The 56,659-nt window shown below is 69.5% G+C and carries 50 protein-coding genes (2 of these 50 only partly in view); 23 read left to right on the plus strand and 27 right to left on the minus strand.

What is annotated here, in order from left to right:
* The 3 genes in view from K0H49_RS19780 to K0H49_RS19790 are tightly spaced (at most 46 nt apart) and all read right to left on the minus strand, a layout consistent with a single transcriptional unit that may run on beyond the window.
* On the minus strand, nt 1-621 hold the 5' portion of the coding sequence (locus K0H49_RS19780; RefSeq protein ID WP_219219010.1) for a response regulator transcription factor. The gene continues 96 nt to the left of window position 1, outside the view; only the first 621 of its 717 coding nucleotides appear in the window; it begins with the start codon at nt 619-621; its stop codon lies off the left edge, out of view.
* A 46-nt stretch (nt 622-667) separates the two neighbouring features.
* Nucleotides 668-2,392: a single-stranded-DNA-specific exonuclease RecJ gene (recJ, locus tag K0H49_RS19785; RefSeq protein WP_219216090.1), complete on the minus strand. Its 1,725-nt coding sequence runs from the start codon at nt 2,390-2,392 to the stop codon at nt 668-670.
* A complete protein-coding gene (locus K0H49_RS19790; protein ID WP_219216092.1) occupies nt 2,392-3,357 on the minus strand; it encodes a hypothetical protein in 966 nt (321 codons plus the stop codon). Before K0H49_RS19790 ends, recJ begins: the two co-directional genes overlap by 1 nt.
* Nucleotides 3,358-3,505: 148 nt before the next feature.
* Between K0H49_RS19790 and K0H49_RS19795 the strand changes: the two genes are divergently transcribed.
* Together K0H49_RS19795 and lolD are read left to right on the plus strand one after the other, a co-directional pair.
* A complete protein-coding gene (locus tag K0H49_RS19795; RefSeq protein WP_219216094.1) occupies nt 3,506-4,762 on the plus strand; it encodes a lipoprotein-releasing ABC transporter permease subunit in 1,257 nt (418 codons plus the stop codon).
* Nucleotides 4,755-5,489 carry a lipoprotein-releasing ABC transporter ATP-binding protein LolD gene (lolD, locus tag K0H49_RS19800; RefSeq protein WP_219216096.1) on the plus strand — a complete coding sequence of 245 codons (735 nt, stop codon included), beginning with the start codon at nt 4,755-4,757 and terminating at the stop codon, nt 5,487-5,489. Before K0H49_RS19795 ends, lolD begins: the two co-directional genes overlap by 8 nt.
* Nucleotides 5,490-5,508: 19 nt before the next feature.
* On the opposite strand, the gene K0H49_RS19805 is transcribed toward lolD, so the two are convergent.
* A complete protein-coding gene (locus K0H49_RS19805; protein WP_219216098.1) occupies nt 5,509-5,898 on the minus strand; it encodes a RidA family protein in 390 nt (129 codons plus the stop codon).
* A 150-nt stretch (nt 5,899-6,048) separates the two neighbouring features.
* On the opposite strand from K0H49_RS19805, the gene K0H49_RS19810 reads away from it, so the two are divergent.
* The 13 genes from K0H49_RS19810 to K0H49_RS19870 all read left to right on the plus strand — a co-directional run bounded on the left by K0H49_RS19810 (nt 6,049) and on the right by K0H49_RS19870 (nt 22,843).
* Nucleotides 6,049-7,590, plus strand: coding sequence for an ABC transporter substrate-binding protein (locus tag K0H49_RS19810; RefSeq protein WP_219216100.1), 1,542 nt, complete (start codon nt 6,049-6,051; stop codon nt 7,588-7,590).
* Between the two features lie 12 nt (nt 7,591-7,602).
* Nucleotides 7,603-8,544 (plus strand): ABC transporter permease, encoded by a 942-nt coding sequence (locus tag K0H49_RS19815; protein ID WP_219216103.1) that lies wholly within the window; start codon nt 7,603-7,605, stop codon nt 8,542-8,544.
* Nucleotides 8,541-9,389 carry an ABC transporter permease gene (locus K0H49_RS19820; RefSeq protein ID WP_219216105.1) on the plus strand — a complete coding sequence of 283 codons (849 nt, stop codon included), beginning with the start codon at nt 8,541-8,543 and terminating at the stop codon, nt 9,387-9,389. The genes K0H49_RS19815 and K0H49_RS19820 overlap by 4 nt, the downstream gene beginning before the upstream one ends.
* Complete coding sequence (locus K0H49_RS19825; protein WP_219216106.1) at nt 9,386-10,420, plus strand: ABC transporter ATP-binding protein; 1,035 nt, start codon at nt 9,386-9,388, stop codon at nt 10,418-10,420. Before K0H49_RS19820 ends, K0H49_RS19825 begins: the two co-directional genes overlap by 4 nt.
* 157 nt (nt 10,421-10,577) lie before the next feature.
* Nucleotides 10,578-11,567, plus strand: a complete 990-nt coding sequence (locus K0H49_RS19830; protein ID WP_219216109.1) for an ABC transporter ATP-binding protein — start codon at nt 10,578-10,580, stop codon at nt 11,565-11,567.
* Nucleotides 11,564-12,868, plus strand: a complete 1,305-nt coding sequence (locus tag K0H49_RS19835) for an alanine racemase (protein ID WP_219216110.1) — start codon at nt 11,564-11,566, stop codon at nt 12,866-12,868. Before K0H49_RS19830 ends, K0H49_RS19835 begins: the two co-directional genes overlap by 4 nt.
* Nucleotides 12,869-12,956: 88 nt before the next feature.
* Entirely contained in the window at nt 12,957-13,901 is a 945-nt protein-coding gene (locus K0H49_RS19840) for a MurR/RpiR family transcriptional regulator (RefSeq protein ID WP_219216112.1), read from the plus strand.
* Nucleotides 13,898-15,358: an N-acyl-D-amino-acid deacylase family protein gene (locus tag K0H49_RS19845; RefSeq protein ID WP_219216114.1), complete on the plus strand. Its 1,461-nt coding sequence runs from the start codon at nt 13,898-13,900 to the stop codon at nt 15,356-15,358. The genes K0H49_RS19840 and K0H49_RS19845 overlap by 4 nt, the downstream gene beginning before the upstream one ends.
* 137 nt (nt 15,359-15,495) lie before the next feature.
* A complete protein-coding gene (gene gdhA, locus K0H49_RS19850) occupies nt 15,496-16,842 on the plus strand; it encodes an NADP-specific glutamate dehydrogenase (protein ID WP_219216117.1) in 1,347 nt (448 codons plus the stop codon).
* Between the two features lie 63 nt (nt 16,843-16,905).
* Nucleotides 16,906-18,804 (plus strand): sensor histidine kinase, encoded by a 1,899-nt coding sequence (locus K0H49_RS19855; protein ID WP_219216119.1) that lies wholly within the window; start codon nt 16,906-16,908, stop codon nt 18,802-18,804.
* 32 nt (nt 18,805-18,836) lie between these two features.
* Nucleotides 18,837-19,991, plus strand: coding sequence for a rod shape-determining protein RodA (gene rodA, locus K0H49_RS19860; protein ID WP_219216121.1), 1,155 nt, complete (start codon nt 18,837-18,839; stop codon nt 19,989-19,991).
* Nucleotides 19,992-20,051: 60 nt separating this feature from the next.
* On the plus strand, nt 20,052-21,512 hold the full coding sequence (gene tldD / locus K0H49_RS19865) for a metalloprotease TldD (protein WP_219216122.1): 1,461 nt from the start codon (nt 20,052-20,054) through the stop codon (nt 21,510-21,512).
* A 212-nt stretch (nt 21,513-21,724) separates the two neighbouring features.
* Nucleotides 21,725-22,843 carry a 3-deoxy-7-phosphoheptulonate synthase gene (locus tag K0H49_RS19870; RefSeq protein ID WP_219216125.1) on the plus strand — a complete coding sequence of 373 codons (1,119 nt, stop codon included), beginning with the start codon at nt 21,725-21,727 and terminating at the stop codon, nt 22,841-22,843.
* Between the two features lie 21 nt (nt 22,844-22,864).
* On the opposite strand, the gene mpl is transcribed toward K0H49_RS19870, so the two are convergent.
* Nucleotides 22,865-24,418 (minus strand): UDP-N-acetylmuramate:L-alanyl-gamma-D-glutamyl-meso-diaminopimelate ligase, encoded by a 1,554-nt coding sequence (gene mpl, locus K0H49_RS19875; RefSeq protein ID WP_219216127.1) that lies wholly within the window; start codon nt 24,416-24,418, stop codon nt 22,865-22,867.
* 66 nt (nt 24,419-24,484) lie between these two features.
* On the opposite strand from mpl, the gene K0H49_RS19880 reads away from it, so the two are divergent.
* From K0H49_RS19880 to K0H49_RS19910, 7 genes are all read left to right on the plus strand, one after another.
* A complete protein-coding gene (locus K0H49_RS19880; protein ID WP_219216129.1) occupies nt 24,485-25,078 on the plus strand; it encodes a hypothetical protein in 594 nt (197 codons plus the stop codon).
* Complete coding sequence (locus K0H49_RS19885; RefSeq protein ID WP_219216131.1) at nt 25,075-25,623, plus strand: TlpA family protein disulfide reductase; 549 nt, start codon at nt 25,075-25,077, stop codon at nt 25,621-25,623. Before K0H49_RS19880 ends, K0H49_RS19885 begins: the two co-directional genes overlap by 4 nt.
* 101 nt (nt 25,624-25,724) lie before the next feature.
* Entirely contained in the window at nt 25,725-26,180 is a 456-nt protein-coding gene (gene accB, locus K0H49_RS19890; protein ID WP_219216134.1) for an acetyl-CoA carboxylase biotin carboxyl carrier protein, read from the plus strand.
* A gap of 2 nt (nt 26,181-26,182) precedes the next feature.
* Entirely contained in the window at nt 26,183-27,532 is a 1,350-nt protein-coding gene (gene accC / locus K0H49_RS19895) for an acetyl-CoA carboxylase biotin carboxylase subunit (RefSeq protein WP_219216135.1), read from the plus strand.
* 6 nt (nt 27,533-27,538) lie between these two features.
* A complete protein-coding gene (prmA, locus tag K0H49_RS19900; RefSeq protein ID WP_219216137.1) occupies nt 27,539-28,423 on the plus strand; it encodes a 50S ribosomal protein L11 methyltransferase in 885 nt (294 codons plus the stop codon).
* A 42-nt stretch (nt 28,424-28,465) separates the two neighbouring features.
* Nucleotides 28,466-29,821 (plus strand): zinc-ribbon and DUF3426 domain-containing protein, encoded by a 1,356-nt coding sequence (locus K0H49_RS19905; protein ID WP_219216140.1) that lies wholly within the window; start codon nt 28,466-28,468, stop codon nt 29,819-29,821.
* A 52-nt stretch (nt 29,822-29,873) separates the two neighbouring features.
* The gene (locus tag K0H49_RS19910) at nt 29,874-30,776 is read left to right on the plus strand and encodes a carbohydrate kinase family protein (protein ID WP_219216142.1); all 903 of its coding nucleotides are present in this window, start codon (nt 29,874-29,876) and stop codon (nt 30,774-30,776) included.
* A 78-nt stretch (nt 30,777-30,854) separates the two neighbouring features.
* Here K0H49_RS19910 and K0H49_RS19915 read toward each other — a convergent pair whose 3' ends face one another.
* The 8 genes from K0H49_RS19915 to K0H49_RS19950 all read right to left on the minus strand — a co-directional run bounded on the left by K0H49_RS19915 (nt 30,855) and on the right by K0H49_RS19950 (nt 41,065).
* The gene (locus tag K0H49_RS19915; RefSeq protein ID WP_219216144.1) at nt 30,855-31,394 is read right to left on the minus strand and encodes a histone H1-like DNA-binding protein; all 540 of its coding nucleotides are present in this window, start codon (nt 31,392-31,394) and stop codon (nt 30,855-30,857) included.
* A 195-nt stretch (nt 31,395-31,589) separates the two neighbouring features.
* Nucleotides 31,590-32,783 carry a ribonucleotide-diphosphate reductase subunit beta gene (locus K0H49_RS19920; protein ID WP_219216146.1) on the minus strand — a complete coding sequence of 398 codons (1,194 nt, stop codon included), beginning with the start codon at nt 32,781-32,783 and terminating at the stop codon, nt 31,590-31,592.
* A gap of 151 nt (nt 32,784-32,934) precedes the next feature.
* Nucleotides 32,935-35,856, minus strand: a complete 2,922-nt coding sequence (locus K0H49_RS19925; RefSeq protein WP_219216148.1) for a ribonucleoside-diphosphate reductase subunit alpha — start codon at nt 35,854-35,856, stop codon at nt 32,935-32,937.
* A gap of 370 nt (nt 35,857-36,226) precedes the next feature.
* On the minus strand, nt 36,227-36,817 hold the full coding sequence (gene ampD / locus K0H49_RS19930; protein WP_219216150.1) for a 1,6-anhydro-N-acetylmuramyl-L-alanine amidase AmpD: 591 nt from the start codon (nt 36,815-36,817) through the stop codon (nt 36,227-36,229).
* The gene (locus K0H49_RS19935) at nt 36,807-38,303 is read right to left on the minus strand and encodes a sigma-54-dependent transcriptional regulator (protein ID WP_219216152.1); all 1,497 of its coding nucleotides are present in this window, start codon (nt 38,301-38,303) and stop codon (nt 36,807-36,809) included. The genes ampD and K0H49_RS19935 overlap by 11 nt, the downstream gene beginning before the upstream one ends.
* A 4-nt stretch (nt 38,304-38,307) precedes the next feature.
* Nucleotides 38,308-39,999 carry a two-component system sensor histidine kinase NtrB gene (locus K0H49_RS19940; protein WP_219216154.1) on the minus strand — a complete coding sequence of 564 codons (1,692 nt, stop codon included), beginning with the start codon at nt 39,997-39,999 and terminating at the stop codon, nt 38,308-38,310.
* A gap of 11 nt (nt 40,000-40,010) precedes the next feature.
* On the minus strand, nt 40,011-40,256 hold the full coding sequence (locus K0H49_RS19945) for a PP0621 family protein (protein ID WP_219216156.1): 246 nt from the start codon (nt 40,254-40,256) through the stop codon (nt 40,011-40,013).
* Complete coding sequence (locus K0H49_RS19950; RefSeq protein ID WP_219216158.1) at nt 40,253-41,065, minus strand: cytochrome C assembly family protein; 813 nt, start codon at nt 41,063-41,065, stop codon at nt 40,253-40,255. Before K0H49_RS19950 ends, K0H49_RS19945 begins: the two co-directional genes overlap by 4 nt.
* A 186-nt stretch (nt 41,066-41,251) precedes the next feature.
* Here K0H49_RS19950 and ffh point away from each other — a divergent pair, with 186 nt between their 5' ends.
* Nucleotides 41,252-42,631 carry a signal recognition particle protein gene (gene ffh, locus K0H49_RS19955; RefSeq protein ID WP_219216160.1) on the plus strand — a complete coding sequence of 460 codons (1,380 nt, stop codon included), beginning with the start codon at nt 41,252-41,254 and terminating at the stop codon, nt 42,629-42,631.
* A gap of 143 nt (nt 42,632-42,774) precedes the next feature.
* On the opposite strand, the gene mdoH is transcribed toward ffh, so the two are convergent.
* The 14 genes from mdoH to K0H49_RS20025 all read right to left on the minus strand — a co-directional run.
* On the minus strand, nt 42,775-44,790 hold the full coding sequence (mdoH, locus tag K0H49_RS19960; protein WP_219216163.1) for a glucans biosynthesis glucosyltransferase MdoH: 2,016 nt from the start codon (nt 44,788-44,790) through the stop codon (nt 42,775-42,777).
* A gap of 7 nt (nt 44,791-44,797) precedes the next feature.
* Nucleotides 44,798-45,001 (minus strand): hypothetical protein, encoded by a 204-nt coding sequence (locus K0H49_RS19965; RefSeq protein WP_219216165.1) that lies wholly within the window; start codon nt 44,999-45,001, stop codon nt 44,798-44,800.
* A 181-nt stretch (nt 45,002-45,182) separates the two neighbouring features.
* Complete coding sequence (locus K0H49_RS19970) at nt 45,183-46,610, minus strand: sigma 54-interacting transcriptional regulator (protein ID WP_219216167.1); 1,428 nt, start codon at nt 46,608-46,610, stop codon at nt 45,183-45,185.
* Nucleotides 46,607-47,239, minus strand: coding sequence for a hypothetical protein (locus K0H49_RS19975; protein WP_257625032.1), 633 nt, complete (start codon nt 47,237-47,239; stop codon nt 46,607-46,609). Before K0H49_RS19975 ends, K0H49_RS19970 begins: the two co-directional genes overlap by 4 nt.
* A gap of 92 nt (nt 47,240-47,331) precedes the next feature.
* The gene (locus K0H49_RS19980; RefSeq protein ID WP_219216172.1) at nt 47,332-48,759 is read right to left on the minus strand and encodes a sensor histidine kinase; all 1,428 of its coding nucleotides are present in this window, start codon (nt 48,757-48,759) and stop codon (nt 47,332-47,334) included.
* Nucleotides 48,759-50,126 (minus strand): tRNA (N6-isopentenyl adenosine(37)-C2)-methylthiotransferase MiaB, encoded by a 1,368-nt coding sequence (miaB, locus tag K0H49_RS19985; protein ID WP_219216174.1) that lies wholly within the window; start codon nt 50,124-50,126, stop codon nt 48,759-48,761. The genes K0H49_RS19980 and miaB overlap by 1 nt, the downstream gene beginning before the upstream one ends.
* 103 nt (nt 50,127-50,229) lie before the next feature.
* Entirely contained in the window at nt 50,230-50,733 is a 504-nt protein-coding gene (locus K0H49_RS19990; protein WP_219216177.1) for a hypothetical protein, read from the minus strand.
* A gap of 65 nt (nt 50,734-50,798) precedes the next feature.
* Nucleotides 50,799-51,527 (minus strand): 4'-phosphopantetheinyl transferase family protein, encoded by a 729-nt coding sequence (locus tag K0H49_RS19995; RefSeq protein ID WP_219216179.1) that lies wholly within the window; start codon nt 51,525-51,527, stop codon nt 50,799-50,801.
* Nucleotides 51,527-53,791, minus strand: a complete 2,265-nt coding sequence (locus tag K0H49_RS20000) for a non-ribosomal peptide synthetase (protein ID WP_219216181.1) — start codon at nt 53,789-53,791, stop codon at nt 51,527-51,529. Before K0H49_RS20000 ends, K0H49_RS19995 begins: the two co-directional genes overlap by 1 nt.
* Nucleotides 53,792-54,004: 213 nt before the next feature.
* Complete coding sequence (locus tag K0H49_RS20005; RefSeq protein ID WP_219216183.1) at nt 54,005-54,616, minus strand: histidine phosphatase family protein; 612 nt, start codon at nt 54,614-54,616, stop codon at nt 54,005-54,007.
* A gap of 20 nt (nt 54,617-54,636) precedes the next feature.
* Nucleotides 54,637-55,281, minus strand: a complete 645-nt coding sequence (locus tag K0H49_RS20010; RefSeq protein ID WP_219219011.1) for a DUF4136 domain-containing protein — start codon at nt 55,279-55,281, stop codon at nt 54,637-54,639.
* A 57-nt stretch (nt 55,282-55,338) separates the two neighbouring features.
* Entirely contained in the window at nt 55,339-56,256 is a 918-nt protein-coding gene (gene ttcA / locus K0H49_RS20015; protein ID WP_219216185.1) for a tRNA 2-thiocytidine(32) synthetase TtcA, read from the minus strand.
* Entirely contained in the window at nt 56,253-56,624 is a 372-nt protein-coding gene (locus tag K0H49_RS20020) for a dihydroneopterin aldolase (RefSeq protein WP_219216187.1), read from the minus strand. The genes ttcA and K0H49_RS20020 overlap by 4 nt, the downstream gene beginning before the upstream one ends.
* A 15-nt stretch (nt 56,625-56,639) precedes the next feature.
* Nucleotides 56,640-56,659, minus strand: the end of a protein-coding gene (locus K0H49_RS20025) for an SDR family oxidoreductase (protein WP_219216189.1). It continues 778 nt past the right edge of the window; only the last 20 of its 798 coding nucleotides appear in the window; its start codon lies beyond the right edge, outside the window; the stop codon is at nt 56,640-56,642.

Below are 56,659 nucleotides of genomic sequence, written 5' to 3' on the forward strand. Positions count from 1 at the left end.
CGGCGTGTCGAGCTTGCCGCGCAGCCGGCTGACCTGCACGTCGATGACGTTGGTCTGCGGATCGAACTGGTAGTCCCACACCGCCTCGAGCAGCATGGTGCGCGTGAGCACCTGGCCCGGATGCATCATCAGGAAGGCCAGCAGCCGGAACTCGCGCGGCTGCAGCGCGACCGGGCGGCCGGCGCGTTCGACATGGCGCGTGGCGAAGTCCAGCTTCACGTCGGCCAGCTGCAGCGTGCGGATCTCGGGCGCGGTGCGCGAGCGCCGCACCAGCGCCTCGGCGCGGGCCGCGAGTTCGGAAAAGGCGAAGGGCTTGGCCAGGTAGTCGTCGCTGCCGGCCTTGAGGCCGCGCACGCGTTCGTCGAGCGCGCTCAGCGCGCTCAACACCAGCACCGGCGTCTTCTTGCCCAGCCCGCGCAAGGTGGCCAGGATCGACAGGCCGTCGACCTCGTTGGGCAGCATGCGGTCGAGGATCACCAGGTCCCAGCTCTCGCCGGTGACGCGGGCCAGCGCCTCGCCGCCGTCGCGCGCGATCACCGCCACATGGCCCAGCGCGCGGAAGCCGTCGGCGATGTAGCGGGCGTTGTCGGCGTCGTCCTCGACGATGAGGCAGCGCCACATGGGCGTGGCGGTGCTCATCGAACGCGCTCCACGCGAACCGCCTCGCTCATGCCGTCTCGGCCCCTTCGATCAGGAAGCGCACGCGGCGCACGCCCTGCCATTCGTCGGCATCGAGGCGGAAGGCCAGCAGCACCCTGGGCGGCAGCGGCTCGGTGTGGCCGAACCAGATGCCGTCGACCGGCTTGCCCTGGTGCTTGAGCCGCACCGCCAGGTGCTTCTCGGCGACCAGGCGCTGCGAGATCACCTCGACCTCCTCGCTGAAGGTCGGCGGCGCGAAGCCCTGGCCCCAGACCTCGCGGTGCAGCGTGTCGACCAGGTCGACGCGCATGTACTCGGCCGCGATCGGGCCGTCGGTGTCGAGCCGGCGCGTGAGCGAGGCCGCATCGAGCCATTCGAGCGCGACCTGGGCCAGCGCGCGCTCGAAGACCGCGAACTGCGTGCGATCGACCGTGCAGCCCGCAGCCATCGCGTGGCCGCCGAAGCGCAGCAGCACGCCGGGGTGGCGCTTGGCCACCAGGTCGAGCGCGTCGCGCAGATGAAAGCCCGGGATCGAGCGGCCCGAGCCCTTGATCTCGTGTTCCTTGCCCGGCGCGCCGCTGGCCGCGAACACGAAGGTCGGGCGGTGGAAGCGGTCCTTGATGCGCGAGGCCACGATGCCGACCACGCCTTCGTGGAAGTCGGCGTCGAACACGCTGATCGCGGCCGGCATGGCCTCCTGGCCCTCGCCGTCGGTGTCGAACAGCGACTCGGCCAGCAGCAGCGCCTGGTCGCGCATGCCGCCCTCGATGTCGCGCCGCTCGCGGTTGATGCCGTCGAGCATGCGCGCCAGTTCGTCGGCGCGGCCCGCGTCGTCGGTCAGCAGGCACTCGATGCCCAGCGTCATGTCGGCCAGCCGGCCCGCGGCGTTGATGCGCGGGCCGAGCGCGAAGCCGAAGTCGAAGGTGGTCGCGACCGGCGCCTTGCGGCCGGCCGCGGTGAACAGCGCGGCGATGCCCGCGGGCAGCGCGCCGGCGCGGATGCGGCGCAGGCCCTGCGCCACCAGCCGCCGGTTGTTGGCGTCGAGCTTCACCACGTCGGCCACGGTGCCCAGCGCGACCAAAGGCAGCAAGACATCGAGCTTGGGCTGGCTGGCCGCATCGAAGACGCCACGGTTCCTCAGCTCGGAGCGCAGCGCCATCAGCACATAGAACATCACGCCGACACCGGCGATGCTCTTGCTCTCGAAATCGCAGCCGGGCTGGTTCGGGTTGACCATCACGTCGGCCTCGGGCAGCACCGGGCCGGGCAGGTGGTGGTCGGTCACCAGCACGGCCAGGCCGCGCGCCTTGGCGGTGGCCACGCCCTCGACGCTGGCGATGCCGTTGTCGACGGTGATCAGCATGTCGGCGCCGCTGGCGGCCACGCGCTCGGCGATCGGCGGCGTCAGGCCGTAGCCGTCGACCACGCGGTCCGGCACCAGGTAGCTCACATGCTTCGCGCCGAGCAGCCGCAGGCCGCGCACGGCCACGGCGCAGGCGGTCGCGCCGTCGCAGTCGTAATCGGCCACGATGCACAGGCGCTTGTCGTCGCGGATCGCGTCGGCCAGCAGCACGGCCGCCTCCTGCGTGCCCTTGAGCGTGGTCGGCGGCAGCAGCCGCGCCAGGCCGTCGTCGAGTTCTTCCTTGCCGAGCACGCCGCGGGCTGCATAGAGGCGAGCCAGCAGCGGATGCACGCCGGCCTGCTCCAGCGCCCAGACGCTGCGTGGCGGGATGTCGCGCGCGATGATCTTCATCAGAGCGCGGCGAGCACGGTGGTGGCCTGCGTGCGGTTGAGCAGGTTCTTGACCCAGCCCAGCGGGCCGCGGGGCTGCACGCCGAAATGCCGCGCGCTGCGGTCGCCGCACAGCGTGAGCTGCACCGCCGCGCCCTGGCGGTAGGCCGCGAGCAACTGGGCGACGGGGCCGGCGTCGAGCGCCTGCCAGGCGGCGGTCCAGGCCAGCGCATCGTCGCGCAGCGCCGGGGTGCGCAGCGTGGTGTCGACGGTCGGCGTCTCGCCGGCCGGCTTGGGCGCGCCCAGCACGCCGGTGCCGCTGAGCCAGAAGGAATTGATCGGCGGCACGCCGCGCGCGATGCGCTCGTCGTTCACGCGCTGGGTGTAGAGCAGCATCTGCATCTCGTTCTGCAGCTTGCGCAGCGGCTTGAGCGCGTCGGTCAGCGGCGCCCATTCGGAGATCGGCCGGCCGGCCGCGCGGTCCACCGAGGCGCTGGGCAGGCTGCGGAACATCTCGCCGCGCGCCAGCCAGCGACCGGGCGCGCCCGAGCGGCGCAGCACGATGCCGTCTTCCTGGAAGAAGGGGCGGGCGGCTTCGAGCAGCGCCTGCGATTCGGCCTCGTCGATCGCCATGTCGGCCGGGTCGTCGAGCACCACCTCGTCGATCGCGACCTCCCAGTGGCACAGCGTGAGCACGCCCCAGGGCTCGTTCGAGCCGGCGCGCGACAGGCCGGTCTGCTGCGCCTCGCGCGCGGCCCAGGGGAGCAGGCCATCGGTGCCCTCGAGCCCGAAAGCGCGCGCCAGCGCCCGCTCGTGCGGGGGCGAGAGCGTGGTGTCGGGCTGGGTGTCGTCGTGCAGCACCGCCAGCCGGGTCAGCAGCGCGTCGAGGTTCGGCAGCTGCAGTCGGGAGAGAACCGCCTGACAGGCCGGGGTGCGGCGGCCGGCGAAGGGGATCAGCAGATGCATCGGGGAAGAGGGGAGGGCCATGGGGGCATATTGTCGCGGTGCAGCCGCCATGCCCGGACGGGATGCCACAATTCCGCCATGTCGCACCCCCTTGTCCCGCACGCCGTGCCTTCGCCGTCCCTCGGGGCGACGCCTTCGCGCCTCACGGCAGCCCGGCCCCACGCCTGATATGCCCCTTCCCTACGAACTGCAACTCGGCTGGCGCTACACGCGGGCCGGCCGCGCGACGCGGCGCAACGGCTTCATCTCCTTCATCTCCGGTGTCTCGATGCTCGGCATCGGCCTGGGCGTGGCGGCGCTGATCATCGTGCTGTCGGTGATGAACGGCTTCCAGAAGGAGGTGCGCGACCGCATGCTCGGCGTGGTCTCGCACATCGAGATCTTCTCGCGCGACGGTCAGGCGCTGCAGGACATCGGCCCGATCATGGAAGCGGCCCGCAAGAACCCGCAGGTGATCGGCGTGGCGCCCTTCATCGCGACCCAGGCGCTGATCGCGCGCGGCGAGGACATGAAGGGCGCGCTGGTGCGCGGCATCGAACCCAAGCTCGAGCCCGAGGTGACCGACATCGCGACCACCGCCCAGAAGGGCGCGCTCGACAAGCTGGTGCCGGGCGAGTTCGGCATCGTGCTGGGCGGCGAGCTGGCGCGCTCGCTGTTCGTGCGCACCGGCGACCAGGTCACGCTGGTGGCGCCGGGCGGCCAGGTCACGCCGGCCGGCGTGGTGCCTCGGCTCAAGCAGTTCACCGTGGTCGGCACCTTCGACTCCGGCCACTACGAATACGACTCGGCGTTGGCGATGATCCACGAGCAGGACGCGGCCCGCGTGTTCCGGCTCGAAGGCCCGAGCGGCGTGCGCCTGAAACTCAAGGACCTGAACCAGGCCCGCGAGGTGGCCGACCAGCTGGCCGCGACGCTGCCGGGCAGCTTCCTGATCCGCGACTGGACGCGCCAGAACAAGACCTGGTTCGCCGCGGTGCAGGTCGAGAAACGCATGATGTTCATCATCCTCACGCTGATCGTGGCCGTGGCCGCGTTCAACCTGGTGTCGACCCTGGTCATGACCGTGACCGACAAGCGTGCCGACATCGCGATCCTGCGCACGCTGGGCGCGAGCCCCAAGAGCATCATGGGCATCTTCGTGGTGCAGGGCGCGATGGTGGGCGTGATGGGCACCCTCGGCGGGCTGCTGCTGGGCCTGGGCATCGCCTACAACATCGACGTGATCGTGCCGGCCCTGGAGCAGCTGTTCCACGCCAGCTTCCTGCCCAAGGACATCTACCTGATCAGCCGCATGCCCAGCGACCCGCAGCAGTCGGACATCCTGCCGATCACGCTGATCTCCCTCGCGCTCGCCTTCGTCGCGACGCTGTACCCGAGCTGGCGCGCCAGCCGCGTCAATCCCGCCGAAGCCTTGCGCTATGAATAAGACCCCCACGCTCGGCACTGCCGTGTCCTCGCTGCCCCCGCAGAGCCGCACCGCCGCCAAGGTCGTGCTCAAGGTGCGCGGCCTGACCAAGCGCTTCCAGGAAGGCCGGATCGACCTCACGGTGCTGCACGGCGTCGACCTCGACGTGCATGCGGGCGAGACGCTGGCCATCGTCGGCGCCTCGGGCTCGGGCAAGAGCACGATGCTGCACCTGATGGGCGGCCTCGATGCACCGAGCGCGGGCAGCGTCGAGCTGCACGGCCAGAACATCGCGCACGCCGACGCGGCCGCGCAGGGCCGGCTGCGCAACAAGCACCTGGGCTTCGTCTACCAGTTCCACCATCTGCTGCCGGAGTTCAGCGCGCTCGACAATGTCGGCATGCCGCTGCGCATCCGCCGCGCGCCGCCGGCCGAGACGGTCGAGACCGCGACCCGGATGCTGAGCGCGGTCGGCCTGGGCGAACGGCTGCACCACCGGCCGGCCGAGCTGTCGGGCGGTGAGCGCCAGCGCGTGGCGATCGCGCGCGCGCTGGTCACGCAGCCCGACTGCGTGCTGGCCGACGAACCCACCGGCAACCTCGACCGCGCCACCGCCGACGGCGTGTTCGCGCTGATGATCGAACTCGCCCGCAAGAACGGCACCGCCTTCGTGATGGTCACGCACGACGAGACCCTGGCCGCTCGCTGCGACCGCGTGCTGCGGCTGGTGGCGGGGCGGCTGGCCTGAGCCGGCGGCCCGGCCCCGGTCAGGCCTTGGGCTTGTAGGCCACCGCGTCGATCTCGACCTTGGCATCGACCATGAGGCGCGCCTCGGTGGTCGAGCGCGCCGGGCGGTCGGCACCGAAGTAGCCCATGTAGATGCGGTTGAACGCACCGAAGTCGCGCGCGTCGTGCAGCCAGCAGGTGGTCTTGCAGACGTCGTCGAGCGTCGCACCGGCCAGCGCCAGCACGGTCTTGAGGTTCTCCATCACCTGGCGGGTCTGCGCCTCGATGCCGCCGGCCACGATCTCGCCCTCGGCATTGACCGGCACCTGGCCCGACACATAGATGAAGTCGCCGGCGCGCACGGCCGGGGAAAAGGGGCGGACCTGGCGGTCGGAGGCGTTGGGCGAACCGCCCAGAAATTCGAGAGGCATGAGGGCTCCTGTGGGTGGGTGATTGAAATTCTATTTCAATAAATCACACGGCACATGGGGTAAATACGCGTGATTTGGCACGAACGATGCTTCAGAGTGGGCATATCTGAAAGTGTTTTTCAAAACCACGCCCCACGAAGGAGCTTCTTCATGCCCGCAGTCACTTCCAGGCGCGCCCTGTTCGGCGCCTCCCTGCTTGCCGCGCTCTGCATTGCCGTGCCGGCCCAGGCCCAGGCCCCGCGCAACCACGCCACGCTGGCGATGGTGGCCGAGCCGCAGACGCTCGACCCGATGGCGTCGACCGCCGACCTGGTCGGAACGATCATGCAGCACGTCTACGAGACGCTCTACACCTTCGACGCCAAGTGGAACGTGGTGCCGATGCTGGCCGAATCGATGCCCAAGGTGTCGGCCGACGGCAAGACCTATGCGATCGCCTTGCGCCGCGGCGTGATGCTGCACAGCGGGCGCGAACTCACGGCCGACGACGTGGTGGCCAGCCTGCAGCGCTGGATGGCGCAGTCGCCGCGCGGCAAGGCGCTGGGCAACGTGGTCGACAGCCTGGTGGCCAAGGGCCCGCAGGCGATCGAGATCGTGCTGAAGGAGCCCTATGCGCCGCTGCTGTCGCAGCTCGCGCTGCCCAGCGGCATGGCGGCCATCATGGCGAAGGAGTCGATCGCCTCGCCGCTCAAGGATTTCGTCGGCACCGGCCCCTACAGGTTCAAGGAGCGCAAGCCCGACCAGTACGTGCTGCTCACGCGCTTCGAGCAGTACAGCGCGCGCAAGGAGCCGGCGAACGGCTACGGCGGCAAGCGCGAGGCCCTGATCGAGGAACTGCGCTTCGTGCCCGTGCCCAACGCCAGCACCCGCGTCGAGGGTTCGCTGGCCGGCCAGTACGACTTCGCCGACCTGCTGCCCACCGAGGCCCTGCCGCGGCTGGAGAAGGCCGTGGGCAAGACGGTGCCGGTCATGACGCCGGCCTTCGGCTTCCCCTACCTGGTGTTCAACACCAAGGAAGGCGTGGCCGCCAGCCAGGCCGTGCGCCAGGCGATCCAGGTCGCGCTGGGCGAGGGCGAGATGCTGGCCGCGGGCTTCGGCGACACGCGCTTCTTCGTGGCCGAAGGCAACCACTTTCCCAAGGGCTCGCCCTTCTATTCGACCGCCGGCACCGAGCAGTACAACCAGCGCAACGCGCCCAAGGCCAAGGAGGCCGCCGCCAAGGCCGGCTACAAGGGCGAGCCGATCCGCGTGCTGACCAGCCGCCAGTACGACTTCCACTACAACATGGCGCTGCTGATGGCCGAGCAGCTCAAGCGCGCCGGCTTCAAGGTCGAGCTCAACGTGGTCGACTGGGCCACGCTGGTGCAGCGCCGCAACGACGCCAAGCTGTGGGACATCTACGTCACGCATTCGGGCCAGTTCCCCGAGCCGATGCTTTCGCCGCCGCAACTCGGCGACGGCGCGCCGGGCTGGTGGGACACGCCGGCCAAGAAGGCCGCGCTGCAGGCCTTCAACACCGCCAGCGACCCCGCCAAGCGCGGCGCGCTGTGGGGCAAGGTGCAGGAGGTCGTCTACACCGAGGTGCCCTACGTGAACGTGGGCAAGTTCAACGGGCTGTCGGCGAAGAGCCCGGCGCTCGACAACTACCAGCCGGCCACCTGGCCCTATTTCTGGAACGCGAAGATCAAGTAGGCAGTGCCAGCCATGTTGCGTTTTCTGGCGACCCGCTTCGCGGGCATGCTGGTGGTGCTGGCCATCGTCGCGGTGCTGGTCTTCGTGCTCACGCGCGCGGCGTCCGGCGACCCGGTGTCGGTGCTGCTGGGCGACCAGGCGACCGCGGCCGACATCGCCCGCGTGCAGAAGGAGTACGGCCTCGACAAGCCGCTGCCGGTGCAGTTCGGCTACTGGCTGCGCGAGGTGCTGCAGGGCAACCTGGGCCAGTCGATCTTCCTGCAGCGGCCGGTGGCGCAGGCGCTGCTGGAGCGGGCCGAGCCGACCACGCTGCTGTCGCTGATGGCCGTGGCCATCGCGGCGCTGATCGGGCTGCCCTGCGGCATCGTCTCGGCGGTGCTGCGCGGCAGCTGGATCGACCAGCTCTTCACCGGCGTCGCGATGCTGGGCGCCAGCATCCCGAGCTTCTGGTTCGGCATCGTGCTGATCCAGCTCTTCGCGGTCTCGCTGGGCTGGTTCCCGGTCTCGGGCTACGGCGCGCCGGACGCGGCCTTCGGCGAGCGCCTGCATGCGCTGATGCTGCCGGCCACCGTGCTGGGCGTCCTGAACTCCGCGCTGATCATCCGCTTCACGCGGGCCTCGATGCTCGACGTGCTGGGTGAAGACTACGTGCGCACCGCGCGCTCCAAGGGCCTGTCGGAGACCGTGGTGGTGCTCAAGCATGCGCTGCGCAACGCGCTGGTGCCGATCGTCACGGTGCTGGGCCTCACGGCGGCGCTGATGATCGGCGGCGCGGTGGTGACCGAGACGGTGTTCGGCCTGCCGGGCGTGGGCAGCCTGGTGGTGAACGCGGTGCTGCGGCGCGACTACCCGGTGATCCAGGGCGCGCTGCTGGTGATCGCGGCGATCTACGTGCTCATCAATTTTTCGATCGACCTGCTGTATGCGGTGGTCGATCCGAGGGTGAAGGTATGACCACGCTCCGTCTTCCCCGAATGCTGCGGCAGCTGATGCACCGCCGCATCGTGATGGTCTCGGCGCTGGTGCTGCTGGTGATCGCGGTGCTGGCCATCGGCGCGCCGCTGTTCGCCGGCGCCGACCCCAACGACACGGCGGTGCTCGAGCGCCTGAAGCCGCCCAGCGCCCAGCACCTGCTGGGCACCGACGAGCTGGGTCGCGACATGTACGCGCGCATCGTGCACGGCGCGCGCTATTCGCTGTCGATCGCGGCGCTCACCGCGCTGGGCTCGGTGCTGTTCGGCACGCTGATCGGGCTGGTGGCCGGCTTCTTCCGCCGGCTCGACGCGCCGCTGATGCGCGTGGTCGACGCCATGATGTCCTTCCCCGACATCCTGCTGGCCATCGCGCTGGTGGCGATCCTCGGCGCCTCGCTGGCCAACGTGGTGCTGGCGCTGGTGCTGGTCTACACGCCGCGCGTGGCGCGGGTGGTGCGGGCCTCGACGCTGGTGGTGCGCGAGCTGCTGTTCATCGAGGCGGTGCGTGCGCTGGGTGTGCGTACCTCGCGCATCCTGTGGCGGCATGTGCTGCCCAACCTGCTGTCGCCGATCCTGGTGCAGGTGTCCTTCATCTTCGCCTACGCGATCCTCGCGGAAGCGGGCCTGTCCTTCCTCGGCGTCGGCATGCCGCCAGAAATCCCGACCTGGGGCACGATGGTCGCGGGCAGCCAGCAGTACGCCGATCGCGCCTTCTGGGTCGTGCTGTTCCCGGGGCTGGCGATCATCCTCACGGCGCTCTCGCTGCAGGTGCTGGGCGACGGCGTGCGCGACCTGCTCGACCCCAAACTCAAGAAGGCGGCATGAGCATGACGATCACCCCCCGCCTCACGGTCAACCACCTGAGCACCCGCTTTCCCACCGAGGACGGACTGGTCCGCTCGGTGGCCGACGTGAGCTTCTCGATCCTGCCGGGCCAGACCACGGCGCTGGTCGGCGAGTCGGGCTCGGGCAAGTCGGTCACCAGCCTCACGCTGATGCGTCTGCTGCCCAAGACCGCCAACGCCCAGGTCGACGGCCGCACCGCCTTCGTCACGCGCGAAGGCAAGACCGTCGACCTGCTGGCGCTCGGCGAACGCGAGATGCGCTCGCTGCGCGGCAACCAGCTGTCGATGATCTTCCAGGAGCCGATGACCAGCCTGAACCCGGTGTTCCGCATCGGCGAGCAGATCGCCGAGAGCGTGCGGCTGCACAAGGGCCTGGACCGCAAGGCCGCGCTGGCCCACGCCCTGCGCATGCTCGACCTGGTCGAGATCCCGGCTGCAGCCCAGCGCCTGCACGAGTACCCGCACCAGCTCTCGGGCGGCATGCGGCAGCGCGTGATGATCGCGCTGGCCATGGCCTGCGACCCGACGCTGCTGATCGCGGACGAGCCCACCACCGCGCTCGACGTGACCATCCAGGCGCAGATCCTCGCGCTGATGCGCCGGCTGCAGGCCGAGACCGGCATGAGCATCCTGTTCATCACGCACAACCTCGGCGTGGTCGCGCACCATGCCGACGACGTGGTCGTGATGTACGCGGGCCGGGTGGTCGAGCACGCGCCCGTGCGGCCGCTGTTCGCGCGGCCCGCGCACCCCTACACGCAGGGCCTGCTGGCCTGCCTGCCCGGCAAGGCCGCAGCGGCCGGGCAGCCGCGGCCCAAGCGGCTGTTCGCGATCCGCGGCCAGGTCTCGAGCCCGCTCGCGCCGCCGCCGGGCTGCGCCTTCGAGCCGCGTTGCGACCAGGCGATCGCCCGATGCAGCGCCGCGATGCCGCCGCTGGTCGAGACGCAGCAGGACCGCGAGGCCCGCTGCATCCGCGTGCAGCCGGTGCAAGGCCTGGAGAAGGCCGCATGAGCCGCGCGCTGCCGTCCCTGTCTTGCTCCCTCCCCTTCCGGGGGAGGGCAGGGTTGGGGGCACCGGCCGCTTCCATGGGTGCGACGGCATCCACCGCCCGGCGCCCCCACCCCAACCCTCCCCCAAAGGGGGAGGGCGTCCACACCCCACACCCACGATGACCGCCGCCACCCCTCTCATCGAAGTCCGCGGACTCAAGAAGTACTTCGGCTCGGGCGCGCGCCCGGTGCGCGCGGTCGACGACGTCTCCTTCGCGATCCGTCCCGGCGAGACCCTGGGCCTGGTGGGCGAATCGGGCTCGGGCAAGAGCACCATCGGGCGCACCGTGCTGCGGCTGGTGGAGCGTACCGAGGGCGAGGTCCTCTACCGCGGCGAGGACATCGGGAAGTTCTCCGGCGAGCGCCTGCGCAAGCTGCGCAGCAAGCTGCAGATCATCTTCCAGGACCCGTACGCGAGCCTGAATCCCAAGATGCGCATCGGCGCGATCCTGGGCGAAGCACTGTCCACCCATGGCCTGCACAAGGGCGCCGCGGCACGCGATGCGCGCATCGCCGAACTGCTGGAGACCGTGGGCCTGCGGCCCGAGCATGCGAGCCGTTTCCCGCACGAGTTCTCGGGTGGCCAGCGCCAGCGCATCGGCGTGGCGCGCGCGCTCGCGGTCGAGCCCGAGTTCATCGTGGCCGACGAGCCGCTGTCGGCGCTCGACGTCTCGATCCAGGCCCAGGTGATCAACCTGCTGGCCGACCTGCGCGAGCGGCTGTCGCTGACCATGCTGTTCATCTCGCACGACCTCGACGTGGTCGAGTACCTCTGCGACCGCGTGGTGGTGCTGTACCTGGGCAAGGTGATGGAGGTGGCGAGCACGGCCGAGCTGTTCGCGCGTCCCACGCATCCCTACACCCAGGCGCTGCTGGCCGCGAGCCCCAAGCCCGACCCGCTGCAGCCGACGCAGCATGTCGCGCTCCAGGGCGACATCCCCAGCCCGATCGCGCCGCCCTCGGGCTGCGTGTTCCGCACCCGCTGCCCGCATGCCATCGAGGCCTGCGCGCTCACCGTGCCGCCGCTGGTCGAGATCTCGCCCGGGCATCATCGCGCCTGCCTCCGTACCGATCTGCTGGCGCCCGCCGCCGAAGGACGACTTCCATGACCTCCCACCCAACCGACCCCGACTTCCTCGATCCGCTGCTCGACGGTGGCTACAAGGGCTATCCGCACACGCAGGCGGCGCGGCGGCGCAGCGCCGTCGGCAGCGCCGGCTGGAACCTGCTGGCCGGCGACCTGCCGCTGCCGCTGGCGGTGCTCAAGCGCGAGGCGCTGGAGCACAACGTGGCCTGGATGCAGGCGCGCGTGAACGAGTGGGGCGTGAGCTTCGCGCCGCACGGCAAGGCCACGATGTCGCCGCAGCTGTTCCGGCGCCAGCTCGAGGCCGGCGCCTGGGGCATCACCTTCGCCACCGTCACGCAGCTGGCCGTGGGCGTGGCGGCCGGCGTGCGGCGCGGGCTGATCGCCAACCAGGTGCTGAGCGACGAGGACCTGGGCGGCATCCAGCGGCTGCTGGCTTCGCATCCGGGCCTGCGCATCGTGTTCCTGGTCGACTCGCTTGCGCAGGTCGCGCTGATCGACGACTGGGCGCTGCGCCATCCGGGCGGCGTGCCCTTCGAGGTGATGGTCGAGATCGGCATCGACGGCGCGCGCACCGGTTGCCGCACGCATGCGCAGGCGGTGGCGCTGGCCGCCGCCGTCCGTGCCAGCGCCGCGCTGCGGCTGGTCGGCATCGAGTGCTACGAAGGGCAGGGCGCGACCGGCGACAGCGGCCACGACCGCGCCTACACCGACGCCCTGATGGACCGCATCGACGCCGTCGCGCGCGAAGCCGTCACGCACGGCTGGTTCGAATGCGACGAAGTGCTGGTTTCGGCCGGCGGCTCGGCCATCTACGACATCGTCTCGGCGCGCCTGGCGCCGGCACTCGGCAAGCCGGTGCGCGGCGTGCTGCGCTCGGGCTGCTACATCACGCACGACCATGGCAACTACCAGCGCTACCAGCGCTCGGTCGATGCGCGCCTGGGCTGCGAGGCCGGCGACAGCCTGCGCGCGGCGCTGGAGGTCTGGGCCACGGTGCAGTCGCTGCCCGAGCCGGGCCTGGCGATCGTCGCCATGGGCAAGCGCGATGTGTCCTTCGACCTGTCGATGCCGGTGCCGATCGCACGTGCCGCGCGCGGCGCCACCGCCGCCTCGCCGGTGCCGCCGGGCTGGACCGTGAGCGCGCTCAACGACCAGCACGCCTACCTGCACTGGGAGACCGACGAGCAAGCGCTGGCCCCGGTGGTGGGCGAGCGCATCGGCTTCGGCATCTCGCATCCCTGCACCACCTTCGACAAATGGCACTGGATGCCGGTGGTCGAGAACGACTACCGCGTGAGCGACGCGGTGGTCATGCACTTCTAGCCATGACGAAACCTTCCTGCCCGCGCGCACCGCGCGCGGCTTCTCCCTTCCCCTTCCCCTTGCCGGCGGCCCGGCCCCGGAGCCACTGATGTCACCGTCCCTTCTTCAACGCGTCGCCGAGATCCGCAGCCGCGCACCCGCGACGCGCCGCGCCATCCTCGACCTGATCCTGGAAGACCCGGACCGCGTGCTCGAGGAGAACTTCGAGATGCTGGCCGAGCGCTCGCGCAGCTCGGTGCCGACCATCATGCGCACCTGCCGCGACCTGGGCTTCGCCGGGCTGCGCGAGTTCAAGCTCGCGCTGGCGCAGGAACTCGCGCTCGGCGGCTCGCCGCTGCACCGGCGCGTCAACATCTCGGACGCGGCCGACGAGGTGGTGGCCAAGATCTCGCGCAGCGCCGCGGCCTCGGTCGCGGGCGTGCGCAGCCAGCTCGACATGGCCGTGCTCGACGGCGCGGTGGCCGCGATCGCGGCGGCGCCGCACGTCGACCTGTACGGCGCGGGCGCGACCTCGTGGTTCATGGCCAGCGACCTGCAGGCGCGGCTGTTCCGGCTCGGCCTGTCGGCCAACGCCTGGTCGGACTACCACCTGCAGCAGGTGGCGGGCGCGGCGCAGCGGCCGGGCGGCGTGGTGATCGCCATCTCGCACGTGGGCGGCATGCCCTCGCTGCTCGATGCGGTCGACATCGCCCGCGGGCAGGGCGCGCGCGTGGTCGCGCTCACCCGGCCCGGCACCGCGCTCGCGGCCAAGGCCGACTTCCTGCTGGGGCTGTCGGTGCCCGACGACGCGGTGATGCACGTGGGCATCGACGCCTACCTCACGCACCTGACCGTGATCGAGATCCTCACGGTGCTGGTGGCGCAGCGCCGCGGCGACCCCGCGATGCAGCGCCTGCAGCGCGCGCGCGAGGCTTTCCAGCGCCATGGCATCGATGCCACCACGCACCCGCTGCAAAGCTGGGACGGCGGCGGGCTGACGAGCGGCCCGGCCGCCAGCGACACGCCCGGCACCGGCCACGGGAGCGCGGCATGAGCCGGCCGGTGCTGCTCGCGCACGGCCTGGTGATCGACGGCTCCGGCGGCCCGGCCTGGCCCGGCGACGTGCTGCTGGCCGGCGACCGCATCGTGGCGCTGGGCGAAGGCCTGCGCACCCGCCTGCCCGAAGGCATGGCGCCCGAAGACCTCGAGGTGGTCGACTGCCGCGGCAAGGTCATCGCGCCCGGCTTCATCGACGCCCACACCCACGACGACGCGATCGTGCTGCGCGATCCGTTGTGCCTGCCCAAGGTGTCGCAGGGCATCACCACGGTGGTGACGGGCAACTGCGGCATCTCGCTCGCGCCCTACCGCACGCCGCAGTCGCGCCCGCCGCTCACGCTGCTGGGCGCCGATTCGTTCCGGCACGAGACCATGGCCTCCTACCGCGCGGCGGTCGACGCGGTGCAGCCGGCGCTCAACGTGGCCGCGCTGGTCGGCCACACCACCTTGCGCTTCGCGGCCATGGCCGCGCTGGACCGGCCGGCCGATGCCGACGAGGCCGCGCGCATGGCGGCGTTGCTGGATGCGTGCATGGCCGACGGCGCGCACGGCTTGTCCTCGGGCCTGTTCTACGAAGAGGCCTTCCAGGCGCCGGCCGAGGAGGTGACCGCGCTGGCGCGCATCGTGGCCCGGCATGGCGGCGTGTACGCCACGCACCTGCGCAGCGAGATGGCGACCATCCTCGAGGCCATGCACGAGGCCGGCGACACCGCCTTCAGCGCGGGCGTGCCGCTGGTGCTCTCGCACCACAAGTGCGCCGGCCCGGCCAACTGGGGCCGCACGAAGGAGACGCTGCCGCTGGTCGAGGCGCTGGCGCTGCGTCAGCCGATCGCGATGGACGTCTATCCCTACGTCGCCGGCTCGACGGTGCTGCGCGAGGACCTGGTCGACGGCGTGATCGATGTTCTGCTGACCTGGTCCGACCCGCATCCCGACGTGACCGGGCGGCTGCTGTCCGACGTGGCGGCGGAGTGGGGCGTCGACCAGCAGGAGGCCTGCCGCCGCCTGCAGCCCGGCGGCGCCTGCTACTTCCAGATGAGCGAGGAGGACGTGGAGCGCGTGATCGCCCATCCGCTCACCATGATCGGCAGCGACGGCCTGCCGCACGACCGCCATCCGCACCCGCGCCTGTGGGGCGCGTTCCCGCGCGTGCTGGCGCGCTACTGGCGCGAGCGCCGGCTGTTCACGCTCGAGCAGGCAGTGCACAAGATGACCGGCATGACCGCGCGCAACCTGCGCATCGGCGAGCGCGGCCTGCTGCGCGTGGGCCTGATGGCCGACGTGGTGGTGTTCGACCCCGAGACCGTGCGCGATACCGCCACCTACGACCGGCCGCACGGCGTCAGCGAAGGCATCGACCACGTCTTCGTCAACGGCCAATGCGCCTACCGCGGCGGCGAGGCCCGGGTGCGCGCGCGCGCCGGCCGCATGCTGACCCGCGCGGCGGCCTGAGCCCCCGCGCTCGGGGCCGTGGCGCGTGGCATGCACCCGTCGCGCTGTAATGACATGCACCACGTCGAACCATGGTCCTGCACCCGACTGGCCTCAAAATGCACGGTTTTGAACAAAGTGCACCTTTGAGGAGCGAGATGAAGCACGCGACCGTCCAACAGTTCATGGCCCATGTGGCGCAACGCAACCCCGGCCAGCCGGAATACATCCAGGCGGTGACCGAGGTCATGCAGAGCCTCTGGCCCTTCATCGCTCGCCATCCCAAATACCTGACGCACAGCCTGCTGGAACGCCTGGTCGAGCCGGAACGCATCGTGATGTTCCGCGTGTCCTGGACCGACGACCACGGCGAGGTGCAGGTCAACCGCGGCTACCGCATCCAGCACAGCTTGGCCATCGGCCCCTACAAGGGCGGCCTGCGCTTCCATCCCTCGGTCAACCTGTCGATCCTCAAGTTCCTGGCCTTCGAGCAGACGCTCAAGAACGCGCTGACCACGCTGCCCATGGGCGGCGGCAAGGGCGGCTCCGACTTCGACCCCAAGGGCAAGAGCAACGGCGAGGTGATGCGCTTCTGCCAGGCCTTCGCCAGCGAGCTGTTCCGCCACGTGGGGGCCTACACCGACGTGCCGGCCGGCGACATCGGCGTGGGCGGGCGTGAGGTGGGCTACCTGAGCGGCATGGTCAAGAAGCTCACCAACCGCGCCGACTGCGTGTTCACCGGCAAGGGCCTGTCCTTCGGCGGCTCGCTGATCCGGCCCGAGGCCACGGGCTACGGCAACGTCTACTTCGCGCAGGAGATGCTCAAGCGCCAGGGCCGCAGCTTCGACGGCCTGCGGGTGAGCGTGTCGGGCGCGGGCAACGTGGCGCAGTACACCATCGAGAAGGCCATGGCGCTGGGCGCCAAGGTGGTCACGGTGTCCGACTCCAGCGGCACGGTGATCGACGAGGAGGGCTTCACGACCGAGAAGCTGGCCGAACTCATGGAGGTGAAGAACCACCTCTACGGCCGCGTGAGCGACTACGCCGAGCGCGTGGCCGGCACCCGCTTCGAGGCCGGCGCCACGCCCTGGCACGTGCCGGTCGACGTGGCGCTGCCCAGCGCGACCCAGAACGAACTCGGCGAGGAAGACGCCAAGACGCTGGTCAAGAACGGCGTGGTCTGCGTGGCCGAAGGCGCCAACATGCCCTCGACCATCGAGGCGGTGCATGTGTTCGAGTCGAACGGCGTGCTGTTCGCGCCGGGCAAGGCCAGCAACGCCGGCGGCGTCGCGACCTCGGGCCTGGAGATGAGCCAGAACGCCTCGCGCCTGTCGTGGCCGCGCGAGGAAGTCGATGCGCGCCTGCTGCAGATCATGCAGAGCATCCACGAAGCCTGCCTGCACTACGGCGAAGGCGAGGGCGGGCGCATCAGCTACGTCGACGGCGCCAACGTCGCGGGCTTCGTCAAGGTGGCCGACGCCATGCTGGCGCAGGGCGTGGTCTGACACGACCCGGTTCCGCGCCAGAAGCGGCAAGATCCTTTCCTTTTCTCAATTCCTTGAGAAGCCATGAAAGACCTTGCCGCGCTTCCCGATCCGCTGCGATGGCCCGGCGCTGATCCGGCGCCCCTGCTGCAGCGGCTGCGCCTCGGCCTGCTGGCCTTCGCGCTGCTGCTGTGCGGCGCGGCGCATGCCGCGGACCCGGCCGGCCCGGCGCCGTGGATCGAACTGCGCGCCGGCAGCGTCGTTAGCACTGTCGAGGGCGTGACCGGCAGCGAGGCCGTCACCTTGCCCTACCACTGGGACCGCCGGCACGACGGGCGGCCCGGCAGCGCCCGCTTCGACCTGCCCTTCACCCTGGCGCAGGTGCCCACCGAACCCTGGGGCATGTACATCCCGCGCGCGGGCAGCGCCTTCGAGGTCGGCCTCAATGGCCATCTGCTCCAGACCTTCGGCGACCTGGTCGACGGCGGCGGCGCCGACTATGCCAAGACGCCGGTCTACGTGCCGGTGCCCCCGCACATGCTGCGCGCGGGCGAGAACCAGGTGCAGGTGCGCCTGCGTGCCGACTCCGGACGGCGCGCGGGCCTGGCGCCGATCACGCTGGGGCCGGCGGCGCAGGTGCGCAGCGCCCTGTTTTCGCCGGCCTACGCCTGGCGTTTCACCGGCACGGTGCTGCTGACGGCCTTCAGCATCGTGGTGGGGGCGGTCGCGCTCGCCCTCTGGCTCACGCAGGTCGACATCGGCGCCGACGGCAGCCGGCGCCGCGAGCGCCTCTACCTGTGGGCGGCGCTGGCCGAGTTCTGCTGGGCGCTGCGGGTGGCGGACGGCGCCATCCGCCATCCGCCGCTGCCCTGGGTGGCCTGGGGCGTGCTGATGACGGCCTGCTATTCGGGCTGGGCCGCCTCGGTCGTGATGTTCTGCCAGCAACTGGCCGGCTGGCAGGACCGGCCGGGCATGCAGTGGCTGCGGCGCGCCATGGTGGTGGTGTTCACCATGCCGGTGATCGCCTGCTACGTTGCGCTCACGCGCGCCGAACCGCGCTGGCTCACCGGCTGGCTGGCGCTGGAGATCGTGGCCGTCACGGCCTACGTGCTGTTCTTCGTGGGCGCCACGCTGCGCCGGCCGAACACGGCGCGGGTGCTGGTGGCCTCGGTGGCGGTGCTCACGATCGCGGTGGCGGTGCGCGACTGGGGGGTGATCCGCATGAGCGACGCCTACGGCGAGACCACCTGGGTGCGCTACACCGCGACGCTGTTCGGCCTGGCGCTGCTGGGCATCGTGGTGGGGCGCTTCCGCCAAGCCAGCGTGCAGGCGCGCGAACTGCTGCACACGCTGGCGGCGCGGGTGGCCGACCGCGAACGCGAACTGGCCTCGGCCTACGGCAAGCTCGAGCGGGGCGCGCGCGAGCAGGAGCGCACGCAGGAACGCGAGCGCATCCTGCGCGACATGCACGACGGCGTGGGCTCGCACATCAGCGCCGCGATCCGGCAACTGCAGTCGGGCCAGGCGACGCAGGCCGACCTGCTGCGCACGCTGCGCGATTCGCTCGACCAGCTCAAGCTGTCGATCGATTCGATCCAGCTGCCGCACGGTGACGCCACCGCGCTGCTGGCCGGCCTGCGTTACCGGATGACGCCGCGCTTCGCCAGTTCGGGCATCGCGCTGGAATGGGCGGTGGACGAGCTCGACCTCGTGCCGCGGCTGGATGCGCCGGCCATGCGGCAACTGCAGTTCCTGCTGTTCGAGGCGATCTCGAACGTGCTGCAGCACGCGCAGGCCAGCGTGCTGCGGATCGAGGCGGCGATGCAGGGCGGGGTGGCATGCATCCGGGTGATCGACAACGGCGTCGGCTTCGATGCCGCGCGGCCGCCGCGTGCGCTGCAGGCCCGCGCGCAGGCCCTGGGCGTGCCCTTGCGCATCGAAAGCCGACCTGGGCGCACGGTCGTCCGGATCGATTTCGTGTGAGAGGGGCGCCGGCGCGCCGATAATCGCGGCCCATGTCGGCCGTCTTCCAGCAACCCTCGCTCCTGCGGCGCATCGCACCCATCTTCCAGGGCTTCGACGGCTTTCTCGCGTTCGCGGTGTTCCTGCTGGCCTGCGCCGGCCTGCTCACCATGTATTCGTCGGGCTACGACCACGGCTCGCGCTTCATGGACCACGGCCGCAACATGCTGCTCGCGGGCTTCATCATGTTCGTGGTGGCGCAGGTGCCGCCGCAGCGCCTGATGAGCTTCGCCGTGCCGCTCTATGCGGCGGGCGTGGCGCTGCTGATCGCGGTGGCCATCTTCGGCATCACCAAGAAGGGCGCCAAGCGCTGGATCAACGTGGGCATGGTGATCCAGCCCAGCGAGATCCTCAAGATCGCCACGCCGCTGATGCTGGCCTGGTGGTTCCAGCGGCGCGAGGGCCAGTTGCGGCCGCTCGATTTCGCGGTCGCCACCGTGCTGCTCGCGGTGCCGGTCGGGCTGGTCATGAAGCAGCCCGACCTGGGCACCTCGCTGCTGGTGCTGGCCGCCGGCCTGTCGGTGATCTTCTTCGCCGGCCTGAGCTGGAAGCTGATCGTGCCCCCGGTGCTGATCGCCGCGGTCGCGATCACGCTGATCGTGGGCTTCGAGTCGCAGCTGTGCGCCGACGGCGTCGACTGGCGCGTGCTGCACGACTACCAGAAGCAGCGGGTGTGCACGCTGCTCGACCCGACCAAGGACCCGCTGGGCAAGGGCTTCCACATCATCCAGGGGATGATCGCCATCGGCTCGGGCGGCATCGGCGGCAAGGGCTTCATGCAGGGCACCCAGACGCACCTGGAATTCATCCCCGAGCGCACCACCGACTTCATCTTCGCAGCCTATTCCGAGGAATTCGGCCTGGCGGGCAACCTGGCGCTGATCGGCGCCTTCATCTTCCTGATCTTCCGCGGCCTGGCGATCGCGCTCGACGCGCCCACGCTGTTCTCGCGGTTGCTGGCCGGCGCCGTGACCATGATCTTCTTCACCTACGCCTTCGTGAACATGGGCATGGTCAGCGGCATCCTGCCGGTGGTGGGCGTGCCGCTGCCCTTCATCAGCTACGGCGGCACCGCGATGGTGACGCTGGGCCTGGCGCTGGGCATCCTGATGTCGATTTCGCGCTCGCGGCGGCTGATGCTGTCCTGAGGGCGGGGCCGGCGAAGCCGGGAGGCGAGCAATGGTGTTCGGGGCGAGCAATAATCCCCCATGATCTCCCGCGAACCCACCATCGAGCGCCTCGCCACGGCGCAGCGCCTCCTGCTCACGCCCTTCGGTCTCGACGAGTCGCACCTCGGCAAGGCGCTGGCCGAAATCAAGGCGCACCAGGTCGACGAGGCGGATCTTTACTTCCAGTACACGCGCAGCGAAGGCTGGAGCCTGGAAGAGGGCATCGTGAAGACCGGCAGCTTCAGCATCGACCAGGGCGTGGGCGTGCGTGCCGTGAGCGGCGAGAAGACGGCCTTTGCCTATTCCGACGACATCTCCGAAGCCTCGCTGATGGACGCGGCGCGCACCGTGCGCTCGATCTCCTCGGCCGCGCGCAGCGGGCGCGCCCGGGTGCCGACGCGCAAGATCGCGTCGAGCCGCTCGCTCTACGACGGCATCGACCCGATCTCCACGCTCGACAGCACCGCCAAGGTGAAGCTGCTGGAGAAGGTCGAGCAGCTCGCGCGCAGCCGCGATCCGCGCGTGGCGCAGGTCATGGCCGGCCTGGCCAGCGAGTACGACGTGGTGCTGGTGGCGCGCGCCGACGGCACGCTGGCGGCCGACGTGCGGCCGCTGGTGCGGCTCTCGGTGACCGTGATCGCCGAGCAGAACGGCCGGCGCGAGATCGGCTCGGGCGGCGGCGGTGGCCGCTTCGGCTTGGCCTATTTCGACGACGAGCACATTGCCGAATACGTCGACCAGGCCGTCAAGGCCGCGCTGACCAACCTCGAGGCGCGCCCGGCCCCGGCCGGCGAGATGACCGTGGTGCTCGGCCCGGGCTGGCCCGGCATACTGCTGCACGAAGCCATCGGCCACGGCCTCGAAGGCGACTTCAACCGCAAGGGCTCGAGCGCGTTCTCGGGCCGCATCGGCCAGCGCGTGGCCGCCAAGGGCGTGACCGTGCTCGACGACGGCACCATCGCCGACCGCCGCGGCTCGCTCAACGTCGACGACGAGGGCAACGCCAGCCAGCGCAATGTGCTGATCGAGGACGGCATCCTCAAGGGCTACATCCAGGACGCGATGAACGCGCGCCTGACGGGCGTCAAGCCCACCGGCAACGGTCGGCGCGAGAGCTACGCCCACGTGCCGATGCCGCGCATGACCAACACCTACATGCTGGGGGGCGACAAGGACCCGCAGGAAATCGTCGCGAGCATCAAGAAGGGCCTCTACGCCACCAACTTCGGCGGCGGCCAGGTCGACATCACCAGCGGCAAGTTCGTGTTCTCGGCCAGCGAAGCCTACTGGGTCGAGAACGGCAAGATTCTGTACCCGGTCAAGGGCGCGACCATCGTGGGCAACGGCCCGGACGCGCTGACGCGCGTGAAGCTGATCGGCAACGACATGGCGCTCGACTCCGGCGTCGGCACCTGCGGCAAGGAAGGCCAGAGCGTGCCGGTGGGCGTGGGCCAGCCGACCTTGCGCATCGACGGCCTGACGGTCGGCGGCACGGCCTGACGCGGCAGCGCAACAGCGATCTCCCAAAGCCTGTGCTAGAGTCCTCTCCCATGTCTCTGCGCGCTGCTTTTTATTTTTCGTACTTTTGGTTCCGGATCTCCGGCGGCCTAGAGGCGAGCGCGTAAAGCAAACGTACACCCCCTCCAAAGACCGCCGGCGCTCACGCCCCGGCGGTTTTTTTATGTCCTTTTGTTTTTGATCAGGAGCACACGATGAGTCAGCCCACGGCCCAAGCCAGCGACAGCTGGTATGCGAGCGTCGAGAAAACCAGCCGAACCGACGACGAACGCATCAAGGACATCAACGTGCTCCCGCCCCCAGAACATCTGATCCGCTTCTTCCCGATCCGCGGCACCGCGGTCGAAACGCTGATCTCCGACACCCGCCGCAACATCCACAACATCATGGCCGGCAGCGACGACCGGCTGCTGGTGGTGATGGGGCCCTGCTCGATCCACGACCCGGCCGCCGCGCTCGAATACGCGCGCCGCCTCAAGGTGCAGCGCGACAAGTACGCCGATTCGCTGGAGATCGTGATGCGCGTGTACTTCGAGAAGCCGCGCACGACGGTGGGCTGGAAGGGCCTGATCAACGATCCGTACCTCGACGAGAGCTACCGCATCGACGAAGGCCTGCGCATCGCGCGCCAGCTCTTGATCGACATCAACCGCATCGGCCTGCCCGCGGGCAGCGAGTTCCTCGACGTGATCTCGCCGCAGTACATCGGCGACCTGATCGCCTGGGGCGCGATCGGCGCACGCACCACCGAGAGCCAGGTGCACCGCGAGCTGGCCTCGGGTCTGTCGGCGCCGATCGGCTTCAAGAACGGCACCGACGGCAACATCCGCATCGCCACCGACGCCATCCAGGCGGCGGCGCGCGGCCACCATTTCCTGTCGGTCCACAAGAACGGCCAGGTCGCGATCGTGCAGACCAACGGCAACAAGGACTGCCACGTGATCCTGCGCGGCGGCAAGGCGCCGAACTACGACGCCGCCAGCGTCGCCGCGGCCTGCAAGGACCTCGAGGCCGCCAAGCTGCCGCCCACGCTGATGGTCGACTGCAGCCATGCCAACAGCTCCAAGCAGCACCAGAAGCAGATCGACGTGGCCGGCGACATCGCCGCCCAGATCGCGGGCGGCAGCCGCAGCGTGTTCGGCGTGATGGTCGAGAGCCACCTGCAGGCCGGCGCGCAGAAGTTCACGCCCGGCAAGGACCGGATTTCCGACCTGAGCTACGGCCAGAGCATCACCGACGCCTGCATCGGCTGGGACGATTCGACGGCCGTGCTCGACACGCTGTCGCAGGCGGTCAAGCGCCGCCGCGGTTGAGCTGAAGCAGAAAGAGGCCGCTCAGCGCCCGGCGCGCAGGGCGGCCAGCAGCTTGTCGTGCACGCCGCCGAAGCCGCCGTTGCTCATGCAGACGATGTGATCGCCCGGCTGCGCGGCCGAAGCGACCTGCGTGACCAGCGGCTCGATCGCATCGACCACGCGGGCGCGCTCGCCCATCGGCGCCAGCGCGGCGGCCGCATCCCAGCCCAGGCCACCGCTGTGGCAGAAGGACAGGTCGGCGGCTTCCAGGCTCCACGGCAGCTGCGCCGCCATGGTCCCAAGCTTCATGGTGTTGCTGCGCGGCTCGAACACCGCGAGGATGCGCTCGCCCTGCCGGCCCTGGCCGTCGAGCTGGCGGCGCAGGCCGTCGAGCGTGGTGCGGATCGCGGTCGGATGGTGGGCGAAGTCGTCGTAGACCGTGATCGCGCCGCCTGCGCGTTCCACCGTGCCGCGCAACTCCATGCGGCGGCGCACGTTGTGGAAGCTGCCCAGCGCCGCCGCGGCTTCGGCCGGTTCCACGCCCAGGTGCTGGGCCGCGGCGATGGCTGCCAGTGCATTCATCTGGTTGTGCCGACCCGACAGCGTCCAGGCCACATGGCCGACCTTGCTGCCCTGGTGCAGCACGTCGAAGGCGTCGTGGACGCCCTCGGCCTGCCATTCGGCGCCTTCTCCGAAGCCTGCCACTTCGCTCCAGCAGCCTTGCGCCAGCACGCGCCGCAGGCTGTCCTCGGTGGCATTGACCACAACCCGGCCGCTGGCGGGGACGGTGCGCACCAGATGATGGAACTGCCGCTCGATGGCCGCCAGGTCGTCGAAGATGTCGGCGTGGTCGAACTCGAGGTTGTTCAGGATTGCGGTGCGCGGCCGGTAGTGGACGAACTTGCTGCGCTTGTCGAAAAAGGCCGTGTCGTACTCATCGGCTTCGATCACGAAAGGTGCCCCCACGCTCGGCACCGGCGTGTCCCCGCTGCGGGGGGCGCTCGCTTGCTTGGGGCGGCCCGGCGCTGCGCTCGGGCCGCCTCCCAGTCTTGCCGAGACGCCGAAGTCCAGCGGCACCCCGCCCACCAGAAAACCGGGCGCATGGCCCGTGCGTTCCAGCACCCAGGCCAGCATCGAGGTGGTGGTGGTCTTTCCATGCGTGCCGGCCACCGCCAGCACATGCCGGCCCTGCAGCACGTGCTCGGCCAGCCATTGCGGGCCGCTGGTGTAGGCCGCGCCGGCGTCGAGGATGGCTTCCATCAACGGAAATTTGGCCCCCACGCTCCCCACTGCGTGTGGTTCGCTGCCCCCCAGGGGGGCTGGCCCGCCTTGGGGCGGCCCGGCGGCGGGCCGGGGCGTGCCGTCGGCCAGCCGGGCGCGCGACACCACGTTGCCGACCACGAACACGTCGGGCGCGAGCGCCATCTGGTCGGCACCGAAGCCTTCGATCAATTCGATGCCGAGTGCGCGCAACTGGTCGCTCATCGGGGGATAGACGCCCGCGTCGCAGCCCGTCACGCGGTGGCCGGCTTCGCGCGCCAATGCGGCCACGCCGCCCATGAAGGTGCCGCAGATGCCGAGGATGTGAATATGCATCGGTCGATTCTAGGGATGCTGTCCGGTCTTCTTCTTCGGTTGCTGCAGTGCGGGCAGAATGCCGCCATGGACTCGTCCAAGCGTGAAATTGCCGCCACCGCCGCCCGCCTCGTCGTCGAGGAGGGGATGGAGTACGGCCCGGCCAAGCGCAGAGCCCTGCGCGAGCTGGGCCTGCCCGCGCGCACGGCGCTGCCGCACAACGACGATGTCGAGGCCGAGGTGCGCGACTACATCGCACTCTTCTGCGCCGACACCCAGCCACAGGAGCTGCATGCGCTGCGCCTGCTGGCGCTGGAATGGATGGAACGCATGACCGCGTTTCGTCCGCATCTTGGCGGTGCGGTCTGGCACGGCACGGCCACGCGGCTGTCGGACATCTACATTCAACTCTTCTGCGACGACTGCAAGTCGGCCGAGATCGCCCTGATCGACCACCACGTCGACTACGAACCCCGCATGGTGGCGGGCTTCCATGGCGACCAGGTCGAGGCGCTCAGCGTGCACGCCATGAGCCGGCAGCTCGGCGAGGAGATCGGGGTGCACCTGCTGGTGTACGACCTCGACGACCTGCGCGGGGCGCTCAAGCCCGATGGCCAGGGGCGCACGCCTCGCGGAGACCTCGCCGCGCTGCGGCGATTGATCGAAAAGGACACGTTATGAATTCCACCTCGACCCGGCGTCGATGGCTGGTCAGCGGTGTGGCGGGCGCGGCCGCGGTGGCGGGCATCGGTGCCGCCTGGTGGCGCCATGAAGCCGCCTCGGGCGTGGGCGGCGAGCGCCTGCAGGCCGAGTTCTGGCGTGCGCGATACGAGCGCCCCGAAGGCGGCGAACTCGACTTCGCGGCCTTCAAGGGCAAGCCCCTGCTGCTGAATTTCTGGGCCACCTGGTGCCCGCCCTGCGTCGAAGAATTGCCCATGGTGGATCGCTTCTTTCGTGATCATGCCGCCAACGGATGGCAAGTGGTGGGTTTGGCGATCGACAAGCCCGATGCCGTCCGCAAATTCCTGGTCAAGACGCCGGTCTCCTTTCCCATGGGCATTGCCGGCATGCAGGGCACGGACCTGGTGAGGAGCCTGGGCAATACCGCGGGTGGATTGCCCTTTACCTTGGTCGTCGGGGCCGACGGGAATGTTGCGGCACGTAAAATGGGCCAGTTGTCGCCAGCCGACCTCGAGGCTTGGCAGCGTGCGGAACTTCACAGTTAGAATCCGCCCGCACAGCCGGTAGTTGGCGTACGAACGCCGAAATAAGCCGGTTTTCAGGTAAGTTCAATCCGAATGACCGGCTTAGCCGGCAATGGAGTCCCATGGATCTGCGCAAACTCAAGACACTGATCGACCTGGTGTCTGAATCGAATATTTCCGAACTGGAAATCACCGAAGCCGAAGGCAAGGTCCGTATCGTCAAGGCGGGCGAGGCCGCGCCGGTGCAATACGTTCAAAGCATGGCCGCACCCGCCGCCACTGCAGCCGCTCCGGCGCCGGGCCTCGTGGCCGCTGCGGCACCGGCCGTTGCGGCCGCTGCCGCCGGCCATACCGTGAAGTCGCCGATGGTGGGCACCTTCTACCGCTCGTCCAGCCCCGGCGCCGCCGCCTTCGTCGAGATCGGCAGCCAGGTGAAGGAAGGCCAGACGATCTGCATCATCGAAGCGATGAAGATCCTCAACGAGATCGAGGCCGACAAGTCCGGCACCGTCACGCAGATCCTCGGCGAGAACGGCCAAGCGGTCGAATACGGCCAGCCGCTGTTCATCATCGAGTGACCATGTTCAAGAAGATTCTGGTTGCGAACCGGGGAGAGATCGCCCTCCGGATTCAGCGTGCCTGCAGCGAGCTCGGCATCAAGGCCGTGATGGTCTATTCCGAGGCCGACCGCGAAGCCAAGTACGTCAAGCTGGCGCAGGAGGCCGTGTGCATCGGCCCGGCACCTTCCGCCCTGAGCTACCTCAACATGCCGGCCATCATCTCGGCGGCCGAAGTGACCGATGCCGAGGCGATCCATCCCGGCTACGGCTTCCTGAGCGAGAACGCCAACTTTGCCGAGCGCGTGGAGCAGAGCGGCTTCCAGTTCATCGGGCCGACGCCCGAGAACATCCGCACCATGGGCGACAAGGTCGCGGCCAAGCAGGCCATGATCAAGGCCGGCGTGCCCTGCGTGCCCGGTTCGGAGGGCGAGCTGTCGGACGACGCCGCCACCAACAAGCGCATCGCGCGCGCCATCGGCTACCCGGTCATCATCAAGGCGGCCGGCGGTGGCGGCGGTCGCGGCATGCGCGTGGTCCACACCGAAGCCGCGCTGATCAACGCGATCCAGATGACCAAGGCGGAGGCCGGCGCGGCCTTCAACAATCCGGCCGTGTACATGGAGAAGTTTCTCCAGAACCCGCGCCACGTCGAGATCCAGATCCTCGCGGACAAGCACAAGAACGCGGTCTACCTGGGCGAGCGCGACTGCTCCATGCAGCGGCGCCACCAGAAGGTGATCGAGGAATCGCCCGCACCGGGCATCCCGCGCAAGCTGATCGAGAAGATCGGCGAGCGCTGTGCGGCCGCCTGCAAGCGCATCGGCTACCGCGGCGCCGGCACCTTCGAGTTCCTCTACGAAAATGGCGAGTTCTATTTCATCGAGATGAACACGCGCGTGCAGGTCGAGCATCCGGTGACCGAGTTCACCACCGGCATCGACATCGTGAAGACGCAGATCATGGTGGCGGCCGGCGAGAAGCTGCCGTTCACGCAGCGCCAGATCGAGATGCGCGGGCATTCCATCGAGTGCCGCATCAACGCCGAAGACGCCTACAAGTTCACGCCCTCGCCGGGCCGCATCACGATGTGGCACGCACCGGGCGGTCCGGGTGTGCGCGTCGATTCGCACGTCTACACCAACTACTTCGTGCCGCCGAACTACGACTCGATGATCGGCAAGATCATCGTGCACGGCGACACGCGCGAACAGGCGCTGGCGCGCATGCGCACGGCGCTCAGCGAGACCGTGGTCGAAGGCATCCAGACCAACATCCCGCTGCACCGCGAGCTGATGGTCGACGCCAAGTTCATGGCCGGCGGCACCAACATCCACTACCTCGAAGAGTGGCTTGCGGCGCGAGCCCGGTGATCCGACGTGTTTGAACTTCGCCTTCTCGCACCCGAAGACCGTATCGAGGCCTTGAGCGATGCGCTCGACGCGCTCGATGCGCTGAGCGTGTCGGTCGAAGACGCCGACGCCCAGACCGATGCCGAGCAGGCGCTGTTCGGCGAGCCCGGCATGCCGCCGCCCAAGGATGGCTGGCAACGCTCGCGCGTGATCGCGCTGTTCGCCGACGAGGCGCTGGCCCGCGACGCGGCGGCCGTGCTGGCGGCGCAGGACTTCTTCGACGGTTGCGAGACCATCGGCGTGGCCGACGTGCCGGAGCAGGACTGGGTGCGCCTGACGCAGTCGCAGTTCGCGCCGGTCGAGATCACGCCCGAATTCTGGATCGTGCCGACCTGGCACGAACCGCCGGCGCAGGCGCGCCAGGTGATCCGGCTCGATCCGGGTCTGGCCTTCGGCACCGGCACCCATCCCACCACGCGCATGTGCCTGCGCTGGATCGCGACCTCGCAGCGCACGGCTTCGGCCCGCGTGCTCGACTACGGTTGCGGTTCGGGCATCCTGGCCATCGGCGCGGCGAAGTTCGGCGCGGTGACGGTCGATGCGGTCGACATCGACCCGGCGGCCGTCGAGGCCACGCGGCTCAATGCCGAGGCCAACGCGGTGCAACTGCGATCCGGCTTGCCCGATGCGGCCAGCGGGCGCTACGAAGTGGTGCTGGCCAATATCCTGGCCACGCCGCTCAAGGTGCTCGCGCCGCTGCTGTGCGCGCATGTGCAGCCCGGCGGTTCGCTGGTGCTGGCCGGCATCCTCGAGCGCCAGGCCGATGAGCTCAAGCAGGCCTACGCGCCGTATGCCGCACTCGAAGTCAGCGACAGCGAGGACGGCTGGATCCTCATGACCGCGCGCCTGTAGGTCGCTGCGGGCCCCGGGGCCCGCACCTACAATCCACGCCTCATGAGTCTCGCCACCCGCTGCCCTGCCTGCGGCACCACCTTCCGGGTGGTGCGAGACCAGCTCCGAATCTCGGACGGCTGGGTGCGCTGCGGTCGCTGCAGCCATGTCTTCGATGGAGCGGCCGAACTGCACGATCCGCTTTCCGCACCGCCTCCGTTGAAGGAGGCGGCCGTGGCGCCATCGGAGACGCCCCTGGCGCCGGTCGCGCCCGGAGCCGGCGCTCCCGCCGCGGCGAGTGCCGGCATCGATTTCTTCAGCGACGCCTTGCAGCGGCTGCAGGCCGATGGGCCGCCGCCGGCGCATCCTGAGCCCGTTCCACTGTCGACAGAGCCAGCGCTCGACCTCGCCTCGTCGCCGTGGCCGGCGTCCGTGGCACCCGGAGATGCGGCGTCGGACGACGACCTCGAACCGGCAGAGGAAACGGAAGAGGCCGAGGAGGCCGCCGCCGCCGCGGCGTCCATGCCCTTGCGCGGGCAGGGCGACGACGAATGGTCGCGCCTGCCCTCGCTGCAATGGGACGCGGCGCCGGCATCGCCTCCTGTTGCCGAGGCTGCTGCGGCTGTCGCACGCCTGCCGGCGCGCGAGGACCGGGCAGACGGCGACGCCGATGTCGAAGACGATATCCCTGCGTCGCCCAGTGCCCTGCGGCAGTCGCGCATCGCGGCGCTCCAGGCCGCACGAACGGCACGCAGCGCGCGCGCTGCGGCGGAGGAGGTTCCTGCAGAGCGCTCCCTCTCCAGGGACGGCGAGGCGATCACCCTCTCCATGACGCCGAGCGAGCCCGTGGCGGGCGATGCGGCGGGCGTGCCGGTGTTCGGCATCGCGCGCAGCTTCCGCGCCAATCCCGGGGCCCAGCCGATGCGGCAGGCATCGCGGTGGTGGCCTCGGCTGCTGCGTGCCTCGGCCCTGGCAGTGCTGGTGCTGCTGCTGCTCGCGCAGGTGCTCTACCAGCAGCGCAACGCGATCGTCGCGCGCCAGCCAGCGTTGCAGCCGTGGTTCGCGGGTGCTTGCGAACGTCTGGGCTGCCAGCTGTCCGCCCTGCGGCGCATCGCCGACATCAGCATCGACGGCGCTTCCTTCCTGCGCGAAAAGGATGGCGAGGGCTACCAGTTCAGTTTCACGCTGCGCAACCGCGCCGCCATTCCGCTGGCCATGCCGGCCGTCGAGCTGTCCTTGCTCGACCTCGAGGAGCGCACCGTGGTGCGGCGCGTGCTGCGCCCGGCCGAGTACGGCGCGCCGGCGGTGCTGGCGGCGCATGCGGAGCGCGCGACCTTGCTGCCGATCGTGCTGGTCGGCGAAGACGCAACCTCGGCCTCGCGTGTCGCCGGCTTCCGGCTCGACACCTTCTATCCCTGAGCGCGCCCGTCGCGCTCGTTTCCTTCCCTTCCTCTAACCCGGCGGCTCAACCATGGCAGCAGTGATTTGCGGTTCTCTCGCGTTCGACACGATCATGACTTTCGAGGGCCGGTTCGCCGACCAGATCCTTCCTGATCAGTTGCACATCCTCAACGTGTCCTTCCTGGTGCCGGCGCTGCGCCGCGACTTCGGCGGCTGCGCGGGCAACATCGCCTATGCGCTGAACGCGCTGGGTGGCCGCGCCTTGCCGATGGCCACGGTGGGCAGCGACGGCGCGGACTATGTCGCGCACCTCCAGGGCCTGGGCATCGGCACCGAGTTCGTGCGCGAACTCTCCGACACCTACACCGCACAGTGCTTCATCACCACCGACCTGGCCAACAACCAGATCACCGCCTTCCATCCGGGCGCGATGCAGCAGGCGCACGTCACGCGCATCACGGCGCGCGACGACATCCGCCTGGGCATCATCTCGCCGGACGGACGCGACGCCATGCTGCAGCACGCCGAGCAGTTCAAGCAGGCCGGCATTCCCTTCGTGTTCGATCCGGGCCAGGGCCTGCCGATGTTCAACGGCGACGAGCTGGCGCGCTTCATCGAGCAGTCCGACTGGGTCACGGTCAACGACTACGAAGGCAAGATGCTGAGCGAGCGCACCGGCTGGGACAACGCCGAGATCTCGCGCCGGGTGCGCGGGCTCGTGGTCACGCTCGGCGAAGAGGGTTGCGACGTGTGGGTCCACGGCGAACGCACCCACGTGCCCGCGGTCAAGCCCGCGGCGATCGTCGATCCCACGGGCTGCGGCGACGCCTGGCGCGGTGCCTTGCTGTTCGGGCTGGAGCAGGGCTGGCCGCTGGAGAAGTGCGCGCTGCTGGGCAACCGCATCGGCGCGCTGAAGATCGCGCAACGCGGCCCGCAGAACTACACCGTCGATCGGCAGCAGCTCGGCCTCTGAGCGCGCAGCGAGCGCCCCAAAAAAAAGCCCGGGACCTTGCGGTACCGGGCTTTTTGGCCTTCAGGGCCCTGAGAAAACTCAGGGCTTGCTGGCCGTCGGGAAAGGCCAGGCGGCCTGAGGGTTCAGCGTCGTCTGCGCAGCAGGGGCAGGCGCTACGGCAGCCTTCGCGGGCGCCTTGGCGGCCTTCTTGGCAGCAGGGGCCTTGGCGGCAGGCTTGGCAGCGGGGGCCTTGGCAGCAGGCTTGGCAGCGGGCTTCTTCGCGGCTTTCTTGGCGGCGGGCTTCTTGGCCGCTGCCTTCTTCGCGGGGGCCTTCTTCGCCGGCGCCTTCTTGGCAGCGGCCTTCTTGGCCGGTGCCTTCTTGGCGGCGACGGCCTTCTTTGCCGGAGCCTTCTTCGCTACGACCTTCTTGGCAGCAGCCTTCTTTGCCGGGGCCTTCTTGGCAACGACCTTCTTGGCCGGAGCCTTCTTGGCGGCGACCTTCTTGGCAGGAGCCTTCTTCGCCGGAGCCTTCTTCGCTACGACCTTCTTGGCCGGAGCCTTCTTGGCGGCGACGACCTTCTTTGCCGGAGCCTTCTTTGCTGCGGCTTTCTTCGCCGGCGCTTTCTTTGCAGTTGCCATTTCTTTCTCCTTGATCAAGTTGAAAAATCAACCTTTTGAAGCACTCCACGCACGCTTGTGTACGTGAAGCGATCCATGGCGTTGGGAATCAAGCCCCAGCACCATGAACACCTGCGCCCTCGCCACGCCGCGTTCTGTGACGCAGTGGGTGTCGAAGGCAATTCCTGAATTCATCGATTCTTTTCGTGCAAAAGTTCAGTCCCAGGAGAGCGCACCACCCGACTGGTATTCGATCACGCGGGTTTCGAAGAAATTGCGCTCTTTCTTCAAGTCGATCATTTCGCTCATCCAGGGGAACGGGTTTTCTTCGTTCGGGAACAGCGTCTCGAGGCCGATCTGCTGGGCACGCCGGTTGGCGATGTAGCGCAGGTAGCCCTTGAACATGGAGGCATTCATGCCGAGCACGCCGCGCGGCATGGTGTCTTCGGCGTACTGGTACTCGAGCTCGACGGCCTTCAGGAACAGGTCCTTGATCTCGGCCTTGAAGTCCGCGGTCCAGAGGTTGGGGTTTTCCAGCTTCAGCTGGTTGATCAGGTCGATGCCGAAATTGCAGTGCATCGATTCGTCGCGCAGGATGTACTGGTACTGCTCGGCAGCGCCGGTCATCTTGTTCTGGCGGCCCAGCGCCAGGATCTGCGTGAAGCCGACGTAGAAGAACAGGCCTTCCATCAGGCAGGCGAACACGATCAGCGACTTGAGCAGGGTCTGGTCGGTCTCGTGGGTGCCGGTCTTGAAGTGCGGGTCGCTGATGGCCTCGATGAACGGGATCAGGAACTCGTCCTTGTTGCGGATCGACGGCACTTCGTTGTACGCATTGAAGATCTCGCTCTCATCCAGGCCGAGCGATTCGACGATGTACTGGTAGGCGTGCGTGTGGATCGCCTCCTCGAAGGCCTGACGCAGCAGGAACTGGCGGCACTCGGGCGCCGTGATGTGGCGGTAGGTGCCCAGCACGATGTTGTTGGCGGCCAGCGAGTCGGCGGTCACGAAGAAGCCGAGGTTGCGCTTGACGATGCGGCGCTCGTCTTCGGTCAGGCCGTTGGGGTCTTTCCACAACGCGATGTCGCGCGTCATGTTCACTTCCTGCGGCATCCAGTGGTTGGCGCAGGTGGCGAGGTACTTTTCCCAGGCCCACTTGTACTTGAACGGCACCAGCTGGTTGACGTCGGTCTGGCCGTTGATGATGCGCTTGTCGGCGGCGTTGACGCGGTGTGCGACGGCGGGCACGGACTGCGGTGCGGCGGCAGCGGTACGCTGTGCGGCGGGTGTTTGCGAAGTCGGGACTTCCATCGAGCGCGCGATCGGTGCGCCGTTTTGCGATGAATGATGCAAGCCTTGTTGCATGTCCTTTGGCAAGGAGGGTTTGACTTCTTCGTCCCAGGTCAACATAGAAAAATCCAATGCTCAAATTATGTGAGCAACGATGTGAGTTGCAAAGTGCCTCTCACATCGTGCTCGGATTATGTCGTGCTTATGTTGTTCGCAGGCATCGCATTTCATGTCGGGCGATGCCGCGAATCACATTCGCATCAGGCTGACATCACTGGCAGGCTTCGCAGGTCGGATCGTCGACGCCGCAAAAGGCGATGTCGGTGGCCGGCATGGCGGCGAGTTGCGCCTGCGCCGCGAGTGCAGCGGCTTCGATCGCGCTCAGGCCCGACGGTGCTTCGTTGCTGCCGCCGGAGGACACTGCGTTGAGGCGGCCCGATTGCACGGTCGACTTCTCGGCGTGCGTCGCGCTTTGCGTGCGCAGGTAGTAGGTGGTCTTCAGGCCGCGCAGCCAGGCGAGCTTGTAGGTGTCGTCGAGCTTCTTGCCCGAGGCGCCGGCCATGTAGATGTTCAGCGACTGCGCCTGGTCGATCCACTTCTGGCGCCGTGCCGCGGCTTCCACCAGCCACTTGGTCTCGACTTCGAAGGCCGTGCCGTAGAGCGCCTTGATGTCCTGCGGCACGCGGTCGATCGGACGCAGCGAGCCGTCGAAGTGCTTCAGGTCCATGACCATCACGTCGTCCCACAGGCCCAGGCGCTTGAGGTCGCGCACCAGGTAGTGGTTGATCACGGTGAACTCGCCCGACAGGTTCGACTTGACCGACAGGTTGCCGAAGCAGGGCTCGATCGAGGCGTCGACGCCGATGATGTTCGAGATGGTCGCGGTCGGGGCGATGGCCGTGCAGTTGGAGTTGCGCATGCCGTCGACCTTGATCTTCTGGCGCAGCGCGTCCCAGTCGAGCGTGGCCGAGCGGTCGACCTCGACGTAGCCGCCGCGGGCCTTCTCGAGCAGGTCGAGCGTGTCGATCGGCAGGATGCCCTTGTCCCACAGCGAGCCCTTGTAGCTCGAGTACTTGCCGCGTTCCTTGGCCAGGTCGGTCGAGGCCCAGTAGGCGTAGTAGCAGATGGCTTCCATCGACTCGTCGGCGAACTGGACGGCTTCTTCCGAGGCGTAGGGAATGCGCAGTTCGTACAGCGCGTCCTGGAAGCCCATCAGGCCCAGGCCCACCGGGCGGTGGCGCAGGTTCGAGTCGCGCGCCTTCTTGACCGCGTAGTAGTTGATGTCGATCACGTTGTCGAGCATGCGCATCGCGGTCGAGATCGTCTTCTTGAGCTTGGCCTGGTCGACCTTGCCGTCCTTCAGATGCTGCAGCAGGTTGACCGAGCCGAGGTTGCAGACCGCGGTTTCGGTGTCGCTGGTGTTCAGCGTGATCTCGGTGCACAGGTTCGACGAGTGCACGACGCCGGCGTGCTGCTGCGGCGAGCGCACGTTGCAGGCGTCCTTGAACGTGATCCAGGGATGGCCGGTCTCGAACAGCATCGTGAGCATCTTGCGCCACAGGTCGGCCGCGGGCAGCGTGCGCGAGGGCTTGATCTCGCCGCGCTGTGCCTTCTCTTCGTAGGCGACATAGGCGCGCTCGAAGTCGGCACCGAACAGGTCGTGCAGGTCGGGCACGTTGTTGGGCGAGAACAGCGTCCAGGTGCCTTTTTCCATCACGCGGCGCATGAACAGGTCGGGGATCCAGTTGGCGGTGTTCATGTCGTGCGTGCGGCGGCGGTCGTCGCCGGTGTTCTTGCGCAGCTCCAGGAACTCCTCGATGTCGAGGTGCCAGGTTTCCAGGTAGGTGCAGACCGCGCCCTTGCGCTTGCCGCCCTGGTTCACGGCCACGGCCGTGTCGTTCACCACCTTGAGGAAGGGCACGACGCCCTGCGATTCGCCGTTGGTACCCTTGATGTGGCTGCCCAGCGCGCGCACGCGGGTCCAGTCGTTGCCCAGGCCGCCGGCGAACTTCGACAGTAGCGCGTTTTCCTTGATCGACTCGTAGATGCCGTCGAGGTCGTCGGGCACGGTCGTCAGGTAGCAGCTCGACAGCTGCGAGCGCAGCGTGCCGGCGTTGAACAGCGTGGGCGTGCTCGACATGAAGTCGAAGGACGACAGCACCTCGTAGAACTCGATGGCGCGCGCTTCGCGGTCGATCTCGCCCAGCGACAGGCCCATGGCCACGCGCATGAAGAAGGCCTGCGGCAGCTCGATGCGGGTCTTGCGCACGTGCAGGAAGTAGCGGTCGTACAGGGTCTGCAGGCCGAGGTAGTCGAACTGCAGGTCGCGTTCGGCCTTGAGTGCGGCGCCCAGGCGCGGCAGGTCGAACTGCAGCAGCTTCTCGTCGAGCAGCTCGTTGTCGACGCCCTTTTTGATGAACTGCGGGAAGTAGTCGACGTAGGCCTGCGAGCGTTCGGCCGGCATCACTTCGCGGCCGATGATCTCCTTGAAGATCGTGTGCAGCAGCAGGCGCGCGGTGGCGAAGGTGTAGTCGGGGTCCTTCTCGATCAGCGTGCGGGCGGCCAGGATCGAGGCCTTGTAGACCTCGTCGAGTGGCACGCCGTCGTACAGGTTGCGCATCGTCTCGGCCTGGATCGGCGCGGCGGTGATGGTGTCGCCCAGGCCTTCGCAGGCGGACTCGATCAGGCCCTTGAGCTCGTTCAGGTCGAGCGCGACGCGTTCGCCGCGGTCGAGCACATGCAGCGCGGGTGCGGCCGGCGCGTCCTGTTCGCCCTGCTTGGTGCGCTCTTGCGAGCGGCGTTCGCGGTACAGCACATAGGCACGCGCGATCTCATGGTGGCCGCCGCGCATCAGGCCCAGCTCGACCGCGTCCTGCACGTCCTCGATGTGGAAGGTGCCGCCGCTCGGACGCGAGCGCACCATGGCGCGCACCACCGACTGCGTCAGCGTGTCGACGGTCTCGCGCACGCTGGCCGAGGCCGCGCCCTGCGTGCCGTGCACGGCCAGGAAGGCCTTCATCATCGCGACGGCGATCTTGTTCGGCTCGAAGGGCACGACCGCGCCGTTGCGGCGAATGATCTGGTAGTGCGTGAGCGCGTCGTTGGTGGGCGTGCCTGCGGTGTCGCGGGCGCCGGCGTTCTGCTGCGGCACGTTGGCGCGGGCGGCGGACGGTGTGTTCAGGGCTGTTTGCATTCGGTCCTCTGTTTGGCGATTTCTTGTTGGGGGAACGGCGAGGCGGTTCGGCGTTCGGCCGTCGGGGGCCACTGGCTTTGTGGCCGTTGGAGCGGGCAGGCACACTATATCTAGTGTGTCGGGTGCCCACAATCACTAGATGTAGTGTTTTACGCGAACTTCAATGCAGGGTGAAGCCCGTGATTTGCGCGTGGGCCGCGTGCCATGCGGCATGGTTACTGGATCAGTTTGATCGAAGCCAGCAACCATGCCGGTTTCCGGCGCTTTTGGGCTTGCAGGCCCCGTGGTTACTGGGCTGCGCCCCTGGCCGTTCGCGTTCGCTTCCCGTGAGCGCCTGGGGCATCGCCGGGGCCACGCCGATTGAAAATCTTTAGCGTACCCCGGTGCCGGGGGGAAACATGGCGGCGGGCCAGGCCGTGTCGGCCTGCAGCCGCGGCCAGGTGAAGCCGGGTCCCGGATCGATCTTGCGGCCGGGCGCGATGTGCTCGTGCCCGGCCACGAAGGCGATCGCGTAGTGCTGGGCGATCGCCGGGCAGAGGCTGGCCAGCGTCTCGTATTGCGCGTCCTCGAAGCGCTCGCCCTCGAGTCCTTCGAGCTCGATGCCGATCGAGTCGTCGTTGCAGTTCTCGCGGCCGCGCCATGCTGAGGCGCCGGCATGCCAGGCGCGCGCGTCGCAGCTCACGAACTGCCAGAGCTCGCCGTTGCGCCGCACATAGAAATGCGACGACACCTGGGTGCCGCGGATCTTCTGGAAGTAGGGATGCGCATCCCAGTCGAGCTGGTTGGTGAACAGCCGCTGCACCTCGTCGCCGCCGTAGCGGCCGGGCGGCAGGCTGATGGAGTGCAGCACGATCAGGTCGACCCGTGCGCCGTCCGGCCGCGCGCCGAAGTTGGGCGAGGGCAGCGCCCTGGCAAAGCGGTACCAGCCCGCCTGCCACAGCGCGTCGGTGTCATCCTTCATCGCCAGCGCCCGCGGTGTCCTCGCCGCCCGGTGTGCTGATGCCCAGGCGCGCGATGCGGTAGCGGATCTGGCGCAGGCTCAGGCCCAGGCGCGCCGCCGCCGCAGTGCGGTTGAAGCCGCTTTCGCGCAGCGCGCGCACCAGGATCTCGCGCTCCTGCTGGTCGAGGTAGGTCTGCAGGTCCGGCGGGACGGCGGGCGGCACGGCCGCCGGCGCTGCCTGCGGCCGGGCGGCGGCCGGCAGCTCTGCGGCGGCCGGGCGTTCGAGCGGCGCCGCGTCGCTGGCCTCGAAGTCCAGGTGCAGTTCGTCGCCGTCGTTCAGCGCGACCGCGCGGTGCAGCAGGTTCTCGAGCTCGCGCACATTGCCCTGCAGCGGATGGGCCGTCAGGCGGGCGACGACTTCCGGCGAGAGCATCGGCACGCTCATGCCGGCGTCGCGCGCGATGCGCGCCAGCAGCGCGGCGCACAGCAGCGGCAGGTCCTCGCGCCGGTCGCGCAGGGCCGGCACCGCGATCTCGATCACGTTGAGCCGGTAGAACAGGTCCTGCCGGAAGCGGCCGCCCTGGACCTCGGCCTGCAGGTCCTTGTGGGTGGCGCTCACGATGCGCACGTCGACTGCGTCCTCCTGCGTCGAGCCGATCGGCCGCACGCTGCGTTCCTGGATGGCGCGCAGCAGCTTGGACTGCATGGCCAGCGGCAGGTCGCCGATCTCGTCGAGGAACAGCGTGCCGCCGCGCGCCGCCTGGAAGTAGCCGTCGCGGTCCTGCGACGAGCCGGTGTAGGAGCCCTTGCGCGCGCCGAAGAACTCGGCCTCGAGCAGGTTCTCGGGGATGGCGCCGCAGTTGACGGCAATGAAGGGGCCTTCGCTGCGCTGGCTGCAGGCATGGACCGCGCGCGCGACCAGTTCCTTGCCGGTGCCCGATTCGCCGCGCACCAGCACCGGCGCCATGCCGCGCGCCACCTTGGCGATGCGCGACTTGACCAGGCGCATCGGCTCCGAATCGCCGACCAGGCGATCGAGGGCCGCCACGCCGCTGCCGCCGGTCGCCTCTTGGCGAGCGGGCTCGGCGGCGGCGCGCACGGCGCGCACGGGGGCGGCCGGCGCTTTCACGGCGGACGCGACCACGGCGCGGAACTGCTTGAGGTCGACCGGCTTGGTGAGGTAGTCGAAGGCGCCGGCCTTGAGCGCCTCGACAGCGTTCTCGGCCGAGCCATAGGCCGTCATGACCACGCAGCGTTCGCCGCGCTGCTCGCGCTGGATGCGTTGCAGGATCTCCATGCCCAGGCCGTCGGGCAGCCGCATGTCGGTGATCACCGCATCGAAGCGCTGCCCTTCCAGGTGCTGCCAGGCCTCGGCCACGCTGCCGGCCGCTTCGACGCGGTAGCCCTCGCGCAGCAGCGTGAGTTCGTAGAGCGTGCGCAGGTCGGGCTCATCGTCGATGACCAGGATCTGCGCGCTGCGCGCGGCGGGGGGATGGTTGGAACTCACGTGGCTATTGTGTCAGTCGCCCTTCGGCTTCCGCAAAGCTCACGAAGAAGGCATTGCCTTCCGGCCCGGTCGGCGAGACGGCGCGCCGCTCGTAGCCGATGGTGGCACCGTGGCGTTCGCAGAGCTCGCGGCACAGGAACAGGCCGAGGCCGCTCGAGCGGCTCTCCGACGAGAAGAAGGGTTCGAACAGGTGGCGCTGCACGGCCGGCTCCAGCGGCGCGCCGTCGCTCCAGACCTGCAGGCCGGCGCGGCCCTTGGCGTTGCGTCGCGTGGTCAGCTGGATCGAGCCTTCGCGCTCGCCGGCGTAGCGCGCCGCGTTGTCGAGCAGGTTCACCAGGATCCGGCGCAGGTGCTCGATGTCGAAGCGCACGTCGCTGCCGCCGGCCTCGAGCATCAGCAGCACGCCGTGGCGCCGGGTCTGGCGCACCCATTCCTCGGCGATGGTGCGCACCGTCGGGTCGAGCGTGAACTGTTCGCCCAGCGGCAGCACGCGCTGCTGGCGCACGCGCGCCACGTCGAGCACGTCGTCGACGATGCGGGCCAGCCGCTGCGCGTTCTGCTCGACCATCGCGATCAGGCGGCGGTGCGCGGGGTCGGTCAGGTCCTCGCTGAGCAGCGCGCCGGCCTGGGTGATGGCGGCCAGCGGATTGCGGATCTCGTGCGCCACCGCCGCCGACATGCGGCCCATGGCCGCCAGTTTCTCGGTGCGGATGCGGGCTTCGAGCTCGCGCAGGTCCTGCAGGAACATCACGCAGAGACCGTCGTCACGGCCCTCGGTGGCGGGTGTCAGGCGGGTGCGCACGCGCACTTCGCGTGCCGCGCCCTGCGCCTGGGCCACCGGCAACTCGCGCAACTGCGCGGCCTGCCGGCTGAAGGTCTGTTCGGCCACGGCCGCCAGCGGCCGCCATGCGGGCTGGGTGCCCAGCGTGAAGGGCAGCACCATCGCGCCCAGGCCCTGGCCGAGGATCGCGTCGGCGGCCGGATTGGCCGCATGCACCCGGCCGTCGGCGTCGATCACCAGCACGCCTTCGCTCAAGGTCTCGATCACCAGGTCGTTGACCTGGGCGTGCATCTGCGCCGCGCTGCGCCCGCGTTGCGCCAGCGTGACCTCGCGCGCCAGCCGGCGCGACAGTTCGTTGGCCAGCAAGGCCACCACGAACAGGCCGGTACCGGTCAGCGCGGCCTGCACGAAGCGCGGGCTGGCGTCTGCGCTCAGGTCGAGCCAGCGCCAGCCGGCATCGGCCAGCAGCAGCAGCGTGACCGCGGCCGAGGTGCCCAGCCCGACCATCAGCGTGCCGAGCACGGCGGCCATCAGCACCGGCAGGGCGAACAGCGGCGTGTAGTTGATGCTGCCGATCTGCAGCAACTGCAGCGCGGTGAAGGCCGCCAGGTCGATCGCGATGGTCGTGCCCCAGGCGATGCCGAAGCTGCGCATCGGCAGGTGGAAGGGGGCGAAGCGCGCGCTCAGCAGCGTGGCGACCAGGTAGCCGGCCGAGATCAGGGTGGCCACCGTGTGCACCGTCTGGCTGAGGGCATAGGCCAGCAGTTGCAGCAGCAATAGCACCATCGCGACAAAGCAGCGCGCGGTCATGAAGCCGCGCCACAGCCGATGCAGCGCGGTGCCCTTGTCCGCCAGCGGTTCGAGCGTGGCCCAGTCGGTGGCAGGCTCGCCGCGGGACCAGATGAAGCGGGCCATCCGGGACGAGGTCAGCCGGCGCCGGCGCGGCGGTGGGCGACGCTGCAGTAGACCCCGCCCGGGCCCGGCAGCGCATCGGTGGCCGGCAGGTGCAGCCCGCAATGCGCGCAGCGCACCATGGCCTGCGGCGGGCCGACCGCCGGTGCGGCGGGCTTCTTCGGCGCGGCGGCGCGCTTCTCGCGCATCTCCTCGCGGCGGCCTTGCCGCCAGGCCCAGATGCCTATCGAGACGACCAGCAGGACCAACAGGTATTTCATGCGATGGCCCCTCGGCTCAACAGGACTTCGAGCACGAAGCGCGAGCCCACATAGGCCAGCAGCAGCAGCGCCGCGCCGGCGTAGAGCACGCGGCGCGCGGTGCGGCCGCGCCAGCCGAAGCGTGCGCGGCCGACCAGCAGCACCGCGAAGGTGAGCCAGGCCAGCACCGAGAAGGTCGACTTGTGGTCCCACTTCCAGGCCCGGCCGACCGCGCCGTAGAGCGTCTCGCTGAACAGCAGCCCGGCCAGCAAGGTGGCCGACAGCAGCACGAAGCCTGCGGTCACGAAGCGGAAGGTCAGGCGTTCGAGCGTGAGCAACGGCACCTCGGCCTGCGGCGCGGTGGCCATGCGGATCTGCTTCTCGGCGCGCGTCGTGAGCCAGGCGTGCACCACGGCCGCGCCGAACAGTCCGTAGGAAGCAATGCCCAGCGCCAGGTGCAGCGGCAGCCAGGGCGAGGCCGCCACATGCAGCGGCGTGCCGGGAAACAGCACGGCCAGCAGCACCACCACAGCGCCCAGTGCGGCCAGCACGCGGCGCACCGTGAGCTGCGGGAACATGCGGCTCTCGACGGCGTACACGGTGAGCACCAGCCAGGCCATGACCGACAGCGCCGGCGCGAAACCGAAGCGGGGGACGGCGCTGACCAGGCCGACGGCCAGCGCCATCGCATGCAGCAGCCACGCCAGTCCGAGCGCGGATTGGGTGGCCTGGCGGTTCAGCCGGGAGGCAGCGGCCGCCGTCAGCCCATAGGCGGCGGCGGTTGCGATGCCCAGCGCCACGCCGAGTGGGGAGGGGATCGCTAAAATCATGGGGTCAGTTTATCTCCCCCAGGCGTCCGTTCTGCGTGGCGCCGCGCCAGCCCCTACACAGGGCTCATGATGCGGAGCGGCCCGGCCGCCTCCGCGCTCGTTGGCGCAGGGGGGCGGCCGCGACCGGGCTTCGGGTCACGACTTTTCACAGCTTCGCCGCGAGCGGAGAACCAGGTACTTTCCTTCATGGCCACCGCCCTTTCCGAAAAATTCTCCCGCCTCGTCAAGACGATGAGCGGCCAGGCGCGCATCACCGAAAGCAACGTGCAGGACATGCTGCGCGAGGTGCGCATGGCGCTGCTCGAGGCCGACGTGGCACTGCCCGTGGTGCGCGACTTCGTCGCCCGCGTGAAGGAAAAGGCGCTGGGCCAGGAGGTGCTGGGCTCGCTCAAGCCGGGCCAGGCGCTGGTCGGCATCGTGAACCGCGAACTCGCCGCCACCATGGGCGAGGGCGTGTCCGACATCAACCTCGCGGCCCAGCCGCCGGCGGTGATCCTGATGGCCGGCCTGCAGGGCGCGGGCAAGACCACCACCACCGCGAAGCTGGCCAAGCACCTGATCGAGAAGCGCAAGAAGAAGGTGCTCACGGTCTCGGGCGACGTCTACCGGCCGGCCGCCATCGAGCAGCTCAAGACGGTCACGAAGCAGGCCGGCGCCGAGTGGTTCCCGAGCAGCGCCGACCAGAAACCCATCGACATCGTGCGTGCCGCCATCGACCATGCGCGGCGCCACTTCTTCGACGTGCTGCTGGTCGACACGGCCGGCCGGCTGGCGATCGACGAGGTGCTGATGAAGGAGATCAAGGATCTCCACGCCGAGCTGAACCCGGTCGAGACGCTCTTCGTGGTCGATGCGATGCAGGGCCAGGACGCGATCAACACCGCCAAGGCTTTCAAGGACGCGCTGCCGCTGACCGGCATCATCCTGACCAAGACCGATGGCGATTCGCGCGGCGGTGCGGCGCTGTCGGTGCGGCAGATCACGGGCGTGCCGATCAAGTTCGCCGGCACCAGCGAGAAGATCGACGGCCTGGAGGTCTTCGACGCCGAGCGCCACGCGGGCCGCATCCTGGGCATGGGCGACATCGTCGCGCTGGTCGAGCAGGTCACGGCCGGCGTCGACGTGGCGGCGGCGCAGAAGCTCGCGGCCAAGGTCAAGAGCGGCGCCGGCTTCGACCTCAACGACTTTCTCTCGCAGCTGCAGCAGATGAAGCAGATGGGCGGGCTGTCCAGCATCATGGACAAGCTGCCGCAGCAGATGGCGGCCAAGGCCACCGAGGCCGACATGACCCGCGCCGAGCGCGACATCCGGCGCAAGGAAGGGATCATCCAGAGCATGACGCCGCTGGAGCGCCGCAAGCCCGAGCTGCTCAAGGCCACGCGCAAGCGCCGCATCGCGGCCGGTGCGGGCGTGCAGGTGCAGGAAGTCAACCGCCTGCTCAACGAGTTCGAGCAGATGCAGGGGATGATGAAGAAGATGAAGGGCGGCGGCCTGATGAAGATGATGAAGAAGATGGGCGGGATGAAGGGCATGGGCGGGGCCGGTGGTCCCAAGCTGCCTTTCTAGGACCTCTTTGCGCCACGACTGAAGCCCGCCGGGGTCTGCCTCGGCGGGCTTCTTCGTTTGCGCCGGGGGCGCGGTGCCGGTTGGCGACGCACCATGAAAAAAGCCGACCCGTAGGTCGGCTTCGTGTCGCGCAGCGGGGACGCTCAGGCGGTGGCCAGCGCCGCCGGACGTGCCAGGCGGATCGCATGCATCCAGGCGCGGCGCAGCACGGCCGGCGAACGCGATTCCTCGGGGATCAGCAGGAAGCCGCGGTCGCGCAGCGTGGTACCCAGCGCGATCTGGCTGGTCAGCACGGTCAGCGGGATTGCCAGCAGCAGCGGCAGGCCCACGGGCATCAGCCAGATCAGCGCGCTCGGGTCGATCAGCGCGATGCCGACGGCCAGCAGGGCGATGATCGCGGTCATCGGCGCCAGCTGGGAGAAGGCGATGCGCCACGGCACGGCAGCGGCTTCACGCGGAGGCGACTTCCAGTTGAGCTTGACGCCGGTGAGGGCGACCAGCACGAACAGCGAATGGGCCAGCATGCGCACGGGCGCCTGGACGATGGCCAGGGCGCTTTCGAGCATCGAGCTCTTCAGCAGGCCCCAGACACCGCCGTACTGGCGTTGCTCGCCGCGCATCAGCACGGCGGCGATGCCCAGCAGGCGCGGCAGGAACAGCAGGGCCAGGGTCCAGATCCACAGGCCGGCGAGTTCCATCGGCAGCACGTTCCAGCTCGACACGATGCTCGAACCGCTGAGCCACAGGGCGGTGCCCAGCGTCAGGAAGGCCAGCCACAGCGGGGCCGAAGCGTAAGCCATGGTGCCGGTCACGAACATCGCGCGGTGCACCGGGTGGATGCCGGGCTCGGCCATCAGGCGGGCGTTCTGCAGGTTGCCCTGGCACCAGCGGCGGTCGCGCTGCAGTTCGGACAGCAGGTCCGGCGGTTGCTGCTCGTAGCTGCCGACCAGGTCGGACACCAGCCACACGTGGTAGCCGGCGCGGCGCATCAGCGCGGCTTCGACGAAGTCGTGCGACATGATGCCGCCCGACATGCCGCCGGTGCCTTCGATCGGCGCCAGCGCGCAATGGTCCATGAAGGGCTTGACGCGGATGATCGCGTTGTGGCCCCAGTAGTGCGATTCGCCCAGTTGCCAGAACTGCATGCCCAGCGTGAACAGGCGGCCCGTCACGCGGGAGGCGAATTGTTGGGCACGTGCATGCAGCGTGACGTGGCCGATGGCCTGCGTCGCGGTCTGGATGATGCCGGCAGTCGGGTTGGCTTCCATGAGCTTGACCATCGAGGTCAGGCAGTCGCCGCTCATCACCGAATCGGCGTCGAGCACGACCATGTAGCGGTAGTCCTTGCCCCAGCGGCGGCAGAAGTCGGCCACGTTGCCGGCCTTGCGGTGCGTGCGGCGGGTGCGCAGGCGGTAGTAGACCTCGACCTGCGGCTGGTTCGGGCTTTCGGCCAGCGCGGCGCGCAGGTCTTCCCAGGCGGCGCGTTCGGCGGCGGCGGTCTCGGGCGTGTAGCTGTCCGAGAGCACGAACACGTCGAACTGCTTGGCATGGCCGGTGGCGGCCACCGATTCGCAGGTGGCGCGCAGGCCGGCGAACACCGTGGCCACGTCCTCGTTGCAGATCGGCATGATGATCGCGGTGCGGGCTTCCGGGTTCATCGGATGGTCCACGACCTGCTTGGCCGAGAGCGCGTGCTTGTCGCCGCGCACCGAGACGTAGAAGCCCATGAGGGCGGTCACGAAACCGGTCACGACCCAGCCCGAGAGCAGGCCGTAGAGGCCGATCTGGCCATATTCGAGCCAGACGTTGTCGTAATCGGGCTGGACGCCGGCGAACAGCGTCGAGGCGATCGCGGTGCTGAACAGGGCCAGCAACATGAACGCCAGGCGGCGCTGCTTGGCGGCGCGCTGCCAGGGTTGTTCAGGGCCGAGTTCCTTGGCCTGCTCGCGGGCGGTGGTGCCGCCGGCGCCGAGCTTGACCAGCATCGCGGTGCCGATGCTGTTCCAGAAACCGCGCCACGGACGTGGCGCCATCGAGCCGCGGTTGACCGGCGGTGCGGTCACGGCGTTCGGATGGCGGTCTTCGCGCAGCGTGCTGCGCTGGCGCAGCTCGGCTTCGTGGGCGAGAACGTTCAATTGGGAGAAATCGTTGGGTTTCATGTGCGGCTCACCCACGTTGCTTGGAAAGAGAAGGCGTGTCGCCAATTGCCGGAAAGCGTTTGAAGACGCTGTCGGCAGCGGTGCCACCCAGGCCGTCATAGCCTGGCGTCGAAACACCGGCGGCACGGCTGCGCAAGAGGGAAGACTGCTTGGAACGCAGGCTGTCACGCTGCGGGCGCAGTGCAAAAGAGGGGCTGGAAAAGGCTGTCATGCGTCTACATGGGCAAAGCCCGTGCCAGCATGAAAAAACCGTTTGAAATCAGCGACTTGCGAGATCCCGATCCGGTTCGGAGGCGGTTTGGAGGCCGGCGCGGCCTTCAAAGCCCCGTTTTTGTCGCCAAAGCCCGACAGCCAAGCAGGGGGCTGGGACAAAGCCCAGCAAAATCAACGACTTACTTGCGTCGCTCGTCAGCGACAGGCTCGGCGCCCCCGGCTGGGGGCGTGTCGGCCTTGAAGTGCCCGGGCGTGAGTTCGTGCTTCTGCAGCAGGCGGTAGAACTCGGTGCGGTTGCGGTCGGCCAGGCGCGCGGCGTCGGCCACGTTGCCATCGGTCAGCTTGAGCAGGCCCACCAGGTAGTCGCGCTCGAAGCGCTGCTTGGCGTCGGCGTAGGTCTGCACCTCGACGCTGGGCACGCGCAATGCGCGCTGCACCAGCGCCAGCGGGATCAGCGGCGAGCTCGACAGCGCGCAGACCTGCTCGACCACGTTGAACAGCTGGCGCACGTTGCCGGGCCAGGACGCGGTGGTCAGGGCCTTGAGCGCCTCGGGCGCGAAGCCCGACAGCCGCTTGCCGTACTTGGTCGACAGGCGCTGCAAAAAGTGGTTGGCCAGCAGCGGGATGTCCTCGCGCCGGGCCGACAGGGGCGGCAGCGTGAGCGTCACCACGTTCAGGCGGTAGTACAGGTCTTCGCGGAACTGGCCGGCCTCCATCGCCGCGTCGAGGTCGCGGTGGGTGGCCGAGACGATGCGCACGTCGACTGCGATCGACTGGGCCGCGCCCACCGGCCGCACCGCATGCTCCTGCAGCACGCGCAGCAGCTTGACCTGCAGCGCGGGCGGCATGTCGCCGATCTCGTCGAGCAGCAGCGTGCCGCCGTCGGCCTGCTGGAACAGGCCCTTGTGGTTGGCGTGCGCGTCGGTGAAGGCGCCTTTCATGTGGCCGAACAGCTCGGACTCGAGCAGGGCCTCGGGAATGGCGCCGCAGTTGACCGCGACGAAGGGCTTGTCGGCGCGCGCGCTGGCCTTGTGGATGGCGCGCGCGAGCACTTCCTTGCCCGCGCCGCTGTCGCCGCGCAGCAGCACGCTGGCGTCGGACTTGGCGATCATGCGGGCCTCGGCCAGCACCTCGGCCATGCGGCTGCTGCGGCTCACGATCTCGGAGCGCCAGCTTTCGTCGCCACCGCTGCTGGGCGCGGTCGAGGGCGCACCCAGCGCCAGCGCCTGGCTGATCTTCTCGAGCAGTTCGCGCGCGTCGTAGGGCTTGGTCAGGTAGGTGAACACGCCGCGCGCCGTGGCTTCGACCGCGTCGGGGATGGTGCCGTGCGCGGTCAGCAGGATCACCGGCAGTGTCGGGTGGTGCTTGCGGATCTCGTCGAACAGCGCGAGGCCGTCGCGCCCGGGCAGCCGCACGTCGCTGAGCACCAGCTGCGGATGCTCGATCTCGAGCTGCGTGAGCGCCGATTCGGCCGAGGTCACCGCGGTCACCTGGTAGCCGGCGCCGTTCAGGCGCATCGAGAGCAGGCGCAGCAGGTCGGGGTCGTCATCGACCACCAGCAGGCGGGCGCCCTTGGCGTGGACTTCGGCCGGCTTGGATTCGCTCATGGGGCAGTCGCTGCGGCGGGCTTGCCGCCATTGGGGTGTGGCGTCGGGGTGTTGGGCCGCGCGAAGCTGCGCTCGATGGCGCGCAGCGCCTCGATGCGGTCGTTGAGCTGGTCGATGCGGCGCTGGGCGTCGCGCGCCTGCTGGGCCTGCCGGTCGCGGTCGTCCTCGACCTTGCGCTGTTCCAGGTAGCGTGCCGCCAGCACGCGCGCCAACGGCTGCAGCGGCTGTGCGTCGGGGGCCGGGTTGGCGATCACGCGCTGCAGCAGGCCCAGCGAACGCGCCAGGTCGGCCGGCACGCGGGTCTGCGCCAACACCAGCGCCAATTGCATCTGCACGACGGGCGCATCGCCGGGGTCGCCCAGGCGCGCGATCTCGATCGCCAGTTCGGGCGTGCCCAGCGGGCGCAGCTTGTCGGCATAGCCCAGCATGGCATCGACGGGCGCCGTGCCGCGCGGCGTGAAGGCCAGCGCCGGCTGGGTGGCGGGGGCGATGGGCTCGGCCTCGACCGGCCGGACCTGCTGGAACACCGGCGCAGGCGCGGCTGCCACCGTGGGCGGGGCCAGGGGCGCGGAGCGGGGTGGCGTGACGCACGCCGCCAGGGCCATCGACGAGAAGATCGCCGAGGTCAAGGCAGCGCGGCGGACGAACGAAAAAGACATGGTTCGGAAAACGCGGGGTGCGGGCTTGTGTTCTGAGGAAGGGGCAAGGGGGCGAGGGCGGCTCAGACGGAGCGGGGCAGCTCGATGCGGAAGCGCGCGCCAGGCCCGCCCGGCAGCAAGGCGATGCGGCCGCCATGGGCAGCAATGTACTCCTGCACGATCGACAAGCCGATACCGGTGCCTTTGACCGTGTGCTCGGGCTGGCGTTCGCCGCGGAAAAAGGGCTCGAAGATCCGGTCGCGATCGCCCTCGGCGATGCCCGGCCCGGCGTCCGCGATGTCGATGCGCGCGGTGTCGCTGGTGCCGGAGACCTCGACGCTGATGGTGCCGCCACTGGCCGAGAATCGGATCGCGTTCGACAGCAGGTTGGCCAGCGCGGTGCCCAGCTTGGCCGGGTCGACGGTGATCGACAGCGGCTCGCCCTCGACCCGCACCTGCAGCCCGTGCGCCTGCCACTGCAGGCGCTGGGCCTCGACCTGTTCCTCGATCAGCGGCAGCAGCGCGGTGCGCTCGCGGTGCAGGTCGCGCGCCTCGAAGGCGGCCGCGTTGAAGCGCAGCAGTGCCTCGATCTGGCTCTGCAGCGAGATCGCGTTCTGCTGCAGGATCTGGGCCACCTCGCGCTGCGCCGGGTTCAGGGCGCCGGTCACGCCATCCTCCAGCAGCGAGATGCCTTCGCGCAGCGCGGCCAGCGGCGTCTTGAGTTCATGCGAGACGTGACGCAGGAAGCGTGCCTTGTCGGCGTCCAGCTCGGTCAGCCGCAGCCGCAGCCATTCGAGCTGCTGCGACACGCGCCGCACGTCGGCCGGGCCGCGGATGTCGATCGGCAGGTCGAGGCGGTTCTCGCCCAGCCCGACGATCGCGCGCTCCAGGCGCTTGAACGGCCGCGCGAGCCAGACGCCGAAGGCCAGCGCCAGCGCCACGGCCAGCGCGCTGGCCGCCAGCACCTGGCGCATCAGGCGGGTGCGGGCGTCCTCGATGCGCGTGACCAGCGCCGTGTTCTGCGCCTCGATCTGCAACTGCGCCTGCTGCGCGATGTCGGTGTTCACCGCATCCAGGTCGCGGAACTGCATGGCCAGCGTGTTCTCGCGCGCCAGGGCGGTGTCGGCCGGGCCGGCCAGCAGGCGCTCCATCGCGTCGAGCTGCATGCGCCAGGCGTCGACCGAGGTGCGCGGCACGCCGTTGTCGGCCAGCCGGGTCAGCACGTTCTGCGCGTCGCGCGCCGCGTCGTCGAAGCGCCGGCGCAACACGCCGTCGTTGAGCACCAGCGACTGGCGGCCGGCGCGCTCCATGGCGGCGCTGCGCTCTGCCAGCGACTGCGCGGCACCCGAGAGCGCCAGCGCGCGCGCGGCCGCATCGCGGCTCTGCGTCATCAGCGCGTCGTACTGGAACACCGAACGCAGCGCGACGCCCACCAGCAGCGCGGTGATCAGCAGGAAGGCGAACAGCAGCAGCTGCTGGAACGAACCGCGCGCGGATTTCAGGTGCGCCATCAGACGGCCAGCGATGCCGTGGCCGACGCCGTGCCCGCGCGTTCGCGGGTCGGCACCTCGCCGCGCAGCGTGTAGGCCAGCGAACGGGTGATGTCCAGGTCGATCATTTGGCCGACCAGGCGGCTATCGCCTTCGAAGTTCACCACGCGGTTGCAGTCGGTGCGGCCCATGAGCTCGCTGGCGTCCTTGCGCGAGGCGCCCTCGACCAGCACGCGCTGCGTGGTGCCGACCAGCGCGGTGCCGAAACGCTTGACGTTGCGGTCGATCACGGCCTGCAGTTCGTGCAGGCGTGCCAGCTTGACCTCGTGCGGCGTGTCGTCGTGCAGGGCTGCGGCCGGCGTGCCGGGGCGCGGGCTGAAGATGAAACTGAAGCTGGCGTCGAAGTCGAGGTCGACGATCAGCTTCATCATCTTCGCGAAGTCCTCATCGGTCTCGCCGGGGAAGCCGACGATGAAGTCGCTGCTGAGCGCGAGCCGGGGCCGGATGGCGCGCAGCTTGCGCACCGTGCTCTTGTATTCCATGGCGGTGTAGCCGCGCTTCATCGCCATCAGGATGCGGTCGCTGCCGTGCTGCACCGGCAGGTGCAGGTGGCTCACCAGCTGCGGCACCTTGGCGTAGGCCTCGATCAGCCGTGGCGTGAACTCGTTGGGGTGGCTGGTGGTGTAGCGGATGCGCTCGATGCCGGGGATCTCGGCCACGTACTCGATCAAGAGCGCGAAGTCGGCGATCTCCGAGGTGCCGCCCATGGTGCCGCGGTAGGCGTTCACGTTCTGGCCCAGCAGCGTGATCTCGCGCACGCCCTGGTCGGCCAGGCCGGCGATCTCGACCAGCACGTCGTCGAGCGGGCGGTTGACTTCCTCGCCGCGGGTGTAGGGCACCACGCAGTAGCTGCAGTACTTGGAGCAGCCTTCCATGATCGAGACGAAGGCGGTCACGCCCTCGACGCGCGCCGGCGGCAGGTGGTCGAACTTCTCGATCTCGGGGAAGCTGATGTCGACCTGCGGCCTGCCCTGGCTTTCCCGCTGGGCCAGCATTTCGGGCAGGCGGTGCAGCGTCTGCGGCCCGAACACGATGTCGACGTAGGGCGCGCGCGCGATGATGGCCGCGCCTTCCTGGCTGGCCACGCAGCCGCCCACGCCGATCTTCACGCCCTTGGTCTTGAGGTGCTTGACGCGACCCAGGTCGGAGAACACCTTCTCCTGCGCCTTTTCGCGCACCGAGCAGGTGTTGAACAGGATCAGGTCGGCCTGGTCGATGTCCTGCGTCGGCTCGTAGCCTTGGGCGGCGTTCAGCACGTCGGCCATCTTGTCCGAGTCGTACTCGTTCATCTGGCAGCCGAAGGTTTTGATAAAGACTTTTTTGCTCATGGCGTGGGGGGATGGAGAACCATCTGAGAAAACGGCCGGCGCGCTGGCGGCGCGGGCTGGAAGAGGAGTGAAAAGGCGCGTCGGCGCCGTCGGATGGCCGGTGCTATTCGCCGAATTTCGGCAACTGGTCGAAAGGCGTCTTGCCGTCGTCGCGCGGGCCGCTCGCGGCCACGAAAGGCCAGAAGTTCAGAAAAGGCCGCTCGACCGAGGCGCGCGCGACGCTGGCTTCGGTCGGCGTCAGGATCCACACCTCGCGCACCAGGCCCGCGGGATCGCGGGTGTAGTTGACCAGCAGGTTCTGTCCGGTGATGGCACCCGTCGTGACCACCATGTTCTCGGCGCTGCGGATGCGCGCGCCCGGCGACAGGCGATCGGTCTGGCCGTCCAGGCGGATCTCGGGCGCGGCCACCACCATGAACTTGCCGCGCAGCGTGCCTTCGGGAAAGTTGCGGCCGCCCTTTGTGGCTTCGTTCTGCACCTGCCCTTCGAGCTCGGTCTGCGCCAGCGCCCGCGGCGCGGCGCCCAGGCCGACCACCAGCGCGCACACCACGGCCAGGGCAAGGGAGAGGGGCGGGGGCTGGGTCGAGGGGTGGGTGCAGCGGTTCATGGCATCTGTCCAGAGGCTGTGGAACCCCCGATTTTAGCGGCGCACCTTCCAGGCGCCCGTGGGACTCAGCCGCAGGAGGCGAGCGCGGACGCGGGGCGACGGCCGGGCGCCGGTGCGCGTCCCAGACACAGCGCGAGCGAAGCGAGCAGCCCGTCGCCGAGTTCGAGCGCTTGCAGCCAGAGGCGTTCGACACCCTCGGCGGTCGCGATCTCCACCGTCCGCTCCTCGGCCCGGGTGCCCACGTCGAAGCTGGCGGTGGCCAGGTGCAGCCCGATGCCGACCGCCTTCAGGCAGGCCTCCTTGCGCGTCCAGCAGCGCAAGAAGGCCGCGTCGCGGTCGGCCGCGTCGTCGAGGGCCGCGATCGCCGAGCGCTCGGCGGGGGCGAAGTAGGCGTCGGCCAGCGCGCCGGCATCGGGCATCGGCCGCAGCACCTCGACGTCGATGCCCGTGGCCAGGCGCTCCGAGAGGGCCAGCACGCCGGTCGCGCCGCTGTGGCTCAGGTTGAAATGCAGGCCGGGAGCGTCGGCCAGGGCCGGCTTGCCGAAGGGGCCCGCGGTGAACTGCAGCGACGCGGGTGCCTGCCCCAGGTGCCGCGCAAGCAGCTGGCGCAGCGCGGCCCGTGCCGCCATGAAGTGGTGCCGGTCCTTCTCGAAGACGAAGCGGCGCGCGCGTGCGATCTCGTCGGGCGAGAGCGTGGCGATGGCCGCGGCCGGCAGGTACTGGTCCAGCGGGAAGCGCCAGAGTTCGCAGGGCTCGGGGGTGGAGGCCGACAGCGGCGAGACGATCAACCGCATCAGCGTTTCCAGAAGGCCAGCGCGCGCAGCCGGGCCAGCAGCCGGCGCGCGGGCGTCTGCGCGGCGGCATGTGACGGGCGCACGGCCAGCTGCGCCAGCGTCTCGGACAGGTAGCGGCTCGGTTCGGTGCGCAGGCCCAGCAACTCCTCGGCCTGCTGGATCACGTGCATCGCCAGCACCGACTGGCCGCCCAGCGCGAAGAAGTTGTCGCCGCTGTGGATGTCGTTGACGTCGAGTCCGATCGCACTGGCCCAGAGCTGCGCGAGTTGCGCCTGCTCGGGCTGCAACAGGGGGCGTGCGCCCGGCAACGGACCGCTCTGCGGCCGAGGCTGTGGCTGCTGTTGCCGGGGCGGCGCGGGCGGCGGAGGCAGCGTGCGTGGCGGTTCGGCGCGCCGCGGCTCGGGCGGCGCGCCCGGACCCTGCTGCCGGCCCCTGAACTCGATGCCGCCATCGGGCAGCAGGCGCGCGCGGTCGCCGGTCCGGTAGAGCCGGCCTTCGGTGGCGAAGGGGTCGGCGACGAAGCGCTCGGCCGTGAGCGTGGGCCGGCCGATGTAGCCGCGTGCGACGCCGCGCCCGCCCAGGCACAGCTCGCCGATCAGGCCGGCCGGCAGCAGGTCGAGCGTCGGGCCCGTGATGTAGGCGGTGGTGTCGGCGATGGGGCGGCCGATGGGCAGGGTCGTGGCATCGTCCGGCAGCGTCGCCGGCACCGGGTGGGTGAGGGCGATGGCCGTGCACTCGGCCGAGCCGTAGGCGTGGATGAACTGCAGCGCCGGCAAGGCCGCGAGGGCCCGCCGCACATGCGGCACCGAAGGCGGCTCGCCGCCCACGAACAGCTGCCGCAAGCCGCGCAAGGACACCGGGTCGTCGTCGATCAGCGCGTTGAACACCGTGCTCGGCAGGAACGCGGTGCTCACGCCGTGGGCGGCGATCGTGCGGGCCAGCCCGGGCCCGGTCGGCTGCGCCTCGTCGTGCACCACGCAGCAGCCGCCGTTGAGCAGCGGGCCCCACACTTCGGCGCTCGACACGTCCATGCCCGAAGGGGCGGCGTGCAGCACCACTGCCTCCGGCAGGAAGCCGAGGTCGCCCGGGCCCACGGCCAGGATCGCACGGTGCAGGATCTCCGTGCCCTTGGGCACCCCGGTGGTGCCGGCGGTGTAGAGCACGCAGGCCAGCGAGTGGCCATCGAGCGCGACCGGTGCCAGGGGCGGTGCGGCGCTGTCGGCGTCCACGTCATCGGCGCGCATCCAGGTCACGCCGACCGGCAACGGGTGGGGCCAGCCGGCGGGACCGAGCAGGAGCCGCGCGCCGGCGTCGTCCATCCGGAAGGCCAACTGCTCGCTCGGCAGGTGGGCCTGCAGCGGCAGGTAGGCCGCGCCGGCCTTGAGCACCGCGAGCAGCGCGACGATGGAGGCGGTCGAGCGATCGAGCAGCACGCCGACGGTGGTGCCCGGGGCCGCGCCCGCGGCCTGCAGGCGCGCCGCCAGCCGGACGGCGCGGGCCGCGAGCGCGCGATAGCTCAGGCGCTCGTCGCCCCTGGCCAGCGCGATCGCATCGGGCCGGGCCGCGACCTGCGCGTCGAACAGCGAGACCACGGTGCGCGTGGCATCGCAGGGCGGCGTCGGTCGGTTCCAGTCGTTCAATTGCCGAGCGCGTTGCCGCGACGACAGGGAGGCGATGTCGCCCAGGGTGCGCCAGGCCGGCGCTTCGCACAGATGTTCCGCGATGGCCGCGACGGCCTCGAGCAGTTCGGTGGCGGTGGCGTCGTCGATCAGGCCGGCCTCGCGGTCCAGCAGCAGGCGCGGCGTCTCGGCGGTGTCCAGTCCGAGCAGCAGCGGCGGAATGTCGCCATCGTCCTGTGCGGCGAGGTGCGCGGCGAGGCCCCAGGCGTGAGATGGCAGGCGGGCTTCGTGCGTCACGCCGGACGCGGCCGCGCGACGCGACGCGTCCAGGGCCGACAGCCAGGCGCCCGTGGCCAGCGTGCTGCCGCAGTCGATGGCGCGTCGCAGGCCCCGTGGCCATTCCGTCAGCGTGGGCGAGGCCGCGCCGGTCCAGCGCGACAAGGCCAGCACCCAGGCGCCGAGCAGCACGGTGTCGTACAGGCGCCCTTGTTCGGCGACCTGCGTGCGTGCGTGCGCCATCAGTGTGGCGGGCAGCGCCAGGGCGGTCGTGTGCCGCGCGCCGCGGCTTCCCGAGTCCACGCGGGCGAACAAATCCAGCAGCGCGTCGGACGCCTGCAGCGGCTCTGGCAGTGTGGCGTAGGCCATCAATAGGACGGTTTGAGGAAAAGCGGCCCCTCGAGGCTGCTCATTGTGTGTCTAACTGTAATGTAAACATAAAGTACTCGTGTAACCAGGCTTTTCTACACGTTTCAGTCTTCTCGCAACGCACGGCGCACGCAACGGTGGACGCCGGCCATGACGGCCGGCAGGCAAATTACGGCGAGGGGATGAGGCGCCCGGGGGAGCGGGTACCCGGGATCAGCTCAGGTGGCTCACGTCGCCCCAGCCCACCAGCGAGAAGCCTTGCGGCGTCCAGAGCAGGCGGTTGATGGCGGCATTGCCCAGGTGCCAGGTGCGCGGCGCCTGCAGTTCCTGGCCGGTGGCGGCGCGGTAGAGCACGTCCATCACGCCGCCGTGCGCGACCAGCACCACCAGGGCGCCGGGGTGGCGCGCTGCGAGTTCGGCGGCCACGCTGGTGACGCGGTGGCGAAAGGCGATCAGCGACTCGCCGCCTTCCGGTTCGAACTCGGGATCGCGGGTGCGCCAGCGCCGGGCCTCCTCCGGGGAGTTGGCCTCGATGTCGGCGAAGGTGCGGCCCTCGAAGTCGCCGAAGGCGCGTTCGCGCAGCCGGGGGTCGGGGACGACCTCGAGGCCCAGCGGCCCGGCCACGGCGCAGGCCGTGTCCCAGGCGCGGGCCAGATCGCTCGCATAGACCGCTTCCACGGTCTCGTCCGCCAGCGCCTGGCCCAGTTGCTGCGCCTGCCGCTGGCCGGTGGCGTTGAGGCCGATGTCGAGCTGGCCCTGGATGCGTGTGTCCACATTCCAGGCCGTTTCGCCGTGGCGAATGACGATCAGGCGCGTGACGTCCATGGGCGGCAAGGCTGCGTCATCTACTTGGACTTCGGCGGGATTTCGATGTCGACCCGGCGCTCGCCCTGCGGCGGGGTCGGGAAGCCCTGCAGCGCGGCCTGGAACATCACCGGCAGCACGGCCGCATCGAGGTTGTAGGGGCCATCGTTGCGGGCCCGCGTCTCGTACACCACCTTGTTGGACGCGAGGTCGCGCAGCACCACGCTGACCTCGCGCAGGTACCAGGGGTTGGCCGGCGGCGCGAAGGCCGGGCCGTACCAGCCGCCGCCATACCAGCCGCGGCCGTAGCCATAACCGTAGCCGGGACCCCAGCCGCCGTAGCGCGGGCCCGGTCCCCAGCCCGGATAGAACCAGGGATCGGCCCAGGGCGACAGTGCGGCCGTGACCCGTGCGCCGATCTGGGCGCTGTAGCGTGGCGCCGCATCGTCGCGCTTGAGGCCCACGCCTTCGAGCGCCGGCGCAGCCATGGCCTCGAGGGCCTCGGCGCCGCGCGCGCCCGCGCCGTCCTGTTGCGAGGGCAGCCGCTCGAAGCGGTAGGTGGCGCCGGCGTTCAGGTCGGCGGCCGGCAGGTTGGAAAAGCTCTGCACGTCGCTGTCCACCACCCAGCGGGTGGCGCAGCCGCTGAGGGCGGTCAGCAGCGCGAGGGCGGACAAAACTCGCTTGATGGTCATGTCAGGATCTCCGGACGGTGGCTCGGTACGACGCCGCCACCGTCGCGCGCATCAGAGCTGAACGATGCGCAGCGGCGAAGGCGCCGTGAACTCGGGGGCGTCGAAGGCCTTGTCGCCTTCGGGATCGGGCACCCCGGTGGCCTTCAGACCCTTGAAGTCGAAAGACGTTCCATCGAGCAGGTGCGAAGGCACGATGTGCTGCAGCGCGCCGAACATGTTCTCGATGCGGCCCGGGTGCTTCTTCTCCCATTCGCGCAGCATCTCGCCGACCTGCTTGCGCTGCAGGTTCTCCTGGCTGCCGCAGAGCGTGCAGGGAATGATCGGGAATTCGCGGTGCCGGGCCCAGCGGATCAGGTCCTTCTCGGCCACGTAGGCCAGCGGGCGGATCACGACGTGCCTGCCGTCGTCGCTCACCAGCTTCGGCGGCATCGACTTGAGCCGGGCCGCGAAGAACATGTTGAGGAAGAAGGTCTGCAGCATGTCGTCGCGGTGGTGGCCGAGCGCGACCTTGGTGGCGCCCAGTTCGTCGGCCACGCGGTACAGGATGCCGCGGCGCAGCCGGCTGCACAGGCCGCAGGTGGTGCGGCCTTCGGGGATCACGCGCTTGACGATGCTGTAGGTGTCCTGCTCCTCGATGTGGAAGGGCACGCCCAGCGCCGTGAGGTAGGTCGGCAGCACGTCTTCCGGGAAGCCGGGCTGCTTCTGGTCGAGGTTGACCGCCACGATGTCGAAGTGGATCGGCGCGCGGGCCCGCAGCTTGAGCAGGATGTCGAGCAGCGCATAGCTATCCTTGCCGCCCGAGACGCAGACCATGACCTTGTCGCCGGCCTCGATCATGTTGTAGTCGACGATGGCCTGGCCGACCTGGCGGCACAGCCGCTTCTCGAGCTTCTGCGTTTCGCGCTCGATCTTCAGGCGCTCGCCCGGTGCGGTGGTGGCTGCTTCTTCTTCCGTCCAGATGGCGCTCATGACCATTGCCCCGTTTCCACGCGAATCGCCACTTCGCAGTCGTCGAAGATCTCCAGCTTGGCGATCTTGACCCGTACGCCCAGCACGCCGGGCAATTGCATCAGGCGGTGCGCGAGCTTGCCGATCAGGCTCTCGAGCAGGTTCATGTGCACGGCGGTGCACTCCTCGATGATGATGCGCCGCACCTTGCGGTAGTCGAGCACATGCATGATGTCGTCGTCGGCCGGCAGCAGCGGCTGGCTGCCGAGGTTGAGCTCGGCGTCGACCTGGATCTTCTGCGGCGTGTCTATTTCCTGGTCGAGGATGCCGAGGCTGGCGTCGAAGCGCAGCTTGGTCAGCGTGAGGATCTGGGTGCCCTTGGTCAGCATGGTCCGCTTCCGGTCTTACATCAGCGAAAAATCGC

The sequence above is a fragment of the Variovorax boronicumulans genome, from assembly GCF_019352895.1.
Taxonomy (GTDB): domain Bacteria; phylum Pseudomonadota; class Gammaproteobacteria; order Burkholderiales; family Burkholderiaceae_C; genus Variovorax; species Variovorax boronicumulans_A.

Coding starts and splice junctions, on each gene's coding strand:
- accB (WP_219216134.1), top strand. CDS start 25,725: ATGGATCTGCGCAAACTCAAGACACTGATCGACCTGGTGTCTGAATCG.
- K0H49_RS19870 (WP_219216125.1), top strand. CDS start 21,725: ATGAGTCAGCCCACGGCCCAAGCCAGCGACAGCTGGTATGCGAGCGTC.
- tldD (WP_219216122.1), top strand. CDS start 20,052: ATGATCTCCCGCGAACCCACCATCGAGCGCCTCGCCACGGCGCAGCGC.
- K0H49_RS19925 (WP_219216148.1), bottom strand. CDS start 35,856: ATGCAAACAGCCCTGAACACACCGTCCGCCGCCCGCGCCAACGTGCCG.
- K0H49_RS19990 (WP_219216177.1), bottom strand. CDS start 50,733: ATGAACCGCTGCACCCACCCCTCGACCCAGCCCCCGCCCCTCTCCCTT.
- gdhA (WP_219216117.1), top strand. CDS start 15,496: ATGAAGCACGCGACCGTCCAACAGTTCATGGCCCATGTGGCGCAACGC.
- K0H49_RS19915 (WP_219216144.1), bottom strand. CDS start 31,394: ATGGCAACTGCAAAGAAAGCGCCGGCGAAGAAAGCCGCAGCAAAGAAG.
- K0H49_RS20005 (WP_219216183.1), bottom strand. CDS start 54,616: ATGGACGTCACGCGCCTGATCGTCATTCGCCACGGCGAAACGGCCTGG.
- ffh (WP_219216160.1), top strand. CDS start 41,252: ATGGCCACCGCCCTTTCCGAAAAATTCTCCCGCCTCGTCAAGACGATG.
- K0H49_RS19905 (WP_219216140.1), top strand. CDS start 28,466: ATGAGTCTCGCCACCCGCTGCCCTGCCTGCGGCACCACCTTCCGGGTG.
- rodA (WP_219216121.1), top strand. CDS start 18,837: ATGTCGGCCGTCTTCCAGCAACCCTCGCTCCTGCGGCGCATCGCACCC.
- K0H49_RS19840 (WP_219216112.1), top strand. CDS start 12,957: ATGTCACCGTCCCTTCTTCAACGCGTCGCCGAGATCCGCAGCCGCGCA.
- K0H49_RS19980 (WP_219216172.1), bottom strand. CDS start 48,759: ATGGCGCACCTGAAATCCGCGCGCGGTTCGTTCCAGCAGCTGCTGCTG.
- K0H49_RS19830 (WP_219216109.1), top strand. CDS start 10,578: ATGACCGCCGCCACCCCTCTCATCGAAGTCCGCGGACTCAAGAAGTAC.
- recJ (WP_219216090.1), bottom strand. CDS start 2,392: ATGAAGATCATCGCGCGCGACATCCCGCCACGCAGCGTCTGGGCGCTG.
- K0H49_RS19995 (WP_219216179.1), bottom strand. CDS start 51,527: ATGCGGTTGATCGTCTCGCCGCTGTCGGCCTCCACCCCCGAGCCCTGC.
- K0H49_RS19825 (WP_219216106.1), top strand. CDS start 9,386: ATGAGCATGACGATCACCCCCCGCCTCACGGTCAACCACCTGAGCACC.
- K0H49_RS19810 (WP_219216100.1), top strand. CDS start 6,049: ATGCCCGCAGTCACTTCCAGGCGCGCCCTGTTCGGCGCCTCCCTGCTT.
- mpl (WP_219216127.1), bottom strand. CDS start 24,418: ATGCATATTCACATCCTCGGCATCTGCGGCACCTTCATGGGCGGCGTG.
- K0H49_RS19945 (WP_219216156.1), bottom strand. CDS start 40,256: ATGAAATACCTGTTGGTCCTGCTGGTCGTCTCGATAGGCATCTGGGCC.
- K0H49_RS19790 (WP_219216092.1), bottom strand. CDS start 3,357: ATGGCCCTCCCCTCTTCCCCGATGCATCTGCTGATCCCCTTCGCCGGC.
- K0H49_RS19855 (WP_219216119.1), top strand. CDS start 16,906: ATGAAAGACCTTGCCGCGCTTCCCGATCCGCTGCGATGGCCCGGCGCT.
- K0H49_RS19805 (WP_219216098.1), bottom strand. CDS start 5,898: ATGCCTCTCGAATTTCTGGGCGGTTCGCCCAACGCCTCCGACCGCCAG.
- K0H49_RS19950 (WP_219216158.1), bottom strand. CDS start 41,065: ATGATTTTAGCGATCCCCTCCCCACTCGGCGTGGCGCTGGGCATCGCA.
- K0H49_RS19940 (WP_219216154.1), bottom strand. CDS start 39,999: ATGGCCCGCTTCATCTGGTCCCGCGGCGAGCCTGCCACCGACTGGGCC.
- K0H49_RS19885 (WP_219216131.1), top strand. CDS start 25,075: ATGAATTCCACCTCGACCCGGCGTCGATGGCTGGTCAGCGGTGTGGCG.
- lolD (WP_219216096.1), top strand. CDS start 4,755: ATGAATAAGACCCCCACGCTCGGCACTGCCGTGTCCTCGCTGCCCCCG.
- K0H49_RS19965 (WP_219216165.1), bottom strand. CDS start 45,001: ATGACAGCCTTTTCCAGCCCCTCTTTTGCACTGCGCCCGCAGCGTGAC.
- ttcA (WP_219216185.1), bottom strand. CDS start 56,256: ATGAGCGCCATCTGGACGGAAGAAGAAGCAGCCACCACCGCACCGGGC.
- K0H49_RS19835 (WP_219216110.1), top strand. CDS start 11,564: ATGACCTCCCACCCAACCGACCCCGACTTCCTCGATCCGCTGCTCGAC.
- K0H49_RS20020 (WP_219216187.1), bottom strand. CDS start 56,624: ATGCTGACCAAGGGCACCCAGATCCTCACGCTGACCAAGCTGCGCTTC.
- accC (WP_219216135.1), top strand. CDS start 26,183: ATGTTCAAGAAGATTCTGGTTGCGAACCGGGGAGAGATCGCCCTCCGG.
- K0H49_RS19815 (WP_219216103.1), top strand. CDS start 7,603: ATGTTGCGTTTTCTGGCGACCCGCTTCGCGGGCATGCTGGTGGTGCTG.
- K0H49_RS19795 (WP_219216094.1), top strand. CDS start 3,506: ATGCCCCTTCCCTACGAACTGCAACTCGGCTGGCGCTACACGCGGGCC.
- mdoH (WP_219216163.1), bottom strand. CDS start 44,790: ATGAAACCCAACGATTTCTCCCAATTGAACGTTCTCGCCCACGAAGCC.
- K0H49_RS20000 (WP_219216181.1), bottom strand. CDS start 53,791: ATGGCCTACGCCACACTGCCAGAGCCGCTGCAGGCGTCCGACGCGCTG.
- K0H49_RS19820 (WP_219216105.1), top strand. CDS start 8,541: ATGACCACGCTCCGTCTTCCCCGAATGCTGCGGCAGCTGATGCACCGC.
- K0H49_RS19920 (WP_219216146.1), bottom strand. CDS start 32,783: ATGTTGACCTGGGACGAAGAAGTCAAACCCTCCTTGCCAAAGGACATG.
- ampD (WP_219216150.1), bottom strand. CDS start 36,817: ATGAAGGATGACACCGACGCGCTGTGGCAGGCGGGCTGGTACCGCTTT.
- K0H49_RS19910 (WP_219216142.1), top strand. CDS start 29,874: ATGGCAGCAGTGATTTGCGGTTCTCTCGCGTTCGACACGATCATGACT.
- K0H49_RS19845 (WP_219216114.1), top strand. CDS start 13,898: ATGAGCCGGCCGGTGCTGCTCGCGCACGGCCTGGTGATCGACGGCTCC.
- miaB (WP_219216174.1), bottom strand. CDS start 50,126: ATGAGCAAAAAAGTCTTTATCAAAACCTTCGGCTGCCAGATGAACGAG.
- K0H49_RS19880 (WP_219216129.1), top strand. CDS start 24,485: ATGGACTCGTCCAAGCGTGAAATTGCCGCCACCGCCGCCCGCCTCGTC.
- K0H49_RS19970 (WP_219216167.1), bottom strand. CDS start 46,610: ATGAGCGAATCCAAGCCGGCCGAAGTCCACGCCAAGGGCGCCCGCCTG.